We start from the raw sequence: 57,671 nt of genomic DNA, 5'->3' as shown, positions 1-57,671 counted from the left end.
AAGAGAGGAACCATCATGCGTGTTTTGATTGCTGCCGGCGGAACAGCCGGACATATCAACCCTGCGTTGGCCATTGCCGGTGCGCTGAAAAAGGCTGATCCCACCGCCGAAATCCATTTTGCGGGGCGGCGGGAAGGTATGGAATACGGCCTTGTCACCGCTGCCGGATATCCTTTCCATCATATCGAAATCAACGGTTTCCAGCGCCGTCTGACCCCCAAAAACATTGCCCGCAACTTCCAGGCCATCTATCACCTGGCCTTGTCCGGGCCGCGCACCGCGGTCATCCTGCGGGAAGTACAGCCGGACCTGGTTATTGGCTGCGGCGGGTATGTCAGCGGACCGGTGGTCCGGGCTGCGGCCAAAAAGGGCATCAAAACAGCCATTCATGAACAGAATGCTTTTCCCGGCGTGACCAACAAACTGTTGGCCAAGGATGTGGATGTGGTCTTTGCAGCCAGCGCCGCTGCGGTGGAAAAACTGGGCGCCCCGGATAAGACCCTGGTGGTGGGCAACCCTGTCCGCCCCGAAATTCTCACCCAGGATCGGGCCGCCGCCCGCGCCGCCATCGGAGCGGGGGACCGCACGGTGATTCTCAGCTTCGGCGGCAGCCTGGGCGCCCGCCGGATCAACGAAGTGGTGGGGGCTCTGTGCGGTTGGGAACAGAAGACTCACCAGAATATTCTGCATCTGCACGCCACCGGCAGCCGCGGGGTCCAGCTGTTCAAGGACCTGGCTGTCCAGGAAGGCTTCACCCCCGGCCCCGATCTGGTGGTCAAGGAATATATCAACAACATGCCGGAACTGTTGGCGGCGGCAGACCTGGTGATTTCCCGGTCCGGTGCCCTGACCCTGGCGGAACTGGAAGCCATGGGCCGGGCGTCTATCCTGGTGCCCAGCCCCAATGTGGCCGAAAATCACCAGTATTACAATGCTCTGGAACTGCAAAATGCCGGCGCGGCCGTGGTCATTGAGGAGAAGGACCTGACCTCGGAAAAGCTGATTGAAACCGTGGAAGGCCTGCTGGCCACCCCCGGCAGACTGGCAAAGATGGGGCAGCAGGCCCGTACGCTGGCCCAGCCCCGCAGTCTGGATATGATTACCGAACGGCTGCTCGCCTTGGTCAAGACGGGCCGCTGAGCACTGAACGCCCCACCCTGCGCGGGGCGTTTTCCGCGTACAGACCGATTGATTCCACCATAGAGAAAGGAGGCCGCGGATGGACCGCAACCAGCGCAACCGCCGGCAAAAAGCCGCCGCGACCCCGCCGCCCAACCGCCGCCAGCCGCCCCGCAGCATGAAAAGCCGCCTGGGGCTGACCAAGCAAACTCCGGCACAACGCCCGGCCCAGCAGCCGGGATCCCAGCGCCAGGCCAACACCGCCGGGCGTTCAAGGCCCGCGCCCAACAATGCCCAGCGCCGTCCGCAAGCTCCGCAGAATCCCCAGAAGGCGGCATACCGCCCCAACCCCAACCGTCGTCCGCCGCGACGTGTGACCCATGCGGAACAGCTGCGCCGACGCCGGCATCGCGCCATTCTGGGCATGCTGGTGGTGCTGGCAGCGCTCATCGGAGGCATTGTGCTTTCCATCAACCTGTTGTTCAAGGTTACCGATTTCCGCATCGAAAACACCGACGGTTCCACCCCGGCCAACACCGGCATTTACTCGGAAGACCAGATCATTGATCTGTTGGGAATTGCGGAAGGGGATAACTTGTTCGGGTTCTCCGCCAAAGAAAAGTCCCAGATTCTGCTCAACAGCCTGCCCTATCTGGATGTGGCCGAAGTGGGCACCCAGATGCCGGGCACGGTGGTGGTGAAGGTACAGCCTGCCACCGAGCGCTTTATGCTGGAGTACAACGGCCAGTGGCTGGTTCTCAGCGACCATCTCAAGGTGCTGCGCACCAGTGACAGCCAGCCGGAAAACCTCATCTGGCTGGAAGCGGACCTGCCCCAGGGCCAGGCCACCACACCGGGCAGTTTCTTGGTGCTGCAGGCCCAGAACCAGGACCAGGCCACCGCCGAAACCAGCCATATCTCCGCCCAGGATACCCTGGAGCAACTTATGCAGGAACTGGATACCAATGGCCTGCTGGACGGCATCTCCATCATTGATATGTCTGACCTTACCGAGTTGAATTTCCTTTACCAGGGCCGCGTTTCGGTCACGCTGGGTACCGGAAACAACCTGGATTACAAGGTTCGGTTTGCGGCCAACCTGATTCTGGACAAGGACGGGACGGGCCTGACCGCTTCCGACCGTGGCACCCTGGATGTGAGCCGACAGATGGAGGACGGCAACATCGAAGCTACCTTCAACAGCGATACCAGCACCCCCACTCCGGCGCCTACCCCCGAAGCACAAGCGGAGACAGGGGACAGCACGGAAGGCGGAGATGCCGCCGAGCCCACCCCGGCCCCGGAAGCAACCCCGGCGCCGGAAGGCTGATTCACAGACAGCACAGACAAAAATCCCCCGCAGCATTTCCTGTACGGAAAGCTGCGGGGGATTTTTTTAATGCTACACGTTTGAGCGGATTACACGCTCAGTTCCGCTTTCTGGCCTAGGGCGTCGGGGTTGGTGGCCAGCAGGGGACGGATGTATTCGTTCAGGTATTCTTCCACCTGTTCGGGAGCGCGGCCGGTGAAGGCTTCCGGGGTCAGTTCCGCTTCGATCTCTTCACGGGACAGGCCGAAGGCCGGGTCGGCTTCCACACGGGCAATCATGTCGTTGGGCTTGCCTTCCTGCTTGACCACAGCGGCAGCGGCCACGGCGTGTTCGCGCAGACGCTCGTGCAGTTCCTGACGGTCGCCGCCCTTCTTCACGGCCTTCATCATGATGTTCTCACTGGCCATGAAGGGCAGTTCCGCCATCACGCGGCTGCGGATGACCTTGGGATACACCACCAGACCGTCCGAAACGTTCAGCAGAATGTTCAGGATGGCGTCGGCGGCCAGGAAGCCCTCGGCCATGGCGATGCGCTTGTTGGCACTGTCGTCCAGGGTGCGTTCAAACCACTGGGTGCCGGCGGTCACGGCGGGGTTCAGCACGTCGATCATCAGGTAGCGGGACAAGGCGCAGATGCGCTCGCAGCGCATGGGGTTGCGCTTGTAAGGCATGGCGGAAGAACCGATCTGGTTCTTTTCAAAGGGTTCTTCCATCTCCTTGAAGTTGGCCAGCAGACGGATGTCGGTGGCCATCTTCATGGCGCTCTGGGCAAGACCAGCCAGGGCGGACAGCACATTGTAGTCCACCTTGCGGCTGTAGGTCTGGCCGCAGACCGGAACAACCTTGTCAAAGCCCATCTGGGCGCAGACGTCGGCTTCCACAGCCTTGACCTTGGCGGAATCGCCGCCGAACAGCTCCATAAAGCTGGCCTGGGTGCCGGTGGTACCCTTCACGCCGCGCAGCGCCAACTCGGAAGCCTGGTGCTCAATCTCGTTCAGGTCCATGTACAGCTCGTTCATCCACAGCGTGGCACGCTTGCCCACGGTGGTCAGCTGAGCGGGCTGGCAGTGGGTGTAGGCCAGGCAGGGCATGTCCTTGTACTCGTCGGCAAACTTGGCCAGATTGGCCAGGGTGCCGATGATCTTTTTGCGCACCAGTTCCAGGCCCTGCCGCATGATGATGACGTCGGTGTTGTCACCCACATAGCAGCTGGTGGCGCCCAGATGGATGATGCCCTTGGCATGGGGGCACTGCAGGCCGTAAGCATAGACGTGGCTCATCACGTCATGGCGAACCAGCTTTTCCCGTGCGGCGGCTTCCTCGTAGTTGATGTCGTCCTTGTGGGCTTCCAGCTCGGCAATCTGTTCATCGGTGATGTCCAGACCCTGCTTCTGCTCGGCCTTGGCCAGGGCAATCCACAGGCGGCGCCAGGTGCGGAACTTGTTGTCATCGGAAAAAATATACTGCATCTCGTCCGAAGCATACCGGGTGGAGAAGGGCGAGATATAACGATCATGTGCCATTGAAAGATTCTCCTTATCTGTCGGGGGTGGGGTGCATCACAGCTTGAAGTAGTTCACGCCGCCCTCAAAGATGGGCTGATACTTGTCGCCGCCCACATTCTTGTACAGCTGGTCGGCGCTGCGTTCGCTGTGACCCATCTTGCCGAACACACGGCCGTCCGGGCTGGTGATGCCTTCGATGGCCAGCACACTGCCGTTGGGGTTGTAGCGCTGGTCCATGGTGGGCACGCAGTTCAGATCCACGTACTGGGTGGCCACCTGACCGTTGGCAATCAGCTGCTGCAGCAGTTCATCGCTGCACACAAACCGGCCTTCGCCGTGGCTGATGGCAATCAGGTGTTCGTCGTTCACGTCGCACTCGGACAGCCACGGGCTCTTGTTGGAGGCTACGCGGGTGCGCACCAGCATGCTCTGGTGACGGTGCACGGTGTTGAAGGTCAGGGTCGGGTCGTCCTTGGTGATGGGCCGGATCTCGCCATAGGGAACAAGGCCCAGCTTGATCAGTGCTTGGAAACCGTTGCAGATGCCCAGGGCCAGACCGTCGCGCTCGTTCAGCAGGCGGTTCACCGCGTCGGCCACGGCCGGAGCGCGGAAGAACGCGGCAATGAACTTGGCGGAACCGTCGGGTTCGTCGCCGCCGGAGAAACCACCCGGCAGCATCAGAATCTGGGCCGCGTCGATCTCCTTGACCAGGGCTTCGCAGCTCTCGGCCACATCGGCGGGGGTCAGGTTCTTCAGCACCAGCACATGGGGGTCACCGCCGGCGCGGCGGAAGGCCCGTGCGGTGTCGTACTCGCAGTTGGTGCCCGGGAAGACGGGAATAATGACCCGCGGTGTGGCCAGCCGAACGGCCGGAGCCACGCGCTGGAAGGGATTGCAGTGGTATTCCAGGGCCTTGACCTCCTCGCCGGCACGGCGGTAGGGGAAGACCGGCTCCAGCTTGCGCTCCCACAGTTCCTGCAGATGGGCCAGATCCAGTTCCTCGTCGTCCACGCACATGGTGTAATCCACGGTGGTGAAGCCCAGGAATTCGCCGGCGGTGGCATCCAGCAGTTCCAGAATCACGGCGCCGTAGCAGGGCTCAAACAGCCGCTCGGGGCGGATGGCCTTGCTCAGCTTCAGCCCCACATGGTTGCCCACGCACATCTTGAACAGGGCTTCGCCGATGCCGCCAAAGCCCGGGGTGGCCGCAGCCAGGACCTTGCCTTCGTCGATCATCTGCTCCACAATCTTGTAGATGGAAAGCAAGCTGTTGACCTCGGGCAGACCGTCCTTGTACTGGGGTTTCAGGATGACCACAGAGCTGTTGGCCTTCTTGAATTCGGGGCTCAACACATCCTTGGTGTTGCCCACGGCGGTGGCGAAGCTGACCAGCGTGGGGGGCACGTCCAGGCCCTCGAAGCTGCCGGACATGCTGTCCTTGCCGCCGATAGATGCGATGCCCAGACCCATCTGAGCGTCCAGAGCGCCCAGCAGAGCGGCCAGAGGCTTGCCCCAGCGTTCCGGCTGGGTGCCCAGGTGCTCAAAGTATTCCTGGAAGGTCAGGTACATGTCTTCATGATGGAAACCGGCGCAGACCAGCTTGGTCACGCTTTCCACCACGGCCATGTAGGCGCCGCGGTAGGGGTCGGCTTCGGTCAGGTAGGGGTTGAAGCCCCAAGCCATACCGGAACAGGTGGTGGTTTCGCCGTCCACCGGCAGTTTGGCCGCCATGGCCATGGCCGGGGTCAGCTGGTACTTGCCGCCGTAGGGCATCAGCACGGTGGCCGCGCCGATGGTAGAGTCAAAACGTTCACCCAGACCCTTCTTGCTGCAGACGTTCAGGTCACTGACCAGGGCTTCCATCTTTTCGGCCACAGTGTTGCCGGGCCATTTCGGCTTCCAGGTCTTGCCGGCCTCAATGTGGGCGTCGGCGTGGCGCTCGGCACCGTTGGAGTTCAGGAACTCCCGGGACAGGTTGACAATGGGGGTGCCGTTCCACTCCTCCACCATCCGCTTTTCCTCGGTGACGGTGGCCACCACGGTGGCTTCCAGGTTTTCTTCGTTGGCTAGGGCAATGAAGCGGTCGGCATCCTCGGGGGCCACAGCCACGGCCATGCGCTCCTGGCTCTCGCTGATGGCCAGCTCGGTGCCGTCCAGACCCTCGTACTTCTTGGTGACCTTGTTCAGATCGATGTGCAGGCCGTCGGCCAGTTCGCCGATGGCCACCGAGACGCCGCCGGCGCCGAAGTCGTTGCAGCGCTTGATCATGCGGCAGGCATCCTCGCGGCGGAACAGGCGCTGGAGTTTGCGCTCGATGGGGGCATTGCCCTTCTGCACCTCAGCACCGCAGGTTTCCAGGCTGGACAGCTTGTGGGCCTTGCTGGAACCGGTGGCGCCGCCAATGCCGTCACGGCCGGTGCGGCCGCCCAGCAGGATGATCACATCCCCGGGGGCGGGCTCTTCCCGGCGCACATGGCTGGCGGGGGTGGCGCCCACCACGGCACCAATCTCCATGCGCTTGGCCACATAACCGGGATGATACAGCTCATCCACCTGGCCGGTGGCCAGACCGATCTGGTTGCCGTAGCTGGAATAGCCCTGGGCAGCGGTGGTCACCAGCTTGCGCTGGGGCAGCTTACCGGGCATGGTCTCGGAGACAGGCTTCAGCGGATCGCCGGCGCCGGTCACGCGCATGGCCTGATAGACATAGCTGCGGCCGGACAGGGGATCGCGGATGGCGCCGCCGATGCAGGTGGCTGCGCCGCCGAAAGGCTCGATCTCGGTGGGGTGGTTGTGGGTTTCGTTCTTGAACAAGAACAGCCAGTCCTGCTGTTCGCCGTCCACATCACACTTGATCTTGACGGTGCAGGCGTTGATTTCTTCGCTCTCGTCCAGATTCTTCAGGATGCCGCGCTGCTTCAGGGCCTTGGCGCCGATGGTGGCGCAGTCCATCAGGGTGCGGTTTTTGGCGTTGCGGCCGGTTTCCTCCCGCAGGGCCATGTAGCGGTCAAAGGCCGCCTTGACGATCTCGTCATCGATGGTCACATTGTCCAGAATGGTGCCGAAGGTGGTGTGACGGCAGTGGTCGCTCCAGTAGGTATCAATCACCCGGATTTCGGTGATGGTGGGGTCGCGGTCTTCGCTGCGGAAATAGTTCTGGCAGAACACGATGTCGGCGTGGTCCATGGCCAGACCCTTCTCCTGACGAAAGGCTTCCAGCGCATCGTCGTCCATGCCGATGAAGCCGGTCAGGGTCTCCACGGCGGAAGGCACGGCAAACTCCATCTTCAGGGTCTGGCGTTCTTCCAGGCTGGCTTCCCGGGCTTCCACCGGGTTGATGACATACTTCTTGATGGCAGCCAGGTCCTCCTCGGACAGATCGCCTTCCAGAATGTACACCCGGGCGCTGCGCACGTCGGGACGTTCGCCCTGGCTCAGCAGCTGGATGCACTGGGAGGCGGAATCCGCCCGCTGGTCAAACTGACCGGGCAGATACTCCACCGCAAAGATGGTGCCGCCCTCGGGCAGCTTGTCGTAGGTCACATCCACCGGGGGTTCGCTGAACACGGTGGGCACGGCCTTCTCGAACAGGTCGCGGTCGATGCCCTCCACGTCGTAGCGGTTCAGAAGGCGCAGGCTTTTCAGGGTGGAGATACCCAGCAGTTCGGTCAGCTCATGGTAAAGACCCTGAGCCTCGCCGTCAAAGCCGGGCTTTTTCTCCACATAAATGCGGTAAACCATTTGTTCTTTCCTCCTTAACGGCAGTTCAGGGCGGCCATGGCACGGGCGCCGATGTCACTGCGCTTGTGCACGCCGTCAAAATGAATCTGCTCTGCGGCTGCATACGCCTTTTTCAGGGCGGTGGCCAGATCGGGAGCGGTGGCGGTCACACCCAGCACACGACCGCCGGAGGTGACCAGGGCGTCCCCCTTGCGGGCGGTGCCGGCATGGTAGACGGTCACATCGTCGGCGCCGGGCAGCTGGCCTTCGGTCAGGCCGGTGATCTCCTTGCCCTTTTCGTAAGCCAGGGGATACCCGCCGGAAGCCAGGATCACACAGGCGGCCGCGCCGTCAGAGAACTTGACTTCGGTCTTGTCCAGGGTGCCGTTGGTGGTGGCCTGCATCACGGTCAGCAGATCACTTTGCAGCAAAGGCAACACCACCTGGGCTTCGGGATCGCCGAAACGGCAGTTGTACTCAATGACCTTTGGCCCGTCGGGGGTCAGCATCAGGCCGAAGTACAGGCAGCCTTTGAAGGGACAGCCCTCGGCCTGCATGGCGGCCACGGTGGGGGCAAAGATGGTCAACATGCACTCGGCGGCCACCTCGGGAGTGTAGTAAGGGTTGGGGGCCACAGTGCCCATGCCGCCGGTGTTCAGACCTTCGTCGTGGTCCAGAGCGCGCTTGTGGTCCATGCTGGAAACCATGGGAATGACGGTCTTGCCGTCGCAGAAGGACAGCACACTCACTTCGGGGCCGGTGAGGAACTCTTCCACCACCACATGGTTGCCGGAAGCGCCGAACTTTTTGTCCAGCATGATTTCCTTCAGGCCGGCTTCGGCCTCGGCCTCATCCTGGCAGATCAGCACGCCCTTGCCAAGGGCCAGCCCGTCGGCCTTGATGACCACCGGATACTTGCCACGGCCGCGAATGTAGTCCATGGCAGTGTCGGCATTGTCGAAGGTCTCATAGTCGGCGGTGGGAATGCCGTATTTCTTCATCAGATTCTTGCTGAAGACCTTGCTGGCCTCAATGCGGGCGGCGGCAGCATTGGGACCGAAGGCGGGAATGCCCACCTTGGCCAGCGCATCCACCATACCCAGGGCCAGGGGATCATCCTGGGCCACCACGGCATAGTCAAAGCCTTCCTCTTTGGCAAAGGCGACCATGGCGTCCACGTCGGTGGCCTTGATGTCCTTGCAGATGGCGTCATAAGCGATGCCGCCGTTGCCCGGGGCGCACCAGATCTCGGTGCACTGGGGGCTCTTTTTCAGCGCGCGGATGATGGCGTGTTCACGTCCGCCGCCGCCAACGACTAAAATCTTCATCGCAAAAACTCCTTTGCGTATATCAGTGGTGGAACAGGCGGATGCCGCAGAAGGCCATCACGATGCCGTACTTGTCGCAGGTGTCGATGACCTGCTGGTCACGGATGGAACCGCCGGGCTGCACAATGGCGTCCACGCCGCTGCGGCGGGCGCGCTCAATATTGTCGCCGAAGGGGAAGAAGGCGTCGCTGCCCAGGCAGACACCGTGCACCTGAGACAGCCAGGCTTTCTTTTCCTCGGCGGTCAGGGGGGCGGGCTGCTCGGTAAAGGTCTCGGCCCACACGTCATCACCGATCACATCTTCCGGCGTGTCGCCGATGTAGACGTCGATGGCGTTGTCCCGGTTGGGCTTGGAGATGTCCTCCCGGAAGGGCAGATCCAGCACCTTGGGCATGTGACGCAGCTGCCAGTTATCGGCCTTCTGGCCTGCCAGACGGGTGCAGTGGATGCGGCTCTGCTGGCCGGCGCCTACGCCGATGGTCTGGCCGCCCTGCACATAGCAGACGCTGTTGGACTGGGTGTACTTCAAAACGATCAGGCTCATCACCAGGTCCCGCTTCTGGTCCTCGGTCAGGTCCTTGGCCTTGGTTACGATGTTGGTCAGCATGGTGTCGGCGTTGATTTCCAGATCCTGCCGGCCCTGTTCAAAGGTCACGCCGTAGACGGTGCGGCGCTCCAGGGGCGCGGGCACATAGTCGGGGTCGATGGCCACGATGTTGTAGTTGCCCTTCTTCTTGCTCTTCAGCACTTCCAGGGCGTCGTCGTCATAACCCGGGGCAATGATGCCGTCGGAGACCTCATGCTTGATGAGCTTGGCGGTGGCCAGGTCGCACACGTCGGACAGGGCAATCCAGTCGCCGAAGCTGGACATGCGGTCGGCGCCGCGGGCGCGGGCGTAAGCGCAGGCCAGGGGAGACAGCTCCATGTCAGCGTCGATGTGGTACATCCGCCGCAGGGTGTCGTCCAGGGGCAGGCCCAGGGCGGCGCCGGCGGGGGATACGTGCTTGAAGCTGGCAGCTGCGGGCAGGCCCAGGGCCTTTTTCAGGTCCTTGACCAGCTGGTAGCTGTTCAGAGCATCCAGAAAGTTGATGTAACCGGGGCGGCCGTTCAGGATGGTCACCGGCAGTTCGCTGCCGTCTGCCATAAAGATGCGGGCGGGTTTCTGGTTGGGATTGGTGCCGTACTTCAACTGGAATTCGTTCATGCTCAACCCTCCACAGTGTTGTATTTGTTCAGAATAACATCCTCATAATCGCCGGTGGCCAGGGTGATGGCCCGCACAAACAGGCTCACCTTGTTGTCGGTGTTCAGGGCTTCCCACAGTTTGCCGGCAAATTCGTTGGGGTCGCTCTCATCCACGCCTACCCGCAGGGGCTCACCCGCAAAGCTGGGGATAGGGCTGCCGTTTTTCTGGTAGGTGGTGATCAGATGACCTTCTCCCGCCACCGGCTGGGGATAATCGAAGGTCTGGCGCTGTACGCTGGCATCGTTGCCATCGCAGCTTTTCAGGATGCTCAGCTTGTAGCCGCCCTGTTTCATGTCCACCACACCGGAAATGCGGGGGGTGAAGTTGGGGGCGTCATCCTCAAAGGTGCGGGTGGCCAGGGCCGCCTCGAAGCTGTAGCCCGGGAACAGACCGTCCTTCATGAAGTTGAAGATGGTGTCGGTCTGGTCGCCGTTGGTCACGATGGTGGTGGTGCCCAGGGTCAGCACCGGGTTGTAGATGATCAGGTGGGGATCCTCCATCTTGGCGGGGTCTGCCGCCACGGTGCGGATGCCGCCGCGCTCGGGCAGGGCCTCAAACACGCGGTTGCGGCTGTTGGCGCTGCGGCCCATGATCCAGTAAGCCACCATGGCCTTGGACCCGTCGGAGGAAAGACCCAGGCAGATGCCGCGGCCCGGATATTCATTGCCGGCCAGATACTTGTACAGATTCTTTTTCATCGCATTACACCTCGTCGTTGCAAACCATGGCCAGAGCGCGGGGCAGCAGCTGCCATTCGGCCTCCACCATGACCCGCTTCTGCAAAGTTTCGGGGGTATCGTCCGGCTGCACGGCCACGGCCTTCTGCAGCAGGATGGGCCCGCCGTCGCATTCCTCGTTCACGAAATGTACCGTGGCGCCGGTCACCTTGACACCCCGGGCCAGGGCGGCCTCATGTACCCGCAGTCCATAGAAGCCCGGTCCGCAGAAGCTGGGAATCAGGCTGGGATGAACGTTCAGGATGCGCCGGGGATAGGCGGCGATGACGCTGGGGCCCAGCACGCTCAAAAATCCGGCCAGTACCACCACGTCGATCTTGTTTTCTTTCAGCACAGCCAGCAGGGCCGCATCGAAGGCAGCGCTGTCGGCGTACTCCTTGCGGGCCACCACGGCGGTCTTGACGCCGGCGTTCTCGGCCCGGGTCAGGGCGTAGACGCCCGGCTTGCTGGCCACCACCAGGGTCACGCGGCCGTTGGGGTTCTCACCCCGGTGCTCGCTGTCCAGGATGGCCTGCAGGTTGGTGCCGCCGCCCGATACCAATACCGCAACGTTTTTCATACCAGTTCCACCCCGTCGCCTTCGGCAATCACGCCCAGACGGTAGGCATCCTGGCCGTTGGCCTTCAGAATCTCGATAGCCTTGTCCGCGTCCTCGGCGGCCACAATCAGCACCATGCCCACGCCCATGTTGAAGGTGTTGAACATGTCATGCTCGGGAATGTTGCCGGTCTTGGCCAGCAGATCGAAGAGGGCAGGGGTGCGCACGTCCGCCTTGGCAATGCGGGCGCAGCAGCCGGCCTTCAGGCTGCGGGGGATGTTCTCATAGAAGCCGCCGCCGGTAATGTGGGAAACACCCTTCACGGTGAGTTCCTTCATCACGGCCAGCACCGGCTTGACGTAGATCTTGGTGGGAGCCAGCAGGGCCTCGCCCAGGGTGCAGCCCAGCTCATCGTAGTGCTTCTGCAGCACTTCGGGATGGTTCTCGATGTCAAAAATCTTGCGCACCAGAGAAAACCCGTTGGAATGCACACCGGTGGAAGGCAGGGCGATGATCACATCACCGGCCTGCATGGTGGAGTTGTCCAGAATCTTGCTCTTGTCCACAGCGCCCACGGTAAAGCCGGCCAGATCGTAATCATCCTCTGCCATAACGCCGGGATGTTCGGCCGTTTCGCCGCCCACCAGGGAGCAGCCGGCCTGTACGCAGCCTTCGGCCACGCCCTTGACAATCTCGGCAATGCGCTCGGGCACATTCTTGCCGCAGGCAATGTAATCCAGGAACACCAGCGGCTTGGCGCCGGCGCAGATGACATCGTTGACGCACATGGCCACGCAGTCGATGCCGATGGTGTCGTGGCGGTTCATCAGCTGGGCGATGCGCAGTTTGGTGCCAACGCCGTCGGTGCCGGAGATCAGCACCGGATGGGGCATGTCGGTGCAGTCCAGCTCAAACAGGCCGCCGAAACCGCCCAGACCGCCGATGCAGTGGTCGTTCATGGTGCGGGCCACATACTGCTTCATCAGGCGCACGGCCTCGTAACCGGCGGTAATATCCACACCGGCGGCGGCATAGCTTTCAGAATAGCTTTTCTCCATGGTCGTTGACTCCTTTTCCGTCACAGCTTTTTGTTGGTGTTGGACTGGCTCAGCGGCCGGTCATACACAATGTTCATGGGTTCCTTGGGCGGGTCCACCGGGTATTCACCGGTAAAGCAGCCCACGCAGTAGCCGCATTTGCTCTTGGGGGCCAGCTGCTGCACATGTTCGATGCTCAGATAGCCCAGAGTATCCGAACCCACCATCTTGTTGATCTCCTCCACCGTGTGACCGGTGGCAATCAGCAGCTTTTCGTCCGGAATATCGGTGCCGAAATAGCACGGGTGAGCAAAGGGCGGGGCAGAGATGCGGTAGTGCACTTCCTTGGCACCGGCATCCCGCAGCAGCTTGATGGTACGGGCGCTGGTGGTGCCGCGGACGATGGAGTCATCCACCAGCACCACGCGCTTGCCGGCCACGGTGGAGGAGATGGCATTCAGCTTGATGCGCACACTGCTCTCCCGCTGGGCCTGACTGCCCTGAATGAAGGTGCGGCCCACATACTTGTTCTTGATGAAGCCCACGCCGTAGGGAATGCCGCTTTCCTGGGCATACCCCAGGGCGGCATCCAGGCCGGAGTCCGGTGCACCGATGACCACATCGGCTTCCACCGGGTGTTCCTGGGCCAGAAACCGGCCGGCCTGCAGCCGGGCCTCGTGGACGCAGGTGCCCTCAATGACTGAGTCGGGACGGGCAAAATAGATGTACTCGAACACACACAGGGTGTGGGGCGCACTGTTGCAGTGGGTGCGGATGCTGCGCAGACCGTTGCGGTCGGCCACCACGATCTCGCCGGGGTCCACGTCCCGCAGCATGGTGGCGCCCACGGCGTCCAGCGCGCAGGATTCGGAAGCAAAGGCATAGCCGGAACCGTCGGGCAGAGCACCGATGCACAGGGGGCGGAACCCGTGGGGGTCCCGGGCGGCGATGAGCTTGGTGTGGGTCATGATGACCAGGCTGTACGCGCCTTCAATCTGCTCCATGGTACGGCAGACGGCGGTTTCGATGTCGGGGGAGATCAGGCGGTTCTGGGTCAGCAGATAGGCGATGACCTCGGTGTCCGAGGTGCCGTGGAAGATGGAACCGCTCATTTCCAGGCGATGGCGCAGCCGGGCGGCGTTGGTCAGGTTGCCGTTGTGGCACACAGCCATGGCGCCCTTGCAATGGTGCAGGATCATGGGCTGGGCGTTGGAACGGCTGCGCTGGCCGGAAGTGGCATACCGCACATGGCCGGTGGCCATCTTGGCGTCATGGGGCAGGTCTTCCAGCACCCGCTTGGTGAACACTTCGCTCACCAGGCCCAGGTCCCGGTGGCCGGTCAGCACGCCGTCCACGTTCAGGGCGATGCCGCAGCTTTCCTGACCGCGGTGCTGCAGGGCATACAGGGCACTGTACACCGCGCTGACCATGTCGGTGCGGCCGGTGGAATCATAGATGCCGAACACGCCGCATTCTTCATGCAGGCCGGTATTGTCAAGGCTAAATTCGCTCATTACAAAACTCCGTTCTTCATGCAAAAGGGGCAAAAGGGCATCTCAGCCCAGCAGACGCTTCATGACTTCCTGGTAAGCGTCGGCCTCGCCGCCCATATCGCGGCGGAACAGGTCCTTGTCCAGATGAGCGCCGGTGGTGGCATCCCAGAAACGGCAGGTGTCGGGGCTGATCTCGTCGGCCAGGATGATGGTGCCGTCGGGCAGGCGGCCGAATTCCAGCTTGAAGTCGATCAGACGGATGTTGGCGTCCAGCAGGATCTTCTTCAGCACGTCGTTGACCTTGAAAGCGTAACGGGTGATGGTGTCGATCTCTTCCTGGGTGGCCAGATCCAGAGCCAGGGCGTAGTAATGGTTGATGAACGGGTCATGCAGATCGTCGTTCTTGTAGCTGAATTCCAGAATGGGGGTCTTGAACGGGGTGCCTTCGGGCACGCCCATGCGCAGGCTGAAGTGGCCGGCGGCAACGTTGCGGATGATGACTTCCAGCGGAACGATCTGAACCTTCTTCACAAAGGTGTCACGGTCGTTGATTTCCTCCACATAATGGGTGGGCACGCCCTCTTTTTCCAGCTTCTGCATCAGGGCGTTGGACAGCTTGTTGTTGACGATGCCCTTGTCCCGGATGGTGCCCTTCTTCTCGCCGTCGCCGGCAGTGGCGTCATCCTTGTAGTGCACCATAACGATGTCGGGGTCGCTGGTAGCGAAAACCTGCTTGGCCTTGCCTTCGTACATCTGATCCAGAACCTTGATATCCATGATAAAACTCTCCTTTTGTTTTATGTAATTACGGTTGTATATTTGGGCGTGCGGCAATGTACCGCGCGCAGATCCCACATCTCTATTGTACCTGTTTTTGTACGGGGGTGCAACAAAAAACTGCGTTACAGAGCGGAAGCCTCGGCAGCCACGGCGGCATCCTTTTTGGCGATGGCGGCGGCGGTATCGGCGCGGAAGGCGGCCAGCTTGCCGGCCAGTTCCTCATCGGCCACGGCCAGGATGGTCACGGCCAGGTAAGCGGCGTTTTTGGCGCCGTTCAGGGCCACGGTGGCAACAGGAAAGCCGGAAGGCATCTGCACGGTGGCCAGCAGGGCATCCAGGCCGTCCATGGCGCCGCCCTTCATGGGGATGCCGATGACGGGCAGGGTGGAGTTGGCGGCAAAAGCACCAGCCAGGTGAGCGGCCATGCCGGCGGCGCAGATGATCACGCCGAACCCGTTGTCCCGGGCGCTCTTGGCAAAAGCGGCGGCGGCCTCCGGCGTGCGGTGGGCCGAAAGAATGTGAGCTTCAAACGGAACGTCAAATTCCTTCAGGACGCTGCATGCGCTCTTGACCACCGACCAGTCGCTGTCAGAACCCATGATCACGGCTACTTTTTTGCGATTTTCCATATACTTGACCTCCCTGAAAAAATAAAACAGCGCAGCGTATATATACACTGCGCTTACTGGTTACTACGGGATACACGGCTGCCCTGTTTCTGGTTGCACGGATGCCCATGCATAGACTTTTTGCTGTACAACGGATACGGCACGGAGCACCCTCCTTATCTGAAATCGCCCGGCAAACAGTTGGGCATCCTGTAAATTTAGTGTAAAGCCGGATGGGAAAAATTGCAAGTACGAAAATTGTTTTTCAGCCAACTACACATCCGGCCGACTTTTGCAAGGCGCTTTTTGTCGATTTTGATGGGCAATAAGAAGAAGAAGTATGACTTTATCCCGCGCGAATTTTGTCTTGTTCACTTTTGACAAAAGTGCTATACTGACGGAAGAAATACGAAAGGGGCGACGGATATGTCGATTTTGTCCTATCGGAAGCGGGTTCTGGTGTTGGGCCGGGGCGGCTTTGGCAAGGAACTGGGGGAGATGCTGGCAGATACAGGCTGGGGCACCCCGGTGTACCTGGACGACAACGCGCCCGACTGTGCCGGTACGCTGCGGGATTTTGTGGACCCGGAACTGCGCCGGACCTGCCCGGCGGCCTTTGTGGCGGTGGGGGATAACACCCTTCGCCGGGAACTTCTGCAAAAACTGCGTGCGGCCGGATATCAGCTGCCGGTGTTCATCCATCCGGCGGCGGAGGTGTGTGAGTCCGCCCATCTGGGGGCGGGCACGGTGGTGCTGCCCTTTGCTTTTGTGGGGGCCAACGTGCGTACCGGGGCTGGGTGCCTGATCAATGCCGGGGCCATCGTGGACCATGATGTGCATCTGGGGGCAGCGGTACATGTGGCGCCCGGTGCCATCGTGAAGGCCGGTGCCGAAGTGCCGGATTTTGCCAAGATTGATTCCGGAGAGATTGTCCGCTCGCCCTGGGACAAGGGCTGATCTGCGGATTGTATATTACAACGAAAACGCCCGTCGGGAAATCCAACCCGGCGGGCGTTTTTTGCTTATTCCGCGAACAGATCGGCCATTGCAAGGGAATCCTCGGCGCTCATGGAAAAGACACTCTCTATACCGGCTGTTTTCAGACAAACAAAGCCGTCCTCGAACACCGTCAGCTTGGCTACCTGGTGCAGTGTACCGTCGGTGGAACTTTCCCCAAAATGGAGGGTCTTTTCCTGCAGAAAGCAGAGCGTGCCCAAGCAGCGTGCCTCTTCTGGCAGGGTGGCCATAGTCCATCTGTCCGGGTACAGGGCGGTTATCAGCGCGTCGATCTCCTCCTGGTCAGTGATGGTGCGCAGGAGGGTGCCGTCGGCTGCGGTGACGGAAACTTGCTGTGCCTTGTGAAAGGATGTTTCCTGGGCGGCGCATCCCACCAGAACTGCCCCCAGAAAGGCCGCCAGAAAAAACGTCGCAAGAATTCGTTTCATCTCCGGTCACTCCTTCTCGTGCTTGAAAAGTTGGTCTCGTCCATAATCAGCTGTCGGTAAGCAAGGGTCATTCCGCGGGAATAGATGCACAGAAAGGCCCCCGCTCCGGCCAGAATCATGCCGGTTCCCAGGGCCAGGTCATCGGCTGCGTTCTGTTCGGGAAACAGCAGAGGCAAAATTAGAAGACCCAGCCCGATCAGGGCAGCTCCGGCAAGTGTTGCTGCCAGGAAAACTCCCTTTTTCTCAGCATAGGTACTCCGCAGCTGGGCTAGCACGTTTTTGTCCAAGGTAAGCGGTCCCTGTCGGAATTTCCGGTAGGGATTGTCGGCCAGCGGCACCGAAATTAGAAGCAAAACCGCGGCAATCAAAATCATCATGAAGAAAATGTCACCGCTTTCCAGAAAGGAAAGGGACAATCCGGCAATCGCCAGTCCTACTCCTGCCGCCAGCTTCAGCAGCTTTCGTTTCTGCCAGGCCAGAAAGCCTTCGGCGCTTTCCCGGCTCACATACAAGCCGTCCGGCGTATCTGAATCGGCAGAGGTATTCGTGTCTTCATTGAGCAGATAGTCCAAGGTCACATGAAACAGCTTTCCCATACGGATGATTTTATCTGTCTCCGGGTAGCCGTTATCCCGCTCCCATTTGCTGATGGCCTGTCGGGATACGTTCAACTGGCAGGCCAGTTCCTCCTGAGAAAGGCCGGCCTCTTTGCGCAGCTTCTGAATCTTTTCACCGAATGTCATGGGGAACCCTCCTTTATGCTGTCATCATACATCATTTGCCGCTGCCATGCTACCAAAATATGGTTGCAACAGCGCAACAGCAGGTAGCAACCGAGGAAACAGCAAAAAAATCATAAAAGAATTGACAACAAGACTACCTTGCATTACAATATAGCCAGAAGGACCCTTGCAATGCAAGGTAGCGGAAGGGAATGTGCCATGTTTGAGCGTTCGCAATTGAATAAGGGCACATTGGAAGGGTGTATCCTCAAGATCATTTCCCGGCAGCCGTCCTACGGCTACGCCATTGCGGCGGCGCTGCGTCAGGCAGGCTTTGCAGACGTGAACGAAGGCACTCTGTACCCGCTGCTTTTGCGCCTGGAGCGCAAGGGGCTGCTGAGAGCGGAATATCGGGCTTCTCCCAGCGGGCCCAGCCGCAAGTATTATAGCCTGACGGGGGAAGGAACCCAATACCTTACGGAATTTGAGCAGGCCTGGCGCTTGACCGCGTCGGCGGTGGAGGCCATCCTGCAAGAGAAATGACACGTTTTTTGAAAGGGTGTGACCATCATGCTGAAAAAACTGGTGCAAAACGAATATACCGCCTTATATAAGGAAAACGAGCTGCGGGAATCCACCCTGAATATGCAGGACCGGGATTTCCTGCATCAGGTGTGTGCGCGCATGGCGGGGTATACCTGGAACCGTTACGAGATCGAACGGGTCCGCAAAGACCTCATCGGCATGGCGGCCCAGGCGGAAGCCCGGGACAGTGATCTGCATGGTGTTCTGGGCTGTGCACCCGATGAATACAGCCGCCAGATTGTGGACGGCATCGACCGGGGCAGTCCGCTGGACTTTGTCTGTATTGATTACCCGCTGTTGTACCTGATTCTGGCATGCCTCAATGTCATGGCACTTGTGGCCAGCGGTGGAACCGCCAGTGGGAACCTGGTTTTGCATCTGGTGCAGCCATTTATGGTTATCCTTTGGCTGGTCATCGGGGTCTGGGTGTACCGGAAAGGCTATGAGCTAAGTCTGCAATTCGGCGTCTGGACCGAACTGGGGTGGATTCTCCTGTTTCTGGTGCTGTTTGTTGGTCTGTCCCTTTTTTTGGGCAATTTTGCTCCGAATCATTCCATACAGGTGCCGTTGGGATATGTGGTGGTGTATCAGCTGGCCTGGGTGGCAGGTACCCAGTGGTGGCAGAATACCCGCTATAACCGGTATGCCCGGCGGTATCCCTGGCGGGAACAACCCCAGCTGTAAAACCTGATCACAGGAAGGGAGCAACTCTCTATGGCCTTCAGTGAATATCTCGCCCTATGGCGGCAGAACCGGAAAGACCGGGCCGCTCTGAACGATCTGGACAAAAACTCGGTGGACCGGGCCAAAGACTGGCTGAAAGCCGTCAGCTGGAATTCCTACGAAGTGGAACTGGTGGTGCGGGATCTGATCCTGATGGCGGCGGAAGCGGACCGGCAGGGGAAAACCTTGCGGGAAACTCTGGGGGATGAAGACGCCTTTTACAGCAACCTGGCAGATTCCATCGACCACGGAAATCTGCTCGATTATGTTACCGGCTATTTTGCGGCGCTCACCGCCGCAGTGGGAGCAATCGGGGTATTGATTTTTGCCGTGGTGCCCGATACCGGGCCTACGGATGGGGGAATGCTTTTGGTGCAGCTGCTGGGGCAGATTCTGGTGGCCACATGCACCATCCTTTTCGCACGGCAATTTTTGCCGCCGCGCAGCAAAGGACATCTGGGGGCAAAGATCGTTCTTGGGGTTCTGGATCTGCTGGCCATCGCCTTTGTGTGCACAACCTGGATTTGGAGAGATGCATTCCGCACATTCCCTCTCTCGCCCATCACCGTCTGTCTGCTGTTGATGGCCGTCGGCCTGCTGCTTCTGTTGCTGCGGGTGGTGAGGTACAATCTCCTGGCAGCCAGACACCCCTGGCGGGAAAATTCCCGCACCTGATTTGCCATCCTCTTTTCATCATAAAAGCAATGCCCCCGCCGCAAGGAATGCGGCGGGGGCATTGCTTTATCAGATGAAAAAAGGGTATCTCAGATATGTTTCAGGATGGCGTCGCCCATGGCGGTGCAGCCGATTTTGGTACAGCCATCCTGCATGATGTCGGCGGTGCGCAGCCCTTCGTCCAGCACGGCGGACACGGCGGCTTCGATCTCGTCCGCTTCCGCCGCCATGCCGAAGCTGTACCGCAGCATCATGGCGGCGGACAGGATGCAGGCAATGGGGTTGACCACATCCTGCCCGGCAATGTCGGGGGCGGAACCGTGGATGGGTTCGTACAGGCCGTTGGTGCCTTCGCCCAGACTGGAAGAGGGCACCATACCGATGCTGCCGGTGATCTCGCTGGCTTCGTCGGACAGAATGTCGCCGAACATGTTCTCGGTGACGATCACGTCAAACTGGGCCGGATTCTTGCAGATCTGCATGGCGGCGTTGTCCACAAACATCTCGCCGTACTCCACCTCCGGGTACTCGGCGGCCAGACGGTGCATCACCGCCCGCCACAACCGGCTGGTATCCAGCACGTTGGCTTTGTCCACGCAGGTCAGCTTCTTGCGGCGCTTCATGGCCGTCTCAAAGCCGATGCGTCCGATACGCTCGATTTCGTGCTCGGAGTAGGGCATGGTATCCACGGCAATCTTCTCGCCATTTTCTTCAAAGGTTTTGTGCTCCCCGAAGTACACGCCGCCGATGAGCTCCCGCACCACAATGAAATCGATGCCCTTGTCCACAATCTCCTGCTTCAGAGGACTGGCGTCGGACAGCTGGGGCCAGATCTTGGCCGGCCGGCTGTTGGAGTACAGACCCATGCCGGCGCGCAGCCGGAGCAGCCCTTTTTCGGGGCGCTTGTCCCCGGGCATGCCCTCCCACTTGGGACCGCCGATGGCCCCCAGCAGCACGCTGTCTGCCGCAAGACATTTGTCCAGCTCGGACTGGGGCAGGGGATCGCCAAACTTATCAATGGCCTCGCCGCCCATGTAGGCGCGGGTGTAGGTGAGGGTGTGGCCGTGCTTGGCGGCAATCTTGTCCAGCACCCGCACCGCCTGGGTGACAATCTCCGGGCTGGAGCAGTCGCCATAGATGAGCGCAATATTTTTCTGCATCTTACTTGCCCTCCCGGATGCTGGCCATCAGGCCGCCTTTTTGGATGATGTTCTGGATGAAGGGCGGGAACGGTTCCGCCTGGAAGGTGGCCCCGGTGGTCACGTCGGTGATAACGCCGGTGTCAAAGTCGATGGCCACCGTGTCGCCGTCGGCAATGGCCTCGCTGGCAGCGGGACATTCCAGAATGGGCAGTCCGATGTTGATGGAGTTGCGGTAGAAGATGCGGGCAAAGCTCTTGGCAATGACGCAGTCAACGCCCGCGGACTTGATGGCCAGGGGCGCGTGCTCCCGGGAGGAACCGCAGCCGAAGTTTTCGCCCCCCACCATGATGTCGCCCTGCTTGACCTTGGTGACAAAGCTCTTGTCGATGTCCTCCATGCAGTGGCTGGCCAGTTCCTTGGGGTCCTGGGTGTTCAGATAGCGGGCGGGGATGATCACGTCGGTGTCGATGTTGTCCCCGTATTTGTAAACAGTACCCTGTGCTTTCATCTTCAAACCTCCCTCGGGTCGGTGATATGGCCGGTCAGCGCGCTGGCGGCGGCGGTGGCGGGGCTGGCCAGATAGACTTCGGAGTCCACATGGCCCATACGTCCCACAAAGTTGCGGTTGGTGGTGGAAACACAGCGTTCCCCTTCCGCCAGAATGCCCATGTACCCACCCAGACAGGGGCCGCAGGTGGGGGTGGAAACGATGCACCCGGCATCGATGAAATCGGTGGTGTAGCCCCGCAGGATGCACTCCTTGTATACGGCCATGGTAGCGGGGATGATGATGGCACGCACGCCCTTGGCAATGTGATGGCCCTTCAGAATCTTCCAGGCCGCCTCCATGTCTTCCAGGCGGCCGTTGGTGCAGGAACCGATGACCACCTGGTCGATGGCAATGTCCTTGCCCTCGCTGGCCGGATGGGTGTTTTCTGGCAGATGAGGGTAGGAGACGGTGGGCACCAGGGTGTCCAGGTCAATTTCCACCGTGCGTTCGTACTCGGCGTCGGGGTCGGCTTCATACTTCACCCAGGGACGCTGGCTGCGGCCTTTCAGATAGGCTTCGCAGGTTTCATCCACCGGGAAAATGCCGTTTTTGGCGCCGGCTTCGATGGCCATGTTGCAGATGCACAGCCGGTCTTCCATGGTCAGGCTCTTGACGCCGTCGCCCACGAATTCCAGGCTCTTGTACAGAGCACCCGAAACGCCGATGGTGCCGATGAGGTGCAGGATCACATCCTTGCCGGAAACCGGTGCCTTCAGGGCACCCTTCAGCACCACCTTGATGGCGGCGGGCACCTTGAACCAGGCCATGCCGGTGGCCATACCGGCGGCCATGTCGGTGGAGCCCACCCCGGTGGAGAAGGCTCCCACAGCCCCGTAGGTGCAGGTGTGGCTGTCGGCGCCGATGATGCAGTCCCCGGCGGTGACGATGCCCTTTTCGGGCAGCAGGGCATGTTCGATGCCCATGGTGCCCACATCGTAGAAGTTCAGGATGTCGTACTTGTTGGCAAACTCCCGGCATTTCTTGGACTGCTGGGCGCTTTTGATGTCCTTGTTGGGCACAAAGTGGTCCAGCACGATGTTGACCCGGGTCTTGTCAAAGACCGAGTTGAAACCGGCCTTCTCAAATTCGTTGATGGCCACCGGGGTGGTGATGTCGTTGCCCAGCACAATGTCCAGCTTGGCATTGATGAGCTGCCCGGCCTTGACCGAATCGGCCCCGCAGTGGGCGGCCAGAATTTTCTGGGTCATGGTCATTCCCATGGCAAAAACCTCCGTTCCTCTATGACAAATTTACTTGTTGTTGATGGCACTGACCAAGGCGCGGATACCGGCCACGATGATGTCGGTGTGGGTGCCGCAGCCCCAGGTCTCCTCGCCGCTGGCCCATTTCAGACCCACATAGCTGCAGGCGCGGCTGTCGGTGTCGGAGTCCAGGGCGTGTTCGCTGTAATGCACCAGGGTGAAATGCATGCCGGTTTCCTGCTCGATGGCGGTGGCCACGGCGTCCAGACGGCCGTTGCCGGTGGCGTGGCAGGTTTTGATTTCTCCGTTGCAGGACAGGGTCACGTTGGCGGTGATGGTGTTGTCCGGGTTCTGGGTGAAATGTGCTTCGGTAACGTTCAGGGGGGTGGTGTGGTTGAGGTAGGCACGCTCAAAGACGTAGAGCACTTCCTTCACGCTCAGCTCGCGATGCTCGTGGTCGGATACTTCCTTGACCCGGTAGCCCAGATCCTCCCGCATACGCGGCGGGGGATTGTAGCCGTAGTTCTGCTGCAGCAAAAAGCCGATGCCACCCTTGCCGCTCTGGCTGTTGATGCGGATGACGTCGGCGTCGTAGGTGCGGCCGATGTCGTGGGGGTCGATGGGAATATAGGGGCAGGTCCACTCGTGGAGGTTGTGCTCCTTGCGCCAATTCATGCCCTTGGCGATGGCGTCCTGGTGGCTGCCGCTGAAGGCTGCGAAGACCAGGCTGCCGGCGTAGGGGGTGCGCTCGTAGACGTGCATGCGGGTGACCCGCTCGTACACTTCGCAGATGGCCGGCATGTCGGAGAAGTCCAGCTTGGGATCCACCCCGTGGCTGTACATGTTCATGGCCAGGGTGATGGCATCCACGTTGCCGGTGCGTTCGCCGTTGCCGAACAGGCAGCACTCGATGCGCTGGGCACCGGCCAGCACAGCCAGCTCGGCATCGGCCACGCCGCAGCCCCGGTCATTGTGGGGATGGGTGGAAAGGATGACGCTGTCCCGGTATTTCAGATGCTTGGAGCACCACTCAATCTGGTTGGCGTATACATGGGGCATGCTCATCTCCACCGTGACCGGCAGGTTGATGATCATGGGACGCTCGGGGGTGGGCTGCATCACGTCCAGAACGGCGTTGCAGACCTCCACGGCGTATTCCGGCTCGGTGCCGGTGAAGCTTTCGGGGCTGTACTCAAACAGGAAGTTGCCCTCGTACTCCTCGCTCAGCTGCTTGACCAGCTTGGCGCCGTCCACGGCAATCTTCTTGATCTCTTCCTTGCTCTTGCGGAAGACCTGTTCCCGCTGGGCCACGCTGGTGGAGTTGTAGAAGTGGATGATGGCCCGGGGCGCGCCCTTGACGGCTTCGAAGGTGCGGCGGATGATGTGGTCGCGGCACTGGGTCAGCACCTGCACGGTCACATCCTCAGGGATGCGGTTCTCATCGATCAGCTTGCGCAGAAAAGCGTATTCGGTCTCGCTGGCGGCGGGAAAGCCAACCTCGATTTCCTTGAACCCGACCTTGAGCAGCATGTCGTAGAATTCCAGCTTTTCCTCCAAGCTCATGGGAACGATCAGGCTCTGGTTGCCGTCGCGCAGATCCACGCTGCACCAGGCCGGGGCCTCTTCAATGTGATCCTTCTGGGGCCATTCGTACACATGGCCCGGTTCCACCGGCGGGGGATAGTAGCCGACATGATACTTGGTAGCGTCCATCATAATAGTTTGCCTCCTTCAGGGTGTGTGGCCTTTGAAGGACAAATAAAAAACCGTCCCTCAAAGGCAATGTTGCCTTTGAGAGACGGGAAGTAGCGTTTGTTATGCCGTACCCGCGGTACCACTCTCATTGCCGACCCGGAAACGGGGTCGGCCCCTCTGTACGATCGGCCCGTTTGTCGGGGCGAATCGCGCCTGCATGATAACGGTCAGGATTCCGTCCGGACCTAACGGCCGTTGGCCGCTCAACCCGGCTGCTCAGGGGCCAGTGACGCCATACCGTCCGCACCGCCTTACACCACCCGGCGGCTCTCTGTAGCTGGAAACTGGTACTGCTTTTTCCCCGTCAACGCATTTTCATTTGATAACAATGCCAAGTGTAACAGATTTCATAAAATCTGTCAAGCGTTCTCAGACGCTTTTGGCTAAAAAGAGAGGAGAATATCAGGCGGCATTTTCCTCGGTTGCGCCGTCGGCGTTTTCAGCAGCGGCATCGCCCTCAGCCGTTTCTTCGGCGGTGGGCAGGCTGGTGCGGGGCGTTACGGCCAGCGGGTCGGGCAGGGTGTTAGTTTCAACGGCCTGCAGCACGGCAGGCACACCGGGAAAGAACTTCTTGATGCCGGTATCCTTGCAGTGCAGTCCGTCAAAAAAGTCCATCTCCTCCAACCCCTCGATACATTCGGGGTCGTAGCTGCCGTACAGGGGCACATTGTGTTCGGCGCAGTACTGGCGCAGCCAGGGTTCCACCTGGAAGAATCCCTTGTGCAGGTCGGTTTCGTTGAGCAGATAATTGTACAGGAAGGGATGCCAGGGGGAAAGCACCAGAATCACCGTGGTGCCCTGGCTGTGGGCGTAGTCGATGAACGCCTCAAAAGCCTTGATCTGGGTGTCGCTCATGGCGTCGAAGCCTTCCATATGTACGCTGTTGAAGGTGGTGCTTTCCGCCGCCGCCAGGGAAAGAATCTGCTCCTGGGTCTGGTTGCGGAAAGCCGTGTCATACAATACGCTGCCGTCCGACCGTTTGATGGTGGTGGTCTGGTCGTAGGGGTCACCGCTGACAGGATTGAACTCGATGGTGTTGCCGTCGTCGTCGGTCACCACATCCTGGCCGCGGTTCTTGACGTAATAGTCCACATTTCCCTGGAAATAGGCCGGCTCCACCAACGCCTTCCACAGTTCCACCTTGTCGGGCTCCTCGTAATCGGTGGGCACGCCCAGCACCTTGGTCAGAAATTCGTTGTACAGCTCGGCATCGGCGCGGTAGTCATAAGCGGCCTCGTTGCCGTAGAACACCCACGGATCCACGCTCCAGATCAGCACTTCGGGGGCCTTGTCGTAGGTGACCATCTTGTAATAGCTGGTCATGTTGTCCCGCACGTCGGCACCGGTGACGCCCATGTTGAAAAAGCTGTCCACGCCCACCAGGTCCCGGTTGAACTGCAGCACCCGGCTGGAACCGATGCCGATGACCTGGGGTGTTTCGGGCACATCCTGGGCATAGAGCTGCACCACCTGGCGTTCATCCATGGATTCAAAGTTGGTCACGTCGTAGCCCTGCAGCATCAGGTCCACAATCCGTCGGGGAGCCAGCTCCCCCTGGAACAGACCGCTGCGGTCCACGGTGTAGCTTACCCACACCATGAACACCAGAATGGGAAGCAGCAGCACAATACGGGAGACGGTCTTGGCGCCGAAATATACCCGGCGGGCCAGACCGTAGAAGAATCGTTTGATGGGCCCCGGACGCTTGGGCTTGGCGGGAGCCGGCCGCGCCGGCGCAGCCACCCGGCCGGAACGGTGCACGCGTTTCGGCTGCTGGGGGATCGGTGTTGGGGATTGTTGTGCCATGCGAAAAGGCTCCTTCCTCAGAATTGCTGATAGATAAATGCGCTCTGGCCAAAAGCGCCGAAGAACAGCAGCGCCGCAGCCGCCGCATAATACAGGGTCCAGCGCAAAGCAAAGTTCTGGGCGCGGATCCAGCGGGCCACGTTGCGGCCCTGGCTTTCCGCTGCCAGCACAATGGCCGAAGCGCAGGTCAGCACCACCGGCAGGCGGCCATCGATGCCGCTGTCATGCAGCAGGGTACGCACGCTGTCCCAGGCGGGGGCGATACCGCCCTGCCAGCCCTGGAAGATACCGGCGTACACGCCGTAGGGGTCGGCGTTGTACAGAGCGCTGGCAAAAAAGACCAGGGTTGCCACAAACAGCAAAAACACAAATATCCGCTGAATCAGAACCCGGCACCAGTCGGCCCAATACAGGGGATTATACTTCCAGATTTTCTTGCGGACACCGGCGGTCAGCCGTCCGAAAGCGCACAGCACACCGCAGGCCAGACCCCACATGAGATACCGCCAGTCGGCGCCGTGCCACAGTCCGGAAACCAGGAACACAATCACCACATTCATCAGCCGCCGAGGCATGCAGCAGCGGCTGCCGCCCAGGGGAAAGTAAATATAATCCCGGAACCAGCCTGTCATGCTGATATGCCACTTGGTCCAGAATTCGCTGAAACTGGTGGACTCAAAGGGACTGTTGAAGTTTTCGATCAGATCGTATCCCAGAATCCGCGCCACGCCCAGGGCAATGTCGCAGCAGCCGGAAAAATCCATGTACAGCTGCAGGGCAAACAGAATGCTGGCCGCCAGCAGATTGGGGCCGTTCATGGTATCCGGGGTGGTATACACAAAACTGGTATACAGGCTGATATTGTCCGCAATCACCATCTTTTTGGTGTAACCCCACAGAATCCGGAAGGCGCCGCCTGCACAGCGGGTATAGCTGAACCGGCGGGGCTTTTTGATCTGCGGACGCAGATGAGGGTACCGCTCAATGGGACCGGTGATCATGGTGGGGAAGAAGCTGACAAACATGGCATAGTGCAGCAGATTCGGTTCCACCTTGCAGCGCTTCTTGAACACATCGATGCTGTAGCTCAGTGCCGCAAAAGTAAAGTAGCTCAGCCCCAGCGGGGTGATCAGGTCCAGATGATAGGGTGTGATACCGGTAACGCCGGCCACCGCGTCGGCCAGCAGGTTCCAGTACTTGTAATACAGAAGAATGCCCACGCCGCCGGCGATGGCCAATAACAAAAAGACCACCCGCAAAACTTTGGAGCGGCTTTTGCCGATGACCAGCCCGCAGACCCAGGTCAGCAGGGTGGCACCGGCCAGCACCAAGGCCAGCGGGCGGTTGGAAACATCATAGCAATAAAAAGCATAGTTAGCCGCCAACAGAAAATACGGCCGGACCACCCGGGGCAGGGCATAGTGAACCAAGGCCACCGCCGCAAAAAAGCCCAGATACAACAGGGAGGTTATCGTCATTCCTTTTTACACCATCCTCAAATCAATGCCGCAATCAATGGTCGGGGGTATTGTCGGTGGGGGTTCCAAGAGCCTTTTCCAGCTCCCGTACCCGCTTTTCCAGAATCGCGTTTGCCTGGGTCAGCCGTTTGGATTTTTCGGCCAGCTGGCTGATGGCAATGCTCAGGGACAGCAGCACCAGCAGCACAAAGCAGAACATGAGCATGAATACCAGGTTCACCGGCATTTCCACGCCCATCAGATCCCGCAGTACATATACCACATACGGGAACAGGGCAAACACCAGCAGCACCAGAGAAAGACACAGCCATAATAGGCTGTATTTCACCGTCATTTTGCCGTGCTTGAGCAGTACAAAGATAATGACCAGAAGCACCAAGGCACCCAGGATCATAAAAGCCTGAAATTTATCTGACATAGGGTCACCCCTCAAAATAGTAGTGTGGTAGCCGCAGAAAACGTTACGACCGGTAGTGAATCTTTTTGATGGACAGCCGGTCAATGATCAGCGAGAGAGAAACCTTGATCATGTAGTACGCACTCTTGAAGCTGGAAATGCTGGAAACGCCGCCCTGGCGCTCCTGCATGATCACCGGCGCTTCGCCCACCCGGAAGCCGGCCAGACAGGCCGCCAGGTTGGATTCGGGCTCTGGGTAATCAGCTGCATAGTTCCGGGCAAAATATGCGGTCATAGCCCGCCCGGTGGCGCGAAATCCGCTGGTCACGTCCAGCAGTCGCTGCCCGCAGAGCAGAAAAATCATGCCGCTGAGAAACCGGATCCCCACCCGTCGCATGAAACTGGTCTGAAAGCCTTCGTGACGGATGAACCGGCTGCCGATGCACATGTCCAGTTCGCCGTTCAGCACAGGGGTGACAATGTCCATCAGATAGGCAGGGTCGTGCTGCCCGTCGCCGTCCATCTGCACAGTCACATCGTAGTCGTTGGCAACAGCGTACACATACCCGCACTGGACGCCGCCGCCAATGCCCAGGTTCACCGGCAGGTCCAGATATTCATACCCGTGCTCTTTCAGCAGGGCGGCACTGCGGTCAGTGGAGCAGTCATTGATGACCAGATAATCCACCTGGGGGCACAGCTCCCGCAGACGTTCCACAGTCTTGACGATGTTGGCTTCCTCGTTATAGCAGGGAATCAACACCAGAATCTTGGCTTTGGTTTGCAAAACAACACCTCATGTCTTTATCGGACCCGGGCCAAAACACAGCCGGGTCCGGAATCACGGCTCAGACCGTTCCGTTCAGGATGAATTCTTCCAGCCGACGCAGCAGCTCTGCCCGGCGGTAGTGGGCCAGATAGTATTCCTTGGCCAGACGGCCCATCTCGGCGCGGTCGTCCGGTTTCATGGTATACAACCGGTTCAGGTTGGCGGCCAGGGCAGCAGCATCACAGGCCGGGCTGGAAAGCCCGCCCGCCGCCTGTACGGCGGCAAACCCGGCACCGTCCATGCTGGCCAGCACCGGTTTGCCGGCAGCCATGTAGCTGGCCACCTTGGCGGGCACGGTCAGGCCCAGGTCGGGGGAGTCGGACAGGGAAACGATCAGGGCGTCGGCCAGCTCGGTGAAGCGGGGAATATCCGCTGCCGGCACGCTGCCGTAAAATGTAACGTAGCCCCGGGCATCGTGGGCATCTACGAACCGTTCCAGGGCGGCCCGGCTCATGCCGTCGCCCACCAGAAGCAGATGCAGCTTATAGGCCCCGTTCCGCCGGGCCAGCCCCACCGCTTCAATCACCGTTTCCAGGCTCTGGGCGGGGGTAAAGGTGCCGGTAAATACCAGATTGAACTGTCCGCCGAACTGTTCATGCAGATCTTCGTCCATCAGCGGCTTGGCGTAAAAATCCTCGCAGTATTGCGGGATGACCGCTACCTGAGCGGAACTTTTCCCGGTGCGCTGCATCAGGCGCTGCTGCAAAAGATCGCTCATCGCAATCAGCCGGTCACACCGTTTGTACAGCCAGTCGCTCACACCCTGGGCAATGCCTCGCATCAATTTGTTCTTGACCGGTAAAACACTGTACAGGTTTTCCGGCCAGATGTCCAGCACGTAGTTGGTCAGGGGAATGTGATGCCGCCGGGCATACCGGATGGCCGGCCAGCACATGAGCACCGGGCTGGTGTTGAAGCAGAACACCGCGTCATACCCGCCGGGCAGACGGTTCAGGGCACCGGCGGCATACAGCGGCCAGCTGACATAATTGAGAAAAATATTCACGCTGGTATTGCCGCGGCGGGGCCATTCCTTGGCGCGGAACACCTGGGCAGTTTTGTAATGCTCTTCAAAAGGACCATGGGGGCCGTAGCCGTCGAACCATTCGCCCTTGGGGTAGTTGGGCAGACCGCACAGCACGTCCACCTCCAGCCCGTCGGCCAGAAACCCTTCCACAATGTCGTTGATGCGGAAGTTCTCCGGCCAGAAGTGCTGGGTCACCACCAGAATTCGCTTTTTCGGCATCGGGAAACCCCACGCCCTTTCCTTATTGTTTGCGCCACACCATCTTGTTGACCACACCGGTGTAGCTCTGAATGATCTTCACGACCTTGTTGGACACATCCTCGGTGTAGTAGGGCACCGGAATCCCGTTGTCCCCGTTGGCGTTCATGGCCACGGCGGTGGCCACAGCCTGCTCCACGCCGCCTTCCGCAATGCCGGCCAGCACAAAGCAGCCCTTGTCCAGGGCTTCCGGCCGTTCGGTGGATGTGCGGATGCAGACGGCGGGGAAGGGATGCCCCACGCTGAGGAAGAAGCTGGATTCTTCCGGCAGAGTGCCGGAGTCACTCACCACACAGAAGGCGTTCATCTGCAGGTGGTTGTAGTCGTGGAAGCCCAGGGGTTCATGCAGCTTCACCCGAGGATCCAGGGCAAATCCCATGGCATCCAGGCGCTTGCGGCTGCGGGGATGGCAGGAATACAGAATAGGCATGTTGTAGGTTTCGGCCAGATGGTTGATAGAGGTGAACAGATCGATAAAGTTTTTCTCGGTATCGATGTTTTCCTCCCGGTGGGCGGACAGCAGCATGTATTTGTGCGGCTCCATGCCCAGGCGCTCCAGCACATCGCTGGCCTCAATCTTTTCCAGGTTGGCGTGCAGCACTTCGGCCATGGGACTGCCGGTGACAAAGGTGCGCTCCTTGGCGGTGCCTTCGGCGTTCAGATACCGGCGGGCATGCTCAGAATAGCACATGTTCACGTCCGCAATGTGGTCCACAATGCGGCGGTTGGTCTCTTCGGGCAGGCACTCGTCAAAGCAGCGGTTGCCGGCTTCCATGTGGAAGATGGGAATGTGCAGCCGCTTGGCGCCGATGGCGGACAGGCAGCTGTTGGTGTCGCCCAGGATCAGCAGGGCGTCGGGTTTCTGCTCCACCATCAGGGCATAGCTCTTGGCAATGATGTTGCCGATGGTCTCGCCCAGGTCCTTGCCCACGGCATCCAGATAGAAATCCGGCGCCCGCAGGCCCAGATCTTCAAAGAAAATCTGATTCAGGGTGTAGTCGTAGTTCTGACCCGTGTGCACCAGAATCTGATCAAAATACTTGTCGCACTTCTTGATGACGGCACTCAGCCGGATGATCTCCGGCCGTGTACCGATGATGGTCATAAGTCTCAGTTTTTTCATAGTACAGCAATCCTTGTCATTTTTTATCGCAGACGGTGGGCGCCGGTCAGACGACCTACAAATCCACCGCACAGCGCTGCGGATTTGCGGGATCCACAAAGACGGTCAGATGTCCGTCGGGCGGCAGAATGGGGGCCATCCAATAAAAGCGGCTGCGGCCCGTGTACCTGACACCGTCTACGGTGTAATGAAACCGCACGGAAAAATGCCGCGTGTAAACCACAGGCCCTGAATGGAACAGTACCCCGTTCAGAATGCCCTGTGCCTGGCCGGAAACTTTTTGTCCTTTCCGGAGCAGAACACGGTCTTTGTGCAGGGCGATGGCGTGTACAGACAGCAAAATCACCGCAGGAACCAACAAGACTACGCTCAGAACCACCCTTTCCGGCAGAGGGTCCAGCAGCGCGCCGATGGCACTGATCGCACCGCAGAAGGCAAACAAACTGCCCAGAATGCCCCATCCGGTGGAAAACAACCTGGTGATTGCGTTCCGGACACCCATGAATCGCGTCGCAGACATGCCCAACATCTCTTTTCTCAAATTTCAGGAAAGAAAAATACAGTTACACTTGCATGGCAAAAGTATCGGGATGCTCCGGGTCAAAGGCTTCGTTGGCCCACATCACGGTGACCATCTCGCCGTCACCCACATTCTCGATGTTGTGGGTGTAGCCGCAGGGAATGTCCACCACCTGCAGTTTCTCGCCGGAAACGCGGTACTCGATGACTTCGTCGGAGAAGATCTGCCGGAACCGGATGACCCCCTCGCCCTTGACCACCAGGAACTTTTCGTTCTTGGTGTGGTGCCAGTGGTTTCCCTTGACGATGCCGGGCTTAGAGATGTTCACGCTGACCTGACCGCGCTCCGGCGTGCGCAGGAATTCGGTAAAGCTGCCGCGGTTGTCGCAGTGCATGTTCAGGTCATAGGCAAACTGGTCGGTGGGCAGATAGGAAAGATAGGTGGAATACAGCTTCTTCTCAAAACTGCCGTCGGCCAGGTCGGGCACTGCCAGGGTGGGCAGCCCATCGGTGCCCAGGGCTGCGGCCGCCTTGCCGCCCCGTGCCTTGGCAAAACCCTGAATGGTCTCAGCCAATTGGCCCAGGGTAACGGTGTGTACCGGATGAATGCGGCAGATACTCTGCTCATCCCGCACCGCTTCGCCCTTTTCCATGGCGTCCAGAATGCAGGCCACCACGTCATCAATGTAGACCAAGGGCAGGGAATAGGCGGGGTCCCGCACCTGGATGGGAAGCCCATTGGCCACATTGTGGCAGAAGGTGGCCACCACACTGTTGTAGTTGGGACGGCACCATTTGCCGAAGACGCCCTCCATCCGGAAGACGAACACCGGGGCGCCGGTGCGCTGGCCGTGGGCAAAGATGGCCTGTTCGGCCTGCAGCTTGCTCTTGCCGTAATCGTTATCCAGCGCCGCCTGGATGCTGGAGGTGACCAGCACCGGGGCTTGACTGCCTGCTTCTTCCAGCAAAGACAGCATGGTGTCGGTGAGTCCGGCATTGCCGGTGTAGAATTCACTGGGGTCCTTGGGGCGGTTGATGCCCGCCAGATGCACCACAAAAGCGGCCCGGCGGCAGTATTCCGCCAGGGTCTCGGGGGTGTCGTCCTTCTCGAACAGCATCAGGTCGGTATAGCCCCGGGTTTGCAGGGTGGCCACCAGATTGCGGCCCACAAAGCCGCCCGCTCCGGTGATCAGAATGGGGGATTGCTTGCTCAACTCAGCACTTGCCATCTTTGGCCAGCTCCTCCTTGATATAGTCGGTGGTCTTGATCTTGGCAATGGTTTCTTCCACATTCAGGCGGCGGGTGTTGTGGCTGGTGTAATCCTCGTCCGCCTGGGTGTGCACTTCGCCCTTGATGAAATACTTGTCGTAGTTCAGATCGCGGTTGTCTGCCGAAACACGGAAGTATCCGCCCATATCCTCGCTGCGGGTGCGCTCTTCCTTGGTCATCAGGGTTTCGTACAGTTTCTCACCGTGGCGGGTGCCGATGATCCGGGTGCCGGTATCGCCGAACAGGGTCTGTACGGCCTTGGCCAGATCGCCGATGGTGGAAGCGTCGGATTTCTGGATGAACAGGTCGCCGGGACGGGCATGCTCAAAAGCAAACATGACCAGGTCCACAGCCTCGTCCAGGTTCATCAGGAAGCGGGTCATGTTGGGGTCGGTGATGGTGATGGGGCTGCCGGAACGGATCTGCTCCACGAACAGGGGAATGACCGAACCGCGGCTGGCCATGACGTTGCCGTACCGGGTGCAGCAGATGACCGGGCCGCCGCGCTGGGCGGACACACGGGCGTTGGCGGTGATGACATGCTCCATCATGGCCTTGGAGATACCCATGGCGTTGATGGGATAGGCGGCCTTGTCGGTGGACAGGCAGACAACCCGCTCCACGTTTGCCTCGATGGCAGCGTGCAGCATATTGTCGGTGCCTTCAATGTTGGTGCGCACCGCTTCCATGGGGAAGAACTCGCAGGACGGGACCTGCTTGAGGGCCGCTGCGTGGAAGATATAGTTGACGCCGGGCATCACATCCCGCAGACTCTGGATGTTGCGCACATCGCCGATATAGAACTTGACCTTTTCGTAATGTTCCGGATAGAAGGCCTGCAATTCATGGCGCATGTCGTCCTGCTTCTTTTCATCGCGGGAGAAGATGCGGATCTCCCCGATATCGGTGGTCAGAAAATGCTTGAGGACGGTATGCCCGAAGCTGCCCGTACCGCCGGTGATCAACAGTGTTTTACCTTTAAAAATCGTGTCTGCCATGTCGGCCTCCCTGTTTGTTATCGGATTTATGATTTGCCAAACGGCATAAATTGCCTTTATAATCTTCATAATTCTAACATAAAACAACGGTCTTGAAAAGGCCCCCATCTTGGAAAATGCTTCTTTTTGTGCTACAATGGCAACGGTTTTACAACTTTAGTAAAAAGGAGATTCTGTTTATGCGTGCTTATGAACGCTTCCTGCGCTATGCCCAGGTCTATACCACTTCCGACCCGGACAGCACCAGCCATCCCACCACCGCCCGCCAGCTGGATCTGGCCAACATCCTGCAAAAGGAATTGCTGGACCTGGGGCTGACCGACGCCCGCGTGGATGAACATGGCTATGTGTATGCCACTCTGCCGGCCACGGCCGGATACGAACAGGCGCCGGGTCTGGGCTTCATTGCCCATATGGACACCGCCCCGGACGCTTCCGGCGAGAATGTCCGTCCGCAGCTGCATGAAAATTATGACGGCGGCGATGTGACCCTGCCCGCCACCGGTGCCGTGATGCATGTCAGCGAATTCCCGTTCCTGGCCTCCATGAAGGGCCAGACCCTGATCACTGCCGACGGCACTACGCTGCTGGGCGCCGATGATAAGGCCGGTGTGGCCGAAATCGTGACTATGGTGGAGCGCCTGCAGAGTGAAAACCGTCCCCACGGCAAGATCTGCGTGGCCTTTACCCCGGACGAAGAGGTGGGCCAGGGCGCCGACCTGTTTGATGTGCAGGGCTTCGGTGCTGCCTGGGCCTACACCATGGACGGCGACGACGTGGGGGAAATCAACTACGAAAACTTCAACGCTGCCGGTGCGGTGGTTACGGTGCACGGATTTTCGGTGCATCCCGGCAGCGCCAAGAATACCATGCGCAATGCCCAGAACATTGCCATCGAGTACCACAATGCCCTGCCGGAATTCTCCCGCCCGGAGCACACCGAAGGGTATGAAGGCTTCTTCCATCTTTGCAGCATGGTGGGCGATGTGACCGAAGCCAAGCTGGGGTATATTGTCCGTGACCATGACGCAGCCCGCTTTGAGGCACGCAAATCCCAGATGCAGCACATTGCCGATTGCCTGAACGAAAAGTACGGCGCCGGCACGGTGGAACTGGATCTGAAGGACAGTTACCGCAACATGGTGGAGCAGATCAAGCCCCATTTCCACCTGATCGAAAATGCCCGCAAGGCCATCCAGGCCGCCGGCCTGGAACCCACCGAGACACCCGTCCGCGGCGGCACCGACGGTGCGACTCTTTCCTACAAGGGGTTGCCCTGCCCGAACCTGGGCACCGGCGGATTCAACTTCCATGGTCCCTTTGAGTGCATCACGGTGGAAAAGATGGACCAGGCGGTGGAAGTGCTGCTGAACCTGGCGGATCTGTACAAGGATCACACCTGAGCACGATCACATCCGGCTTGACAATCTCGCATCGGTTTGGTATAATTGTTCTCACCGATGCGGGATTAGCTCATCCGGTAGAGTGACTGCTTCCCAAGCAGTAGGTGGCGAGTTCGAGACTCGTATCCCGCTCCAAAAAGCGCACTGACAGTATGTTGGTGCGCTGTTTTTGTATCAGGATTTCTCTGTAAGGAGGCGTACGGTTCATGTCCTTCGCATTGCCCATCTATCACTGGTTTCACAACGGCAATCCCTATTCCGGGGCGGAAGGCGGCATGCGATTTTTGGTCATGCCGGGCAAAAAGCCGGACCCGGCAGACGAAAGCGGCAAGAAAAAGGTGGAATACCTGACCGCCACCGTGTGGCCGGGCCCCTGGAGCCTGGAACATACAGCTGAGGAAAAGCTGACACAGGCGGAATTTGAGGGCAACCAGAACGGGCTGGACGCAGCCGTGGCCTGGATCAAGGAACGCTATGCCGCGGAACCGGAACGCTGGGAAAACATTTCCTCCATCCTGGATTGCGAGCCGGACCGGTAATTTCTTTACCTTATTATATATAAACAGCAAGAGCGCCGAATCTGATGGCACAGACTCGGCGCTCTTTTTATGCGTGGTTATTCGGCAAACCCAAAGTCCCGGCGGAACTCATCCCGCATGCGCTGCATGGCAGCGGTCTGAACGGGGTCGTTCACCGTACCGAAAGCCCGGACCGGAGAGGCACCGGCGCCATGCGAGCCGCTTTCGCCGAACCGGGCGGTGGTTTCGTTGGCGGGATCGTTCCAGTTGTCCCAGCCGTCCGGATGAATCTCTCCGCTCAGCTGACAATCCAGCCAGAACACCCGGGCGTAGGCGCGCCAGGGACGCCCCAGAAATACGCTTTTGGCGGGGCAGGTTCCCTGCACGGTGCAGTCGGCAAACAGAAAACCGGGCTTTCCTTGGGGCGTGTTGGCAGCGGTGATATAGCTGACCCCGCTTTCGTGTGCCAGAGGAATGATGCGGCAGTGATCAAATACCGCATTGGCTCCGCCGAAAATAAAGTCGATATTGCCGCTGATGATACAGTCGCGGTAATACTGCCTGGTGTCCAGCCGGGGACTGTTTTCCCTGGGACCGCGGAAGCCGTTGGGCTCCCGCACAGCCAGGGGCAGGGGGGACAGAAACAGGGTGTCCTGGTTGCCGTGCAAAGCCACGTCCGTCATGCACACCCGGGTCGCGTCCGCATAGACGGCCAGGGCCTGCCCAGCCTTGGCGCCGTCCCCGGCGGTGTTCTCCACGGTCAGGTGTTCTACCCGGACATTGCCGCCGCCCAAAAACAGGGTCCAACTCCGAAATGTGCCGGTTTTGGCCTCTCCGGGCCAGGGGTCACGGCCGCCCACACCGGCGCTGAACACCGTCCGGTCCATTCCGGCACCGGTGATGATGTAGTCGTCCAATTCCAGAAAAGGCCGTTCGTGATAGACACCGGGCCCGACCAGAAACTGTACCGGCGCTCCGGGGGCCTGTGCTGCCGCTGCTGCGGACAGAGTGGTAAAATCTCCGCTGCCGTCTGCACGGACGGTCACAATCTTTCGTGCCATATCGTTCTCCATGCGAATTCCTTATTCCTCAAAGTATTGCCGGATCAGGGCAATGTCGCTGGCCGCCCGGGCGGGAACCGCTTCTTCCCGCAGCACCGGCAAGGTCTGGGGCAGGGCACGCAGCATGCGGAAGGCACCGGAAAAATCAATGACCGACTCTTCCAGGCTGGTGGACTGGGGCTTCCCTTCCGGCGTAAACGTCTCGCCCTTGAAATGGACCGCCACAAGACGATCTCCCAGCAAAGATCCAACCCGGTCCCAGAGCTGGTCCTGATGGGCCACGGCATCGGCGGTCAGCAGGTTGCCGGCGTCAAAAATCACCTTCAGCGCAGGGCTGGCCATGGTATCCAGAATGCGGCGGGTGGCTTCGGGGGTGTTCATGCTGTGATAGCTCACCGGCTCGATGCCCACGGTCACGCCCAGACGCTCCGCTTCGGGCAGGATGGTTTCCAGGCTCTTGCACAGCAGATACTGGGCCCGTTCCCGGGTAGTGCCGGCAGGCTGCAGGGCCATGTTGGTGGTTTCGGTGCCGATGCATCCGGCGCCCAGCGCTTTGCAGACCGCCAGCTGGCTTTTGAAGTCGGCCGCATTGGCGGTGCGTTTGGCCTCATCGTCCAGAGCCAGCTCTACATAGGTGCCCAGCACCGCCACCTGAATGTGATGACGCTTTCCGGCTTCCACCGTGTCGGCCACCAGCTGCGGGGTCACATCCGCGTAGCTTTTTACACCGGGCACACATTTTTTGTAGGCCAGCTGAACCGCCGCAAAACCGTCGGCTGCCGCACGGGCAAACAGCTCGTCGGGGGTGCCTTGCCCGTAATCGTGCAGACGGGCACCAATCAGAAAGGTTGCCATACAAAATTCCTCCTTTATGACGGAAAGGGATGCTTTACCGCCCGGTCTTTTTGGCGGCCAGAATTTCGGTATAAGCCAGCAGCAGGGGACCGACGCCCTTGGCGTCGTTTTCCACCACGGGTTCGCTGAAATAGTATTCCAGGCTGCCGTCCCGGCGGGTGGCACCGCCCAGACCGGCCACTAGACAGATGCCGGACAGCTGCAACTTTCCGTCGGCGCTCACGCCCAAATGTTTGTCACAGGTGCCGTAGAAGGCTTTTTCGCCGTAGGCGGCGAAGCGCTTGGGCAGATAGCCCAGGCGCACACCCTTGAGCATGGCATAGGCGAACAGGGCGGAACCGGAAGTCTCCAGATAGTTGCCGGGCACGCCGGGTTTGTCAATGACCTGCCAGAACATGCCGGTCTCGCTGTCCTGGAACTTGACCATGGCATCGGCAGCGTCTTTCAGCATGCTCATGATGCCGCGGTATTCGTAGTACAGCTGTTCGTCCATGCGTTCCAGCACGTCCACCATGGCCACCAGGAACCAGCCCATGGCACGCAGCCAGAAGTTGGCGCTGCAGCCGGTTTCGGGGTTGGCCCAGTACATTTCCCGGCTTTCGTCGTAGCCGTGGTAGTACAGACCGGTGGTAGGATCTTTCATGTGCTTCTGGATGTTCATGAACTGGCGGTAACTGTCCAGACAGCCCTTCATGCCGTTGTAGCGGGTTTCGTATTCCATGTAAAACGGCTGGGCCATGTAGGTACCGTCCAGCCAGACCTGCCAGGGGTAGATCTTCTTGTGCCAGAAGTTGCCTTCCTTGGTGCGGGGATGGGTCTCCAGCTGGCTGCGGATGGTTTCGATGGCGTCCCGGTACCGCTGTTCCCCGGTAAGGTCATACAGGGTGAACAGATTCTTGCCCTGGTTGACGTTGTCCAGGTTGTATTCCTCCACACTGTAGGTTTCGATCACGCCGCCGTCCTTGACGAAGTAATCCAGAAAGTTGCGGGAGAAGGTCAGGAACTTTTCGTCGCCGGTGGTCTTGTACAGGCTCAGACAGGCGGTGATCATGCAACCGTCAATGTAGTTCCATTTGTTGGGCTTGCCGCTGCGGACCATTTCGATGTTCCAAAGCGGCGCTGCGGCGGTACTGCCCTCAATCAGGTAATCCACATACTGGCCAAGGGTATCCAGAATTTCTTGGTGGGTCATGGTGCAATCCTCCCTGAAAATTTAATCCTCGGTGAATTCGTCCACATGGGTCAGCTGCAGCCGTTCCCCGGCATAGCCGGTGATCTGAACGTCGTGCAGATGAATCCGGTGCACATTTTCGGCAAAGACAGCCAGCTTGCTGCACGGCTCGGCGTTGCACATCATGGCGGCCTGGCCGCGGCCGGCGTTTTCCGCAAAGCTGATCCGCACATGGCGCATCTCCACGCTTTCGATGGGCTGTTCCGGCAGGCCGCTGAACCAGCATCCGGCATACTGGGCGTCGGTGGCGGTCACGTTTTCCAGTACAAAGCTGCCCAGCCGAGGAGTCATTTCGTCCACGGGCAGGGGATCGTGGCTCTGTACATAGTCGGTCTTGCCGTCGGGGTCGCAGAAATAGAACATGTTGATGACAAAGGGGCTCAGTACGCCGCGCATCTCAATGTCCTTGAAGACCAGGCCGTCGATCACGGCGTTCTTGCCGCGGCCCCGGCGGGTCTTCAGGCGGAATCCCCGGTCGGTCTGGTTCATCAGACACTGTACCACCTGCACGTTGCGCACACCGCCGCTCATCTCACTGCCGATCACCACACCGCCGTGACCCCGGTCCAAAAGACAATTGCGGATGACGATGTTCTCGCAGGGGATGCCCAGGCGCATGCCCATAAAGACCTTGCCGCTCTTGATGGCGATGCAGTCGTCACCAACATGGACGTTGTCGCCGATGATGTTGACATTCCTGCAGGCTTCCGGGTCGATGCCATCGGTGTTGGGGCTGTCCGCCCGGTTCAGGATGTCGATGTTCAGGATGTCCAGATTTTCGGAGTAGGTGGGATGGATGGTCCAGGAATAGCTGTTGCGTACCTTGACACCATGCAGGACCACATTTTTGGCTTTGCTGGTAAAGAACAGCCGGGGGCGCCAGGCGCCGCGGCGCACACGGACGTTGTCGTACCAGTCGCCGGCGTCGGCGTTGGCGTCAATGGTGCCTTCGCCGGTAATGACCACATTTTGGACATTGATCACGTTGATCAGGCCGGCAAAGCAGTCCAGGGGGTTGCCTTCCCAGCTGCCCAGATACTGTTCGTGCACCTCATCGCAGCAAGGCAGAACCCCCGGCAAGATGGGGTACTGGCTGCGATCGGTGCCGCCCAGCAGGGTGCAGCCTTTTTCCAGATACAGGGTGATGTCACTGCGCAGAAACAGGCTTTGGGTGCGGTAGGTGCCGGCGGGTACGTACACCGTGCCGCCCGGCGGGCAGGTGGCGATGGCGGCCTGCAGTTTGGCGGTGTCATCGGTCACGCCGTCGCCGGCCAGTCCATAGCGGGATGCATCCACAAAAGCGGTTTCCGTCTCAGTGTGGAAAGTGAGGAGAGCCGTTTCGGAATCGCCCTGCACGGAAACGGTGTATTCGCGGCCGGGTTCCAGTGCATACAGGGAGAAAACATTCGTTTTGCAATCTTGCAGCACGGCCTGCCCGTTGAGCAGCACCGTGTAGGGGGCGGGAGAGTAATAGCAACTTTTGTTGCTAATCTCAAATACGGCGCTGCGTGTCATGGCGCGAAGAAGCTTGATCTGCATAAGGGACCTCCCGATTGAAAAATGATTTGCAAAGCAGCAAAAATTGTGCTATTGTTTAGAAAACGACAAAAATGAACCGCAGTTTTGCAGCGGGAATAAGGAGAGAAGTGATCTTGGTGCGCGAATATACCTATTCTCCCCATGTGGACTTTTTCATTGAGTACGTCGGGTATGAAACCAATTATGAAATGTCCACGTTCCACACCCATCACAAATATGAAATCTATTATGAGGTGGAAGGAACCCGCCGTTATTTCATTGAGGATGCTGCCTACATTGTCAATGCCGGCAGCGTGATCATGATCGGCGAAAACCAGATCCATAAGACCGGCTCGGTGGGGGATGGCCCCTCCAGCCGGATCGTCTGTAACTTCAGTGCGGAATATCTGCAGGAAATTGTGGATGCCTTTCCCGAACTGGACTTCTTTACCTTCCTCGGTCAGGAAGAAAACCATCTGTTAAGCAACATAACGGTCAAGCAGCAGAACTATGTATACTCGGTTTTGCAGCAGATGATTGCCATTCAGGGCGAAGAGCCGGAAAGCCATGCCGCACGAAAAATGCTGTTGGCAACCCTGCTTCTGCAGTTGCAGAAAATGTGCGAAACCCAGAAGGAACTGGGCGGTGACAACGGCCGTGTGACCAACCGCATTGTGGACCAGATTCAAAGTTACATCGCCGAACATTACGCCGAGAAGCTGACCCTGACCGGGATCGCCAGTCAGTTTTATATCAGCCCGTACTATCTCAGTCGTCTGTTCAAGAAGACCATCAATCTGAGCCTGATTGAATACATCAACGGTGTGCGCATCAAGGCTGCGCAGAGTCTGATCGAAAAGACCAACGACAGCATTTCCACCGTGGCGGAAAAAGCGGGGTTTATGACCAGCGCCCATTTCCGGCGGGTGTTCAAGGATGCCACCGGCCTTTCTCCTCAGCAGTACCGTCAGTATTTCAAACGTATGAATAAAGGTAACTGAATTTTCTGCCGTCCGCCGCGCCTTTTTTGGTGCGGCGGTTTTGTATGCTCAGCGCCGAAAAGGCGCAGGATATTCTAAAACGAACTGCCCCGTACCCCTTTGTTTCAAGCGGTACGGGGCAGCTTGCATCCTATCGGATAACTACCGGGTTACTGTAAAGTTTAGCCCTTGACGCTGCCGGCGGCAATGCCGTCGATGAAGGCGTCCTGCGCAGCAAAGAAGACAATCAGCTGCGGAATGATGGAAATCAGGGACAGAGCCAGAATACGGTTCCAGTTGAAACCGGTGTCGCCGTCCATGGACAGCTTGACGAAGATGGACATGGGGTACTTGGTGGGGGTGGTCACGTAAAGCAGGGGACCCATAAAGTCGTTGCAGCTCCACATGAACTGGAACAGGCCGCAGGCTACCAGAGAGGGGGAGAGCATGGGGCAGATGATCTTGTACAGAATCTTCACGGGGCCGCAGCCGTCAATGGAAGCGGCTTCGTCCAGGTCGTGGGGGATGCTGCGCATGAACTGCACCAGCTGGTACACGAAATAGGTCTCGGTGGCGAACAGGGTGGGCACCCACAGGGGCAGATACAGAGGGCTGTTGATCCAGCCGAAGGTGTTGTACATCAGGTACTGGGGCACGTTCAGCACAACCTGGGGCAGGAACAGGGTGGAAATCATGATGGAGAACAGAACATCCCGGCCCTTGAATTTGAAGCGGCTGAAACCGTACGCGGCGATCACAGAGGAAATCACAGTAAAGATGACCTTGGGAATCACGTAGCTGTAGGTGTTCAGGAAGGCGCGCCAGATGTTGATGTCGCCGCCATAGTTCTGGGTCACGGCAGCAATGTAGCCGTCCAGAGTGGGGTTGGTGGGAATAAAGCCGATGCTGGTAAAGATTTCCGCGTTGCTCTTGAAAGTGGCGCCGATCATCCACAACAGGGGATAGATCATCACAAAGCCGACCACGATCAGGACAAAATACTGGAAGAATCTGGCAATCTTATGCCGGGTTTCAAGTTTCATAGGTGTCATTTTCGATTCCTCCCTCGTCCTTAGTCAGCGTAGTAGACCCAGTGCTTCTGGCTGCTGAAGGCAATCACGGTCAGCACCATGACGATCACGAACATGACCCAGGCCAGGGCGCAGGCCATGCCCATCTCGTTTTCCTTGAAGGCGTAGTTGTACACCAGCAGGGCAACCAGGGTGGTGGAGTTCCGGGGACCGCCGCCCGTGATGATGTACGGGCCGTTGAATTCCTGGAACGCCTGGGCAATCTGGGTGACCAGGTTATAGAAGATAACCGGGGTGATCATGGGAACGGTGATGGAGAAGAACTGGCGAGTCTTGGAAGCACCGTCAATGGTGGCGGCCTCATACAGATCCACCGAAACGCCCTTCAATGCAGCCAGGAACAGCACCATGGCGGAACCGAACTGCCACACACGCAGCAGGCAGATGATGAACAGCGCCCAGGTGCGGTCGGCCAGCCAGTCGGGGCCCTGAATGCCGAAGAAAGACAGCAGGGTGTTGATGACACCGGTGTCGCGGAACAGGGCGCGCCACAGCACGGCGATGGCAACAGAGCCGCCCAGGATGGACGGAATATAGTACACGGTACGGAACAGGTTCACGAACTTGATCTTGAAGTTCAGAATGTACGCGATGAACAGAGCAAAGACCAGCTTCAGGGGAACGGTGATGAAAGCGTACTTGAAGGTGATCAGCAGTGCCGTACGGGTTTCTTTCTCGGTAAAGATATCGATGTAGTTCATGATTCCGTATTCACGGATGCCCTTGAAGAAGTTCATATCCGTGAAGCTGTAGTACAGCGAGCTGGCGAAGGGATAGAACTTGAAGATCAAGAAGCCCAGAATCCAGGGAATCAGGAAGAACAAGCCGGTGTTTTGGTCGCACCATTTTTTGAACGGCGAACGTCTGACAGATGCAGAAGCGGTGCTCATTCAAATGCCTCCTTTGCGAAATGATGTTTGCGGGACGCAGCCCCAATGTCCTTGGCGGTTCAAAGACCGCAGTGTTCATGATTTGTTCAGAACTGAAGTACCAGCAAGAGCGCCGGCCCCCGTTTGGTTCGTATCAAATCGTGGGGGCCGGCGCAAGCTGGCTTACAGATTTAGATGGCGGGATCAGCCCTTGGCTGCATCCTCCAGCGCTTCGGTCACGCCGTCGTACAGATCGGTGGCAGCCTCGGTGGAATCAGCGTACTCACCGTAGCTGTAGCCGCCGAACACGTCGGTGTAAACGCCGCCCGGGTTGGCCTTCAGATCGTTGCTTTCGTAGGTCGGATCCAGCTGGAAGTCCACAAACGCCATGACCTTGGTGTTGGCTTCCAGAACCAGCTCGTCCACAGCACCGGCAGCCTCGGCCGCAGCCAGACCGGAAGCGGAGTTGGGAATGCCGCACTCGGAACCCATAATGCTGGCGCCGTCGCCGTTCAGCAGGAAGTTGATCAGCTTGGCAGCCGCTTCCTTATCCTGGCAGGTCTCGGTGATGGCCAGACCCATGGAAACCTTGGAGAAACCGCCGTTGGCCTTGTCGCCGAACTTGATCTCGTTGCCGACGGTGAAGCCGGAAGGATCAGCCAGGGAACCCTGGTACTTGGTGGCGGAAGAATCCCATTCGAAGATGCCGGCGTACATGCCGTTGATCCACTGTTCGCTCTTATCGATGGAGTTGTTGCCGTCGATGCCGGCTGCATTCATGGTCTGCAGGCTGGGGATGACGTGGTTGTCTTCCAGGCTCTGGATGAAGTCGATGCCGGTGGCAATCTCCTCCACGGTGTACTGCAGGGTGTTGTCCTCAACCCAGGGCTTGCCGTAGGTGCTTTCCAGGTAGAAGGTCATCAGCAGCATGCGGTCGTATTCGCCCAGGGCCAGGGGATAGTAGTCATCGCCCAGGTTGGTCTTGAAGGCTTCGCCTGCCGCGTACAGGTCGTCCAGAGTGGAGGGAACTTCCTCAATGCCGGCCTGCTTGAAGGTGTTCATGTTCCAGTAGAAGATACGGCCGGTCATGGAGACGGGCAGGGCCTGCAGTTTGCCGGCCACGGTGCAGGCATCCAGGGTGCTCTGCGGGAACTGGGACAGATCAATGATGTCGGAGTACTCGTTCAGGTCGACGAACTTGCTGCCGTCGCCGCTGTACTGGCTCAGCCAGTTCCAGTTGACCTGCATGACGTCCTCGGCGTTGTCGGAGTACAGAGCGGCGGAAGTCTGGTCTTCCCAGCCGGACCAGGCACCGTAGTGGGTGCTGACCTGAATGCCGGTCTCTTCAGTGAAAGCGGCCAGCGCGTTCTGGTAAGCGGTGTGACGGCTGTCACCGCCCCACCAGCTGATCGACAGATCGCCGGAACCGGAGCCGGAATCGGAAGCGGTGGTGGCGGAAGTTTCGCCGGTGGCGGATTCGGAAGCGGCACCGGACGAAGAAGAACCGGAGCTGCCGCAGCCCGCAAGCAGACCAACGCTCATCACGCCGGCCAGTGCAAGTGCAATCGCCTTTTTCATTGTTTTGTCCTCCTAACAAATAGAATTCACAATACAGGTGCGGATAACACCGCGACCTGCCCAACGCTATTATCATAGCAAAACTTTGAAGACAAAAAAATACTTGATTCTGTTCGGCCACATTAAAAACGCGCAATTATTGTCTATGTTTACAATTCAAAATTGATGCTGCTGTCAAATTTAACGATTAAATAGCGGCAACATTGTACAAAATGACGAGTTGCAATTGCCATGAAAAAAGTGAAACAAAATGGTAACAAAACGATATATACAAAATAAATCAACAAAAAGCCTGTCTAATATACGAAATGTTGCAACAAATGCCAAAAATGCACATCATATGCGGAAACGCAAAATTGTTGCGGATGTGGTTTGCTGCGTGCAAAAAATGCGCATCCTGTCAGATTGCCCTGCACAAAAAAGGTGCGTCATGAACAAAAAAGCCTCCGGTGTGCATATTCTGCACGCCGGAGGCGGGAAAAATACGGTTGTTTCAAAAGCGGTTCAGCCGCGGGTTCTGCGCAGAAAGGCCCGGTACTCCCGGTACCAGCACTGGGGACACAGGCTTTCGTACTCTACGTTGTCCACCGTGTCAATGGCGACCTGCGCGCCTTCAAACACGAACTCGCCGTTGACCTTGCGGCCATTGCACATGGCCTTGCGTCCGCAGGCGCAGATGGTTTTCATCTCCTCAATGGAGTGGGCCAGTTCCAAAAGGCGGGTAGAGCCGGGGAACCCACGAAGCATGAAATCGGCCCGCAGCCCGTAGCAGATTACCGGAATTCCCAGGTCCACCGTGACCAGAAACAGCTGTTCCGCCTGGGCAGGGGTGAAGAACTGGCTTTCGTCGCACAGCACGCAGGCAGGCCTGCCATGGGCTTCGGCATCCGCGCGCACCTCCTCCAGAATGTTCATTTCCGGGGTGACAAGTTTGTCCACTTTACAGCTTACGCCGAGCCGGGAAACGATGTGATCCCCGCCTTTTGTGTCGATGCTGGCTTTCAGGATCAGCACCCGCATGCCGCGTTCCTTGTAGTTGAAGGCCACCTGCAAAAGGGCCGTGGTTTTGCCGCTGTTCATGGCGCCGTAGCGAAAATACAGTTTTGCCATTGTACCATTCTCCGTTGGGGCAGCCGCCCGGCTTTTGCGCCGAACAAAGGCGCGGCGTGAAGGCCGCGCCCGTTGCTCCCGTATTGTTTTTTTGTTTTATTCTTCCCGGTTACGCAGCCGGTAACCCAGGCTCATCAGGCTGTCGCCCAGATGTACGTTCTCCACGGTCACATTGGGATATTCCACCGAGAGATCATAGTGGCTGAAATTCCAGAATCCCTGAATTCCCAGCCGGACCAATTCGCCGGAAAGTTCGGTGGCACTTTGCCGGGGAACGCACAGCACCGCCACCACGGGTTTGTGCTCGGCACAGAAAGATTCCAGCTCATCCAGCGCGTGGATGGGCACACCGGCCATCTCCTTGCCGATCAGGTCGGGGTTGATGTCAAACACGGCCAGCAGACGATAGCCGTTGGTATCCCGGGAGATGAAGCTGGATACGGCTGTGCCCAGACGTCCGGCGCCGATGAGGATGGTGGGCAGCAGTTCGCCGTCGCCAAACAACAGCTTGCTGATCTCCGATAACAGTACATCCACCTTATACCCGATGCCCTGCTGTCCGAATCCGCCGAAACAATTGAAATCCTGCCGCACCTGGCTGGCGGTGGTCCCCATCATACGCGCCAGTTCGCTGGATGAAATTTTGTCCCGGCCCTCCGCCGCCAGGTTGTTCAGATAGCGGTAGTATTTGGGCAACCGCTTGATCACCGGCAGGGAGGCCTTGTTCTGTGTGGCCACTGTCGTACGCCCCCTCAAATTCTTGGCACTGCTCCGTGCCCTGTCAAAACTATATAAAAAGTATAATGGATTTCCCTAAGATTGTCAAATTTTTATCTAACAGGCACAAAACAATAGGCCGTGTATCGTGAATAAAAAATATTTTGCCGGTTCTCCGGCCATACTGAAAAGGGAGCAAATCCCAGGAAAGGGGACATCTTTTTGAAAAATCAAACGGAGCGCGCGCCCGAGCTGGCGGACCAGGCCCGGCTGAAACACGACCTGATCACCGAGGAAGGCATTATCGAAGCCACCCGGGGCCGCCATGCCATCCACTGCCTGACGGTCATCGGCACCATCGAAGGGCACACCCTGGCGCCGGATAACCAGAAAACCACCAAGTACGAACATGTGATCCCGCTGCTGGTGGATATCCAGGAAGACCCTTCCATTGAAGGTCTGCTGGTGATCCTGAACACGGTGGGCGGCGATGTGGAGGCCGGGCTGGCCCTGGCCGAACTGATTGCGGGGGTCAGCAAACCCAGCGCCACCCTGGTGTTGGGCGGGGGACACTCCATCGGCATTCCGCTGGCAGTTTCGGCGCGGCACAGCTTTATCGTGCCTACCGCCACCATGACGGTGCATCCGGTGCGGCATTCCGGCATGGTGCTGGGGGTGCCCCAGACCCTGCGCTATTTTGAGCAGATGCAGGAGCGCATCGTAGGATTCGTGGCAGGGCACTCCGCCATATCGGCCAAGCGGTTCACCCAGCTGATGCACAACACCGGGGAACTGGTCATGGACATGGGCACGGTGCTCAACGGGCAGCAGGCGGTGGAAGAAGGGCTCATCGACTCTCTGGGCGGGTTGGACGACGCGCTGCGCTACCTTTATAAGGAGATAGAGCAGGGCCGCAGCGGGGCTTCCGGGCATGGAAAAGGCAAATCGTAAAATATCTTCCAGGGGTTTTCAACCGTCGGTTTTCGTGCTAAAATAGCCTATATGCTATAAGGGGCAGTTTGCCCCATTACATAATTTACCGGGCGCCGGCAGGGAACAGCGGCGCCATGGGCCGGTTGCGGCCCTGTCACAACACAGAATCTACATAGAGGAGTATGATAAGATGGCAAGTTCAAGGTCCGGCAAATCGACCTATCGTTCGTCCTCGTCTTCCCGTTCATCCGGTTCATCCAAAAGCAAGAGCAGCAAAAGCAGCAAGGGGCGGTCGTCTTCGTCCTCGTCTTCCCGCAAACAGCCTTCGCGCCGGGCCCAGCGCCGGGCCGAAACTCAGTATCTGGGCAGAAGTGTGCTTTTGGCCGGGCTCGGCCTGCTGGTAATCGCATTGGTGCTGGTGCGCGGCCAGGCGTTCTGGCTGCAGATGCGCAATGCCCTGTTCGGCACCTTCGGCATCATGACCTATATTCTCGGCCCGTTTTTACTGTATCTGGCCTATCTGGTGGCATCCGGGTATCGCGTGGGTGTTTTTGTGGCCAAGATGGTCCTGATGGGGGTAGTGGGCGCCAGCTTCCCGGTGGTGTTCTCCAAGTTCGCGGTACACGAATCCACCGCCTGGGATATCATCAAGATGCTGTTCAACTGGGGGCATACCCGGTTCTGGTCCGGCGGTGTGCTGGGCGGGGCCGGTGCTCTGCTGCTGGTTCTCTTCGGCCGCCCCGGCGCCAACATCGTCATGTTGCTGCTGTTCGCCATGGGACTGATGGTCTTCTTTGCCCTGACCCCGGCGGATGTGGTACGGTTCGTCTCCCAGACCATGCAGAAGTATGAGGACAGCCAGGCCGCCCGCCGTGCCGAGGCCACTGCCTACGACACCCCGCTGTTCGGCCAGTCGCCCGAGGAGGAACCCATCGAAAACCTGACCGGCACGTTGCCTCGTCAGCCCCAGCCGGCCCAGCATCCGGCCTTCGATGTGGAACCCTACCTGGAGCAGGAAGAAAAGGCCCGCAAGAATGCGGCGGCCCCGGCGGCTGCGACCCCCCAGCCTGCCGCCAAAGCGCAGCCTGTGGCGCCGCAGACGGCCTATCGCCCCGACTTTGATGTGGACCTGGGTCCCGATGCCTCCACCCGTGCCCTGGAAAATGCGGTCAGCCATGATCCGCTGCAAAAGGTGGAGATCGGTCCCGGCGGCACCTTCGGTCTGGACCCGCTGGAACAGTTGGGACGCAAGAAAAAGGCGTCGCCCGCTCCTGAGCCGGTGCATCAGCCGGAACCGGAAGAGGACTTTGAACTTCGCCTGGAACCCCAGCCGGAAGAGGAGCCCGAAGTGGTGCAGGCCAGCGAGAGCGAGCTGGACGCCCTGATCAACCGCGCCATGAATACGGTGCCGCCGCAGCAGCCTGCGGTGCGGCAGGATGTTTCCTCCGAAGTGCATCTGGATCTGCCTGCCCAGGAGGAGGGCTTTGCCACCACCTTGGACCTTTCCCAGATGGCGCAGCCGCAGCCTGCGGCGCCGCAGCCGGCTGTGGCACAGACTGCCCCGGCAACGGCCATTCCCACCCTGGGCGGTAACTTTGACGAAGAGGACGACGAGATGATCGACCCGGCGGCCGCCGCCTGGAACGCGGGCATTCCGGTGTCCGATCTGCTCAGCGGCCGAGCCGCCGCACCGGCGCCGGCGCCCGCGAGACCTTCTGCGTCCGGCGCACCCCTGCCTGCCAACCAGCCCGCGCCAGCCGGACGCCTGCGGGTCAGCGCGGAGGTGGGCAACTCCGCATCGGCCCCCATCTCCAGTCCCGTGCCCATCACCCAGACCCCGGAAGCCAAGGCCCTGGCCATGGTGCAGAAGGAACATCAGCCCTACTGCTATCCTTCCTTGAACCTGTTCAACGCTAACCGCCCCGAGGACGAGAGCGGTGCGGTGCGGGAGATGAAGCGCAACGCCGATATTCTGGTCAATACCCTGGACAGCTTCGGGGTCAAGACCAAGATCCTGGACATCTGCCGCGGCCCGTCGGTAACCCGGTATGAGCTGCAGCCCCAGGCGGGCATCAAGGTCAGCCGGATCACCAGCCTGGCCGATGATATTGCCCTGAACCTGGCCACCGCCGGCGTGCGGATCGAGGCCCCCATCCCCGGCAAACCCGCCGTGGGTATCGAGGTGCCCAACAAGATCCGTTCCACCGTCAACATCCGCAGCGTGTTTGAGGCTCAGAGCTATATCAATATGCGCAGCCCCCTGACCATGGCCCTGGGCAAGGACATTGCCGGCCAGGCCCAGGTGGCGGACCTGTGCAAGATGCCCCACCTGCTCATTGCCGGCTCCACCGGCAGCGGCAAGTCGGTGTGCGTCAACTCCATCATCATCAGCTTCCTGTTCCGATCCGGGCCGGAGGATGTCAAGCTCATCCTCATCGACCCCAAGGTGGTGGAACTGGCGGAATACAACGGCATTCCCCACCTGCTCATGCCGGTGGTCACCGAACCCCGCAAAGCGGCCGGTGCCCTGGGAGCCTCGGTGGCGGAGATGGAACGCCGCTACAAGCTCTTTGCCGAAAACAACGTCCGTGACATCAAGAGCTACAACAAACTGGCCAAGCAGAACCCCGGCATGGAACATCTGCCCTATATCGCCATTGTGATCGACGAGCTGGCCGACCTGATGATGGTGGCCGGCAAGGAAGTGGAAGATTATATCTGCCGCATCGCCCAGAAGGCCCGTGCCGCGGGCATCCACCTGATCGTGGCCACCCAGCGTCCCAGCGTGGACGTCATCACCGGTCTGATCAAGGCCAACATCCCCAGCCGGATCGCCTTTGCGGTGTCCAGCCAGATCGACTCCCGCACCATTCTGGACTCCGGCGGCGCCGAAAAGCTGCTGGGCAACGGTGATATGCTATTCCTGCCGGTGGGTGCGGCCAAGCCCGTGCGTGTGCAGGGCACCTATGTCACCGACGAGGAGATCAGCGCGGTGCTGAACTTCATCAAGTCCACCAGCTCCGAACAGTACGACGAAGAGATGATCGCCGAGATGGAACGCCGTGCCGTGGCCGAAAAGGGCGGCAAGGGCGGTGACAGCGAGGACGGCGACAACACCCGTGACCCCATGTTCGAACAGGCAGTGGAATGTGTGATCGAAGCCGGCCAGGCATCCACCAGTCTTTTGCAGCGCCGCTGCAAGCTGGGCTATGCCCGCGCTGCCCGCATCATGGACCAGATGGAGCAGGAAGGGGTCATCGGCCCCTATGAGGGTGCCAAGCCCCGCGCCGTTCTGGTAACCCAGGCCCAGTGGCAGGAGCGCAAGCTCTCTGCCGGGTACGATGGCTAAGCGGGGCGGCAACGGTCCGGTCCCGGAACTGTCCACCCGCACGGTGGTGCTGGGGGTGATCTGCGCCGTGTTGCTGGCGGTGGGATCCTGGGCCATCGATACCTATGGTGGCCAGGGGATTCTGCCCGACTGGTCGGAGCTGTACGAAAGCTTCGGCCTGGAAAGTCCTGCGCCGGACCTGCAGACCCCGCAGGAGGGACAGGCGACCGTGACCTTTCTGGATGTGGGGCAGGGGGATTCCGTGCTCATTTCTTCCGGCGGGGAATATTGCCTTATCGACGCCGGTACCCAGCAAAGTGCCGATACCCTGGTGGAAGATCTGTGGGCCGGCGGGGTGCAGACCCTGGACCTGGTGGTCATGACCCATCCCCACGCCGACCACATCGGCGGTATGGAGGATGTGCTGGAAAATTTTGAGGTGGAAACCCTGCTTTTGCCGGATCTTTCTGCCTCCGATACCGAAAGCGGCCTGTTGGGCCGTGTGCTGCAGGCCGCCGAGAAAACCGGCACGCCCTGCGTGCAGGCGGAGCTTGGCTGGCAGCAGACAGTGGGGGAGGGAACCCTCACGGTGCTGTACACCGGCCTGATGCCCGACGACAAGGAAGATGTAAATCTCAACGATACCTCTCTGTGCCTTCGGTATGAGCTGGGCCAGTTTTCCTATCTGTGCACCGGGGACGCCGAGGCCGACGCGGAGGAAGAACTGATTCTCACCAGCGGCGGCAGCCTGTCGTCCACCCTGTTCAAGGCAGGCCACCACGGGTCCAGCACCTCCAACACCCAGTCACTGCTGTCCCTGGTGCGGCCGCAGGTGGCGGTGGTCAGCTGCGGGCTGGACAATGAATACGGCCATCCCCACGCCGAAGTCATGGACCGTTTTGCCCAAAACGGCATTACCGTCTACCGCACCGACGAACAAGGCACCGTCACGGTGACCGGTCAGGCCGACGGCAGCTGGCGGGTACAGACTTCGTCCGTCCAGACCGAGGAACCGCTGGCCCCGGCCGCCTGATTTGTATATGTTATCCCGGTCCTGCCCGCCTGTTTTCGGCGGGCGGGCCGTATTTTCGCCATACAGGCCAAAGGAGAAGAAACATGCTCATTTCGCAGATGTTCAAGCGCAAACCCTGTGTGTTTTCCATCGAATGCTTCCCGCCCAAAGAGACCGTGCGCTTTGAGCGCATGAAGGATGCCCTGCGCACCATGGAAACGCTGCATCCCGATTTTATCAGCGTTACTTACGGCGCCGGCGGTTCCGCCGGCGGAGTCTCCACCGTAGAGGTGGCCCGCTTTCTGAAAAATGAACTGGGGGTGGAACCCCTGGCCCATATCCTGTGCATGGGCAGCGACCGCGCCAAGGCAGCGGCTTTGCTGGAGGAGTTGGATGAAGCCGGCGTGCGCAATGTGCTGACCCTGCGGGGAGACCGCACCCCCGCCCGGCCCGAAAGCCCGGATTTCCACCACGCCAGCGACCTGGCTGCCTTTGTGTGGCAGACCAAGCCGGAATTTGACATCCACGCCGCCTGCTATCCCGAAGGCCATCCCGAAGCCCCCAGCCTGGCCGCTGACGTGGAAAACCTGCGTCACAAGCAGGAGGCGGGTGCCTCTCATCTGCTGACCCAGCTGTTCTTTGACAACGGCAAATTCTACCGTTTCCTGAACCTGGCCCGCCGCGCCGGCATCACCCTGCCGGTGTCCGCCGGTGTCATGCCCATCGTGCGCCGCTCCCAGATCGAGCGCACCGTGGCCCTGTCCAGTGCTAGCCTGCCCTCCGCCTTCACCCGCATGATCTCCCGCTGGCAGGACGATCCCGAATCCTTGCGCAAGGCGGGCATCGAGTATGCCGTCAACCAGATGCGGGACCTGATCGAGGGCGGCGCCGACGGCGTGCATCTGTATGCCATGAACGACCCCGAAGTGGCCGTGGCCGTGTACGAAGGAATCCGCGACCTGCTGTAAGAGGGCAGCGTAAAACAACTACCATGGAACTTGCCTACCATGCGGCGGACCGCCGCACCGTGCTGCGGTATCTGGGGGCGGCGGGCTGGACGCCCGACCAGGCCACTACCGAACTGCTGGACACCGCCGAAGCCAAACTGCGCCAGGCCGCCACGCCCCGGGGGATCTGGCGGGCGCTGCCCCCGGCGGCATTGGACCTGACCGATGCGGGCACGGACCTGGCCCGGCACCTGCAGGGATGCAGCGGCCTGGTTCTCATGGCCGTCACCCTGGGCAGTGGGGCGGATGCCTTGATTCGCCGCCTGGAACTGTCGGATATTGCCCTGGGTGCGGCGACGGACGCCACCGCCTCCGCCGTGATGGACGGACTGTGCGACGATGTGGAAGCCGAAGCCCGTCGCTGGGCCCGGGAGCAGGGGCTGTTTCTGACCGGGCGGTATTCGCCGGGCTACGGCGACTGTCCGCTGACTCTGCAGCATGATCTGTGCCTGGCACTGGATACGGTGCGGGGGCTGGGACTGGCCGTGACACCCCAGCATCTGCTCACGCCGCGCAAGAGCGTGACCGCCATCCTGGGCACCGCTGATCACCCGGTCACCGGGGCCCGGGCCGGATGCGGCCACTGCCTGCTGCGGGAAACCTGCGCTTACCGAAAGAGGGGGATGACCTGTGACGATTGAGGAAATTTTTGCCCGCCGCCGTTTTGTCTTTCTGGACGGCGGCCTTGGCACCCAACTGCAGAAACGGGGGCTGCAGCCCGGCCAGAAGCCGGAGCTGGCGGCCTTCCTGATGCCCGATACCCTGGAGGCCATCCACCGGGAATATGCCGCTGCCGGGGCCGACATCTTGTACGCCAACACCTTCGGCGCCAATGAGCAGAAACTGACCGGTACCGGCTATACCGCCGCCCAGACCATTGAGGCTTCCATTGCCTGCGCCCGCCGTGCCGCCCAGCCTTACGGGGCCCTGGTGGCACTGGACATCGGGCCTTTGGGGGAACTGCTGGCTCCCACCGGCACCCTGTCCTTTGAGGATGCCTGTGCCCGTTTTGCCGAAATTGTGCGGGCGGGTGTGCAGGCCGGCGCGGACCTCATTGTCATCGAGACCATGACCGACCTGTACGAGCTGAAAGCTGCCGTTTTGGCCGCCAGGGAGAACAGCACCCTGCCGGTACTGGCATCCATGAGCTTTGAAAGCAGGGGCCGTACCTTCACCGGCTGCACGGTGGAAAGCTTCGGCATCACCGCGGCGGGTCTGGGCGTGGATGCCGTGGGCATCAACTGTTCTCTGGGCCCTGATGAGATTCTGCCCTTTGCCAAGCGGCTGTGCCGGGTGGTGCCCGCCGGTATGCCGGTGTTCGTCAAGCCCAATGCGGGCCTGCCCAACCCCGACGGCAGCTACGATCTGACCGCCGACGGGTTTGTGGAACAGATGATGCCTTACGCGGCGGCCGGCATCTCGATGGTGGGCGGCTGCTGCGGCACCACCCCCGAATATATTCAGAAACTGCGGGCGGCCTTTGCGGAGCTGACCCCGGCCCAGAAGGTACCGGTGCGCCGCAGCCGCCTGTGCACCCCTGTGCGCTGCGTGGAGGTGGAAGGCATCACGGTGGTGGGCGAGCGCATCAACCCCACCGGCAAAAAGCGGCTGCAGCAGGCTTTGCGGGAAGGGGACAGCGGCTATGCCTGCGCCCAGGCCGTGGCCCAGGCGGAAGCCGGGGCCCAGGTGCTGGATGTGAACGCCGGGCTGCCTGGCATCGATGAAGCCGCCACCCTGGAAATGCTGGTGCGGGAACTGCAGGCCGTCACCGACCTGCCCCTGCAGCTGGATTCCAACGATCCCGCCGCTTTGGAGCGGGCGCTGCGCATTTATAACGGCAAGCCCATTGTCAACTCGGTCAACGGGGAGGAAAAATCCCTGCGGGCCATTCTGCCCCTGTGCAAAAAGTACGGTGCCGCCGTGGTGGGCCTCTGCCTGGACGAGAACGGTATTCCCAAAACGGCGGAAGGCCGGTTTGCGGTGGCCCAAAAGATTGTGGCCGCCACCGACGCCGCGGGCATCCCCCGGGAAGATGTGTACATCGACTGCCTGACCCTCACCGTCTCCGCCGAGCAAGATTCCGCCGCCGAAACCCTCAAGGCCATGGAGCTGTGCAAGCGGGAACTGGGGGTGCGCACCGTGCTGGGTGTCTCCAACATCAGCTTCGGCCTGCCCTGCCGCGGGTACATGAACACCACCTTCCTGACCCTGGCCATGCAGGCCGGGCTGGATCTGGCCATCATGAACCCCAACACCCCCGAAATGATGGCTGCCGTGCGGGCGTTCCGGGTGCTCACCGGCCAGGATGAGCGCTGCGCCGACTATGTGCAGGCCTACGCCGACCAGCAGATTCAGACGGTGCAGACCTCCAAGAATGCCGGTGCGGAGGCAACTGCGGTTTCCGGCGCCGAGGACCCGCTGGCCGATGCCGTGCGCCGGGGCCTGAAAAGGGAGGCCCGGGCCGCCGCCGAACAGGCGTTGCTGAGCCGGGAACCCCTGGATGTGGTCAACCTTTCCCTGATCCCCGCCCTGGACACGGTGGGGGACGGCTTTGAAAAAGGCACTCTGTTCCTGCCCCAGCTGCTGCAGGCGGCTACGGCGGCACAGGCGGCCTTTGACGTGATCAAGACGGCCATTGCCAACAGCGGCCAGAAGAGCGTCAGCAAGGGCAAGATCGTGCTGGCCACCGTCAAGGGAGATATCCACGACATCGGCAAGAACATCGTGCGGGTGGTGCTGGAAAACTACGGCTACGAAGTCACCGACCTGGGCCGGGATGTGGACCCCATGCGGGTGGTGCAGGCCGTGCGGGAAACCGGCGCGCCGCTGGTGGGGCTTTCAGCTCTGATGACCACCACCGTGCCCAGCATGCAGACCACCATTGAGGAACTGCACAAAGCCGGGCTGCCCTGCAAGGTCATGGTGGGCGGCGCGGTGCTTACCCCGTCCTTCGCCGACCAGATCGGGGCGGATTTCTATGCCAAGGATGCCAAGGCCAGCGCCGACTATGCCAAGCAGCTGTTTGAAGACAAGTAAATCCCCGGACCCAAAATAGGGCAGGGGGACGCGGACCTCTTGCATTCGACGCACAAATCATGTATAATAACAAAAGCGGACAGGGCACTTTGCGCTGTTTTGCATACGGATGTGGGCCCCGTGCGCGGGGACCGCGTGAACCATGTCAGGCGGGGAACCGAGCAGCATTAAGCGTTGGCGCCCCGGTGCTGCGGCAAGCCTGCATCCGTATGCAAAACAGCACAACCGCGGGGCACACCCGCGCGGCCCTGTCCGTTTTGTGTTATGGGCACGGTTGTGCTCTTGTTTTTGTATTTCCGGTTCCGAAAGGCAGGTGTTTGGCGTGTACCGTGCATTGTACCGCAAATGGCGTCCCCAGCGTTTTGCCGACGTGGTGGGCCAGCAAGCCATTGTGACGGCGCTGCAGAACCAGATTGCCGCCGGACGCATCGGCCACGCTTACCTGTTCACCGGCACCCGGGGCACCGGCAAAACCACCTGCGCCAAGATCTTCGCCAAGGCGGTCAACTGCCTGGATACCTCCAGCCCGGACCCCTGCGGCAAATGTGCGGTGTGCAAGGGTGTGGACGACGGCAGCGTGCTGGATATCTCCGAAATCGACGCCGCCTCCAACAACAGCGTGGATGATATCCGCGACCTGCGGGATGAGACCGCCTACCTGCCTGCCATGTGCAAGTACAAGGTCTACATCATCGACGAGGTGCACATGCTGTCCACCTCCGCCTTCAATGCGCTGCTCAAAACCATGGAGGAACCGCCGGAACATGTGATCTTCATTCTGGCCACCACCGAGGTGCAGAAGGTCCCGGCCACCATTTTGTCCCGCTGCCAGCGGTACGACTTCCAGCGCATCACCGCTTCGGACATCGCGGGGCGGCTGCTGTATGTGGCCGAACAGGAGAAAATCGATCTGGCCCCCAACGCGGCGGAACTCATCGGCCGGCTGGCGGATGGCGCCATGCGTGACGCCCTTTCCATTCTGGATACCTGTGCCGGTGTCTCCAACACGGTGGATGAAGAACTGGTCCGCCGTATGGCCGGTGTCACTGACCGGCAGTATCTGTTTGCCATCAGCGATGCCATCGCCAAGGGTGATTCGGTCACCGCGTTGCAGGAGATTGCCCAGCTGCGCCAGCAGTCGGTGGATATGCGCCGCCTGTGCATGGAGCTGGCCGGACATTACCGCAACCTGATGCTGTGTGCCCTGCCCGGGGGCGAAAAGCTGCTTACCGGCACATCGCCGGAAGAGGAAGCCGCCTACGCCGCCCGCAAGGACTTTCCCCAGCGGCAGGCCGTGCGGGCCATCAACGCCTTCGGTTCCGCCCTGGAAAAGATGGCACGCGGCACCGACCAGCGCATCGAGCTGGAACTGGCGGTCTTCTCTCTGACCCAGCCGGAAGCCGCGGTGGCGGTCCAGCCGGTGGCTGCGGCCCAGCCCGCAGCGCCCCAGCCTTTTGCGGCCGCCCAGCCGGCACCGGC

50 protein-coding genes, 1 tRNA gene, 1 other RNA gene and 1 other annotated feature are annotated in these 57,671 nt (G+C 59.9%); of the genes, 18 read left to right on the top strand and 34 right to left on the bottom strand.

The annotated features are described in order from the left end of the window. The first annotated feature begins 15 nt into the window (after positions 1 to 15). Positions 16 to 1,140, top strand: a complete 1,125-nt coding sequence (murG, locus tag H6B15_RS02125; protein ID WP_204645562.1) for an undecaprenyldiphospho-muramoylpentapeptide beta-N-acetylglucosaminyltransferase — start codon at positions 16 to 18, stop codon at positions 1,138 to 1,140. Positions 1,141 to 1,219: 79 nt separating this feature from the next. Beyond that, positions 1,220 to 2,449 (top strand): cell division protein FtsQ/DivIB, encoded by a 1,230-nt coding sequence (locus tag H6B15_RS02120; protein WP_204645561.1) that lies wholly within the window; start codon positions 1,220 to 1,222, stop codon positions 2,447 to 2,449. 89 nt (positions 2,450 to 2,538) lie between these two features. On the opposite strand, the gene purB is transcribed toward H6B15_RS02120, so the two are convergent. From purB to purE, 10 genes are all read right to left on the bottom strand, one after another. Further along, positions 2,539 to 3,972 (bottom strand): adenylosuccinate lyase, encoded by a 1,434-nt coding sequence (gene purB, locus H6B15_RS02115; RefSeq protein WP_204645560.1) that lies wholly within the window; start codon positions 3,970 to 3,972, stop codon positions 2,539 to 2,541. 36 nt (positions 3,973 to 4,008) lie between these two features. Beyond that, positions 4,009 to 7,695, bottom strand: coding sequence for a phosphoribosylformylglycinamidine synthase (locus H6B15_RS02110; RefSeq protein ID WP_204645558.1), 3,687 nt, complete (start codon positions 7,693 to 7,695; stop codon positions 4,009 to 4,011). A 14-nt stretch (positions 7,696 to 7,709) separates the two neighbouring features. After that, positions 7,710 to 9,002, bottom strand: a complete 1,293-nt coding sequence (purD, locus tag H6B15_RS02105; RefSeq protein ID WP_204645556.1) for a phosphoribosylamine--glycine ligase — start codon at positions 9,000 to 9,002, stop codon at positions 7,710 to 7,712. Between the two features lie 22 nt (positions 9,003 to 9,024). Next, the gene (locus H6B15_RS02100) at positions 9,025 to 10,206 is read right to left on the bottom strand and encodes a phosphoribosylaminoimidazolecarboxamide formyltransferase (RefSeq protein ID WP_204645554.1); all 1,182 of its coding nucleotides are present in this window, start codon (positions 10,204 to 10,206) and stop codon (positions 9,025 to 9,027) included. A 2-nt stretch (positions 10,207 to 10,208) separates the two neighbouring features. Then, entirely contained in the window at positions 10,209 to 10,946 is a 738-nt protein-coding gene (locus H6B15_RS02095) for an IMP cyclohydrolase (RefSeq protein WP_204645553.1), read from the bottom strand. A gap of 4 nt (positions 10,947 to 10,950) precedes the next feature. Next, on the bottom strand, positions 10,951 to 11,544 hold the full coding sequence (purN, locus tag H6B15_RS02090; protein ID WP_204645551.1) for a phosphoribosylglycinamide formyltransferase: 594 nt from the start codon (positions 11,542 to 11,544) through the stop codon (positions 10,951 to 10,953). Continuing rightward, positions 11,541 to 12,581, bottom strand: coding sequence for a phosphoribosylformylglycinamidine cyclo-ligase (gene purM / locus H6B15_RS02085; protein WP_204645549.1), 1,041 nt, complete (start codon positions 12,579 to 12,581; stop codon positions 11,541 to 11,543). The genes purN and purM overlap by 4 nt, the downstream gene beginning before the upstream one ends. Before the next feature lie 20 nt (positions 12,582 to 12,601). Continuing rightward, on the bottom strand, positions 12,602 to 14,074 hold the full coding sequence (purF, locus tag H6B15_RS02080; RefSeq protein ID WP_204645547.1) for an amidophosphoribosyltransferase: 1,473 nt from the start codon (positions 14,072 to 14,074) through the stop codon (positions 12,602 to 12,604). A 42-nt stretch (positions 14,075 to 14,116) separates the two neighbouring features. Continuing rightward, complete coding sequence (gene purC / locus H6B15_RS02075; protein WP_207751466.1) at positions 14,117 to 14,830, bottom strand: phosphoribosylaminoimidazolesuccinocarboxamide synthase; 714 nt, start codon at positions 14,828 to 14,830, stop codon at positions 14,117 to 14,119. 125 nt (positions 14,831 to 14,955) lie between these two features. Continuing rightward, on the bottom strand, positions 14,956 to 15,462 hold the full coding sequence (gene purE / locus H6B15_RS02070) for a 5-(carboxyamino)imidazole ribonucleotide mutase (protein ID WP_204645541.1): 507 nt from the start codon (positions 15,460 to 15,462) through the stop codon (positions 14,956 to 14,958). A gap of 405 nt (positions 15,463 to 15,867) precedes the next feature. Between purE and H6B15_RS02065 the strand changes: the two genes are divergently transcribed. After that, positions 15,868 to 16,398 carry a hypothetical protein gene (locus H6B15_RS02065; protein ID WP_204645536.1) on the top strand — a complete coding sequence of 177 codons (531 nt, stop codon included), beginning with the start codon at positions 15,868 to 15,870 and terminating at the stop codon, positions 16,396 to 16,398. Positions 16,399 to 16,463: 65 nt separating this feature from the next. Here H6B15_RS02065 and H6B15_RS02060 read toward each other — a convergent pair whose 3' ends face one another. Together H6B15_RS02060 and H6B15_RS02055 are read right to left on the bottom strand one after the other, a co-directional pair. After that, positions 16,464 to 16,886, bottom strand: a complete 423-nt coding sequence (locus tag H6B15_RS02060; protein ID WP_204645533.1) for a hypothetical protein — start codon at positions 16,884 to 16,886, stop codon at positions 16,464 to 16,466. Next, positions 16,883 to 17,629 carry a helix-turn-helix domain-containing protein gene (locus H6B15_RS02055; RefSeq protein WP_204645531.1) on the bottom strand — a complete coding sequence of 249 codons (747 nt, stop codon included), beginning with the start codon at positions 17,627 to 17,629 and terminating at the stop codon, positions 16,883 to 16,885. Before H6B15_RS02055 ends, H6B15_RS02060 begins: the two co-directional genes overlap by 4 nt. A 198-nt stretch (positions 17,630 to 17,827) precedes the next feature. On the opposite strand from H6B15_RS02055, the gene H6B15_RS02050 reads away from it, so the two are divergent. The 3 genes from H6B15_RS02050 to H6B15_RS02040 are packed head-to-tail and all read left to right on the top strand — an operon-like array spanning position 17,828 to position 19,591. Continuing rightward, positions 17,828 to 18,151 carry a PadR family transcriptional regulator gene (locus H6B15_RS02050; RefSeq protein ID WP_204645530.1) on the top strand — a complete coding sequence of 108 codons (324 nt, stop codon included), beginning with the start codon at positions 17,828 to 17,830 and terminating at the stop codon, positions 18,149 to 18,151. Between the two features lie 27 nt (positions 18,152 to 18,178). Next, on the top strand, positions 18,179 to 18,877 hold the full coding sequence (locus tag H6B15_RS02045; protein ID WP_204645528.1) for a hypothetical protein: 699 nt from the start codon (positions 18,179 to 18,181) through the stop codon (positions 18,875 to 18,877). A 30-nt stretch (positions 18,878 to 18,907) separates the two neighbouring features. Further along, a complete protein-coding gene (locus H6B15_RS02040; RefSeq protein WP_204645520.1) occupies positions 18,908 to 19,591 on the top strand; it encodes a hypothetical protein in 684 nt (227 codons plus the stop codon). An 89-nt stretch (positions 19,592 to 19,680) separates the two neighbouring features. Here the strand turns inward: H6B15_RS02040 and leuB are convergent, their stop codons facing one another. From leuB to H6B15_RS01975, 13 genes are all read right to left on the bottom strand, one after another. Further along, positions 19,681 to 20,751, bottom strand: coding sequence for a 3-isopropylmalate dehydrogenase (leuB, locus tag H6B15_RS02035; RefSeq protein ID WP_204645518.1), 1,071 nt, complete (start codon positions 20,749 to 20,751; stop codon positions 19,681 to 19,683). A gap of 1 nt (position 20,752) precedes the next feature. Next, on the bottom strand, positions 20,753 to 21,241 hold the full coding sequence (leuD, locus tag H6B15_RS02030; protein WP_204645509.1) for a 3-isopropylmalate dehydratase small subunit: 489 nt from the start codon (positions 21,239 to 21,241) through the stop codon (positions 20,753 to 20,755). A 2-nt stretch (positions 21,242 to 21,243) separates the two neighbouring features. After that, positions 21,244 to 22,503, bottom strand: coding sequence for a 3-isopropylmalate dehydratase large subunit (gene leuC / locus H6B15_RS02025; protein ID WP_204645508.1), 1,260 nt, complete (start codon positions 22,501 to 22,503; stop codon positions 21,244 to 21,246). A 30-nt stretch (positions 22,504 to 22,533) separates the two neighbouring features. Then, positions 22,534 to 24,201 carry a 2-isopropylmalate synthase gene (locus H6B15_RS02020; protein ID WP_204645507.1) on the bottom strand — a complete coding sequence of 556 codons (1,668 nt, stop codon included), beginning with the start codon at positions 24,199 to 24,201 and terminating at the stop codon, positions 22,534 to 22,536. 75 nt (positions 24,202 to 24,276) lie between these two features. Next, positions 24,277 to 24,557 (bottom strand) — a binding site (T-box leader). Positions 24,558 to 24,642: 85 nt separating this feature from the next. Beyond that, entirely contained in the window at positions 24,643 to 26,046 is a 1,404-nt protein-coding gene (locus H6B15_RS02015) for a hypothetical protein (protein WP_204645506.1), read from the bottom strand. A gap of 17 nt (positions 26,047 to 26,063) precedes the next feature. Next, positions 26,064 to 27,524: an MBOAT family O-acyltransferase gene (locus H6B15_RS02010; RefSeq protein WP_204645502.1), complete on the bottom strand. Its 1,461-nt coding sequence runs from the start codon at positions 27,522 to 27,524 to the stop codon at positions 26,064 to 26,066. A gap of 34 nt (positions 27,525 to 27,558) precedes the next feature. Then, on the bottom strand, positions 27,559 to 27,942 hold the full coding sequence (locus H6B15_RS02005) for a DUF2304 domain-containing protein (RefSeq protein ID WP_204645500.1): 384 nt from the start codon (positions 27,940 to 27,942) through the stop codon (positions 27,559 to 27,561). 43 nt (positions 27,943 to 27,985) lie between these two features. Beyond that, positions 27,986 to 28,708 (bottom strand): glycosyltransferase family 2 protein, encoded by a 723-nt coding sequence (locus tag H6B15_RS02000; protein ID WP_204645498.1) that lies wholly within the window; start codon positions 28,706 to 28,708, stop codon positions 27,986 to 27,988. A 61-nt stretch (positions 28,709 to 28,769) separates the two neighbouring features. After that, entirely contained in the window at positions 28,770 to 29,996 is a 1,227-nt protein-coding gene (locus tag H6B15_RS01995) for a glycosyltransferase family 4 protein (protein WP_204645496.1), read from the bottom strand. A 22-nt stretch (positions 29,997 to 30,018) separates the two neighbouring features. Continuing rightward, a complete protein-coding gene (wecB, locus tag H6B15_RS01990; protein WP_204645493.1) occupies positions 30,019 to 31,158 on the bottom strand; it encodes a non-hydrolyzing UDP-N-acetylglucosamine 2-epimerase in 1,140 nt (379 codons plus the stop codon). A 55-nt stretch (positions 31,159 to 31,213) separates the two neighbouring features. After that, the gene (locus H6B15_RS01985; protein WP_204645485.1) at positions 31,214 to 31,678 is read right to left on the bottom strand and encodes a DUF3592 domain-containing protein; all 465 of its coding nucleotides are present in this window, start codon (positions 31,676 to 31,678) and stop codon (positions 31,214 to 31,216) included. Positions 31,679 to 31,721: 43 nt separating this feature from the next. After that, complete coding sequence (locus H6B15_RS01980; protein ID WP_204645483.1) at positions 31,722 to 32,906, bottom strand: NAD-dependent epimerase/dehydratase family protein; 1,185 nt, start codon at positions 32,904 to 32,906, stop codon at positions 31,722 to 31,724. Beyond that, the gene (locus H6B15_RS01975) at positions 32,893 to 33,945 is read right to left on the bottom strand and encodes a polysaccharide biosynthesis protein (protein ID WP_207751465.1); all 1,053 of its coding nucleotides are present in this window, start codon (positions 33,943 to 33,945) and stop codon (positions 32,893 to 32,895) included. Before H6B15_RS01975 ends, H6B15_RS01980 begins: the two co-directional genes overlap by 14 nt. A 179-nt stretch (positions 33,946 to 34,124) precedes the next feature. On the opposite strand from H6B15_RS01975, the gene pepT reads away from it, so the two are divergent. The 3 genes from pepT (at position 34,125) to H6B15_RS01960 (ending at position 35,887) form a co-directional block, all read left to right on the top strand. Beyond that, positions 34,125 to 35,348, top strand: a complete 1,224-nt coding sequence (gene pepT / locus H6B15_RS01970) for a peptidase T (protein ID WP_204645481.1) — start codon at positions 34,125 to 34,127, stop codon at positions 35,346 to 35,348. Positions 35,349 to 35,407: 59 nt separating this feature from the next. After that, positions 35,408 to 35,483: transfer RNA gene (locus H6B15_RS01965), tRNA-Gly, on the top strand. A gap of 71 nt (positions 35,484 to 35,554) precedes the next feature. Then, complete coding sequence (locus tag H6B15_RS01960) at positions 35,555 to 35,887, top strand: hypothetical protein (RefSeq protein WP_204645480.1); 333 nt, start codon at positions 35,555 to 35,557, stop codon at positions 35,885 to 35,887. Between the two features lie 77 nt (positions 35,888 to 35,964). Here H6B15_RS01960 and H6B15_RS01955 read toward each other — a convergent pair whose 3' ends face one another. From H6B15_RS01955 to H6B15_RS01940, 4 genes are read right to left on the bottom strand one after another with little or no spacing between them, the layout of a single operon-like run. Continuing rightward, positions 35,965 to 36,927, bottom strand: coding sequence for a pectinesterase family protein (locus H6B15_RS01955; protein WP_204645478.1), 963 nt, complete (start codon positions 36,925 to 36,927; stop codon positions 35,965 to 35,967). A 21-nt stretch (positions 36,928 to 36,948) separates the two neighbouring features. Continuing rightward, a complete protein-coding gene (locus H6B15_RS01950) occupies positions 36,949 to 37,782 on the bottom strand; it encodes a sugar phosphate isomerase/epimerase family protein (RefSeq protein ID WP_204645476.1) in 834 nt (277 codons plus the stop codon). 34 nt (positions 37,783 to 37,816) lie between these two features. Continuing rightward, on the bottom strand, positions 37,817 to 38,974 hold the full coding sequence (locus tag H6B15_RS01945; RefSeq protein WP_204645475.1) for a glycoside hydrolase family 88/105 protein: 1,158 nt from the start codon (positions 38,972 to 38,974) through the stop codon (positions 37,817 to 37,819). Between the two features lie 21 nt (positions 38,975 to 38,995). Then, positions 38,996 to 40,552 (bottom strand): glycoside hydrolase family 28 protein, encoded by a 1,557-nt coding sequence (locus tag H6B15_RS01940; RefSeq protein WP_204645474.1) that lies wholly within the window; start codon positions 40,550 to 40,552, stop codon positions 38,996 to 38,998. Positions 40,553 to 40,668: 116 nt separating this feature from the next. Between H6B15_RS01940 and H6B15_RS01935 the strand changes: the two genes are divergently transcribed. Beyond that, on the top strand, positions 40,669 to 41,532 hold the full coding sequence (locus H6B15_RS01935; protein ID WP_345941914.1) for an AraC family transcriptional regulator: 864 nt from the start codon (positions 40,669 to 40,671) through the stop codon (positions 41,530 to 41,532). Between the two features lie 161 nt (positions 41,533 to 41,693). Here the strand turns inward: H6B15_RS01935 and H6B15_RS01930 are convergent, their stop codons facing one another. From H6B15_RS01930 to H6B15_RS01910, 5 genes are all read right to left on the bottom strand, one after another. Then, entirely contained in the window at positions 41,694 to 42,554 is an 861-nt protein-coding gene (locus H6B15_RS01930) for a carbohydrate ABC transporter permease (protein WP_204645472.1), read from the bottom strand. 29 nt (positions 42,555 to 42,583) lie between these two features. Beyond that, positions 42,584 to 43,492, bottom strand: coding sequence for a carbohydrate ABC transporter permease (locus tag H6B15_RS01925; protein ID WP_204645471.1), 909 nt, complete (start codon positions 43,490 to 43,492; stop codon positions 42,584 to 42,586). A 183-nt stretch (positions 43,493 to 43,675) separates the two neighbouring features. Continuing rightward, positions 43,676 to 45,049, bottom strand: a complete 1,374-nt coding sequence (locus H6B15_RS01920) for an ABC transporter substrate-binding protein (protein ID WP_204645470.1) — start codon at positions 45,047 to 45,049, stop codon at positions 43,676 to 43,678. Between the two features lie 504 nt (positions 45,050 to 45,553). Further along, a complete protein-coding gene (locus tag H6B15_RS01915; protein WP_204645468.1) occupies positions 45,554 to 46,159 on the bottom strand; it encodes a thymidine kinase in 606 nt (201 codons plus the stop codon). A 96-nt stretch (positions 46,160 to 46,255) separates the two neighbouring features. Beyond that, the gene (locus H6B15_RS01910; RefSeq protein ID WP_204645467.1) at positions 46,256 to 46,897 is read right to left on the bottom strand and encodes a redox-sensing transcriptional repressor Rex; all 642 of its coding nucleotides are present in this window, start codon (positions 46,895 to 46,897) and stop codon (positions 46,256 to 46,258) included. 249 nt (positions 46,898 to 47,146) lie between these two features. Here H6B15_RS01910 and H6B15_RS01905 point away from each other — a divergent pair, with 249 nt between their 5' ends. The 8 genes from H6B15_RS01905 to dnaX form a co-directional block, all read left to right on the top strand. After that, positions 47,147 to 47,827, top strand: a complete 681-nt coding sequence (locus H6B15_RS01905) for a ClpP family protease (protein ID WP_430661823.1) — start codon at positions 47,147 to 47,149, stop codon at positions 47,825 to 47,827. Positions 47,828 to 47,999: 172 nt separating this feature from the next. After that, on the top strand, positions 48,000 to 51,158 hold the full coding sequence (locus H6B15_RS01900) for a DNA translocase FtsK (protein WP_243424233.1): 3,159 nt from the start codon (positions 48,000 to 48,002) through the stop codon (positions 51,156 to 51,158). Beyond that, on the top strand, positions 51,151 to 52,170 hold the full coding sequence (locus tag H6B15_RS01895) for a ComEC/Rec2 family competence protein (RefSeq protein WP_204645466.1): 1,020 nt from the start codon (positions 51,151 to 51,153) through the stop codon (positions 52,168 to 52,170). The genes H6B15_RS01900 and H6B15_RS01895 overlap by 8 nt, the downstream gene beginning before the upstream one ends. A gap of 83 nt (positions 52,171 to 52,253) precedes the next feature. Continuing rightward, entirely contained in the window at positions 52,254 to 53,117 is an 864-nt protein-coding gene (locus H6B15_RS01890) for a methylenetetrahydrofolate reductase (protein ID WP_204645465.1), read from the top strand. A 23-nt stretch (positions 53,118 to 53,140) separates the two neighbouring features. Further along, a complete protein-coding gene (locus H6B15_RS01885; protein ID WP_204645464.1) occupies positions 53,141 to 53,797 on the top strand; it encodes a methionine synthase in 657 nt (218 codons plus the stop codon). Continuing rightward, the gene (locus tag H6B15_RS01880) at positions 53,787 to 56,192 is read left to right on the top strand and encodes a homocysteine S-methyltransferase family protein (protein WP_204645463.1); all 2,406 of its coding nucleotides are present in this window, start codon (positions 53,787 to 53,789) and stop codon (positions 56,190 to 56,192) included. The genes H6B15_RS01885 and H6B15_RS01880 overlap by 11 nt, the downstream gene beginning before the upstream one ends. Before the next feature lie 109 nt (positions 56,193 to 56,301). Then, positions 56,302 to 56,400: signal recognition particle sRNA small type (gene ffs, locus H6B15_RS01875), an RNA gene on the top strand. A 114-nt stretch (positions 56,401 to 56,514) separates the two neighbouring features. Then, a partial coding sequence (gene dnaX / locus H6B15_RS01870; RefSeq protein WP_204645456.1) for a DNA polymerase III subunit gamma/tau occupies positions 56,515 to 57,671 on the top strand: 1,157 nt, incomplete at its 3' end.

The sequence above is a fragment of the Gemmiger formicilis genome, assembly GCF_016900095.1.
GTDB classification, from domain to species: domain Bacteria; phylum Bacillota; class Clostridia; order Oscillospirales; family Ruminococcaceae; genus Gemmiger; species Gemmiger formicilis_A.
Note: the sequence above shows the minus strand (reverse complement) of the source record. Positions and strands in the feature narration are given on the sequence as shown.

Coding starts and splice junctions, on each gene's coding strand:
- murG (WP_204645562.1), top strand. CDS start 16: ATGCGTGTTTTGATTGCTGCCGGCGGAACAGCCGGACATATCAACCCT.
- H6B15_RS02120 (WP_204645561.1), top strand. CDS start 1,220: ATGGACCGCAACCAGCGCAACCGCCGGCAAAAAGCCGCCGCGACCCCG.
- purB (WP_204645560.1), bottom strand. CDS start 3,972: ATGGCACATGATCGTTATATCTCGCCCTTCTCCACCCGGTATGCTTCG.
- H6B15_RS02110 (WP_204645558.1), bottom strand. CDS start 7,695: ATGGTTTACCGCATTTATGTGGAGAAAAAGCCCGGCTTTGACGGCGAG.
- purD (WP_204645556.1), bottom strand. CDS start 9,002: ATGAAGATTTTAGTCGTTGGCGGCGGCGGACGTGAACACGCCATCATC.
- H6B15_RS02100 (WP_204645554.1), bottom strand. CDS start 10,206: ATGAACGAATTCCAGTTGAAGTACGGCACCAATCCCAACCAGAAACCC.
- H6B15_RS02095 (WP_204645553.1), bottom strand. CDS start 10,946: ATGAAAAAGAATCTGTACAAGTATCTGGCCGGCAATGAATATCCGGGC.
- purN (WP_204645551.1), bottom strand. CDS start 11,544: ATGAAAAACGTTGCGGTATTGGTATCGGGCGGCGGCACCAACCTGCAG.
- purM (WP_204645549.1), bottom strand. CDS start 12,581: ATGGAGAAAAGCTATTCTGAAAGCTATGCCGCCGCCGGTGTGGATATT.
- purF (WP_204645547.1), bottom strand. CDS start 14,074: ATGAGCGAATTTAGCCTTGACAATACCGGCCTGCATGAAGAATGCGGC.
- purC (WP_207751466.1), bottom strand. CDS start 14,830: ATGGATATCAAGGTTCTGGATCAGATGTACGAAGGCAAGGCCAAGCAG.
- purE (WP_204645541.1), bottom strand. CDS start 15,462: ATGGAAAATCGCAAAAAAGTAGCCGTGATCATGGGTTCTGACAGCGAC.
- H6B15_RS02065 (WP_204645536.1), top strand. CDS start 15,868: ATGTCGATTTTGTCCTATCGGAAGCGGGTTCTGGTGTTGGGCCGGGGC.
- H6B15_RS02060 (WP_204645533.1), bottom strand. CDS start 16,886: ATGAAACGAATTCTTGCGACGTTTTTTCTGGCGGCCTTTCTGGGGGCA.
- H6B15_RS02055 (WP_204645531.1), bottom strand. CDS start 17,629: ATGACATTCGGTGAAAAGATTCAGAAGCTGCGCAAAGAGGCCGGCCTT.
- H6B15_RS02050 (WP_204645530.1), top strand. CDS start 17,828: ATGTTTGAGCGTTCGCAATTGAATAAGGGCACATTGGAAGGGTGTATC.
- H6B15_RS02045 (WP_204645528.1), top strand. CDS start 18,179: ATGCTGAAAAAACTGGTGCAAAACGAATATACCGCCTTATATAAGGAA.
- H6B15_RS02040 (WP_204645520.1), top strand. CDS start 18,908: ATGGCCTTCAGTGAATATCTCGCCCTATGGCGGCAGAACCGGAAAGAC.
- leuB (WP_204645518.1), bottom strand. CDS start 20,751: ATGCAGAAAAATATTGCGCTCATCTATGGCGACTGCTCCAGCCCGGAG.
- leuD (WP_204645509.1), bottom strand. CDS start 21,241: ATGAAAGCACAGGGTACTGTTTACAAATACGGGGACAACATCGACACC.
- leuC (WP_204645508.1), bottom strand. CDS start 22,503: ATGGGAATGACCATGACCCAGAAAATTCTGGCCGCCCACTGCGGGGCC.
- H6B15_RS02020 (WP_204645507.1), bottom strand. CDS start 24,201: ATGATGGACGCTACCAAGTATCATGTCGGCTACTATCCCCCGCCGGTG.
- H6B15_RS02015 (WP_204645506.1), bottom strand. CDS start 26,046: ATGGCACAACAATCCCCAACACCGATCCCCCAGCAGCCGAAACGCGTG.
- H6B15_RS02010 (WP_204645502.1), bottom strand. CDS start 27,524: ATGACGATAACCTCCCTGTTGTATCTGGGCTTTTTTGCGGCGGTGGCC.
- H6B15_RS02005 (WP_204645500.1), bottom strand. CDS start 27,942: ATGTCAGATAAATTTCAGGCTTTTATGATCCTGGGTGCCTTGGTGCTT.
- H6B15_RS01995 (WP_204645496.1), bottom strand. CDS start 29,996: ATGCCGAAAAAGCGAATTCTGGTGGTGACCCAGCACTTCTGGCCGGAG.
- wecB (WP_204645493.1), bottom strand. CDS start 31,158: ATGAAAAAACTGAGACTTATGACCATCATCGGTACACGGCCGGAGATC.
- H6B15_RS01985 (WP_204645485.1), bottom strand. CDS start 31,678: ATGTCTGCGACGCGATTCATGGGTGTCCGGAACGCAATCACCAGGTTG.
- H6B15_RS01980 (WP_204645483.1), bottom strand. CDS start 32,906: ATGGCAAGTGCTGAGTTGAGCAAGCAATCCCCCATTCTGATCACCGGA.
- H6B15_RS01975 (WP_207751465.1), bottom strand. CDS start 33,945: ATGGCAGACACGATTTTTAAAGGTAAAACACTGTTGATCACCGGCGGT.
- pepT (WP_204645481.1), top strand. CDS start 34,125: ATGCGTGCTTATGAACGCTTCCTGCGCTATGCCCAGGTCTATACCACT.
- H6B15_RS01960 (WP_204645480.1), top strand. CDS start 35,555: ATGTCCTTCGCATTGCCCATCTATCACTGGTTTCACAACGGCAATCCC.
- H6B15_RS01955 (WP_204645478.1), bottom strand. CDS start 36,927: ATGGCACGAAAGATTGTGACCGTCCGTGCAGACGGCAGCGGAGATTTT.
- H6B15_RS01950 (WP_204645476.1), bottom strand. CDS start 37,782: ATGGCAACCTTTCTGATTGGTGCCCGTCTGCACGATTACGGGCAAGGC.
- H6B15_RS01945 (WP_204645475.1), bottom strand. CDS start 38,974: ATGACCCACCAAGAAATTCTGGATACCCTTGGCCAGTATGTGGATTAC.
- H6B15_RS01940 (WP_204645474.1), bottom strand. CDS start 40,552: ATGCAGATCAAGCTTCTTCGCGCCATGACACGCAGCGCCGTATTTGAG.
- H6B15_RS01930 (WP_204645472.1), bottom strand. CDS start 42,554: ATGAAACTTGAAACCCGGCATAAGATTGCCAGATTCTTCCAGTATTTT.
- H6B15_RS01925 (WP_204645471.1), bottom strand. CDS start 43,492: ATGAGCACCGCTTCTGCATCTGTCAGACGTTCGCCGTTCAAAAAATGG.
- H6B15_RS01920 (WP_204645470.1), bottom strand. CDS start 45,049: ATGAAAAAGGCGATTGCACTTGCACTGGCCGGCGTGATGAGCGTTGGT.
- H6B15_RS01915 (WP_204645468.1), bottom strand. CDS start 46,159: ATGGCAAAACTGTATTTTCGCTACGGCGCCATGAACAGCGGCAAAACC.
- H6B15_RS01900 (WP_243424233.1), top strand. CDS start 48,000: ATGGCAAGTTCAAGGTCCGGCAAATCGACCTATCGTTCGTCCTCGTCT.
- H6B15_RS01895 (WP_204645466.1), top strand. CDS start 51,151: ATGGCTAAGCGGGGCGGCAACGGTCCGGTCCCGGAACTGTCCACCCGC.
- H6B15_RS01890 (WP_204645465.1), top strand. CDS start 52,254: ATGCTCATTTCGCAGATGTTCAAGCGCAAACCCTGTGTGTTTTCCATC.
- H6B15_RS01885 (WP_204645464.1), top strand. CDS start 53,141: ATGGAACTTGCCTACCATGCGGCGGACCGCCGCACCGTGCTGCGGTAT.